The 57671-nt window shown below is 70.0% G+C and carries 38 protein-coding genes and 1 pseudogene; 31 read left to right on the top strand and 8 right to left on the bottom strand.

From position 1 onward, the window contains the following. Positions 1–101: 101 nt before the first annotated feature. Together PV734_RS17805 and PV734_RS17800 are read left to right on the top strand one after the other, a co-directional pair. Entirely contained in the window at positions 102–1259 is a 1158-nt protein-coding gene (locus PV734_RS17805) for an ATP-grasp domain-containing protein (protein ID WP_319094829.1), read from the top strand. A gap of 170 nt (positions 1260–1429) precedes the next feature. Next, a complete protein-coding gene (locus PV734_RS17800; protein WP_319290241.1) occupies positions 1430–3100 on the top strand; it encodes a carbohydrate binding domain-containing protein in 1671 nt (556 codons plus the stop codon). Positions 3101–3277: 177 nt separating this feature from the next. Here PV734_RS17800 and PV734_RS17795 read toward each other — a convergent pair whose 3' ends face one another. The 3 genes from PV734_RS17795 to PV734_RS17785 all read right to left on the bottom strand — a co-directional run bounded on the left by PV734_RS17795 (position 3278) and on the right by PV734_RS17785 (position 8518). Continuing rightward, complete coding sequence (locus PV734_RS17795) at positions 3278–6322, bottom strand: alpha-mannosidase (RefSeq protein ID WP_319290240.1); 3045 nt, start codon at positions 6320–6322, stop codon at positions 3278–3280. A gap of 97 nt (positions 6323–6419) precedes the next feature. After that, the gene (locus PV734_RS17790) at positions 6420–7757 is read right to left on the bottom strand and encodes a 6-phospho-beta-glucosidase (protein WP_319094826.1); all 1338 of its coding nucleotides are present in this window, start codon (positions 7755–7757) and stop codon (positions 6420–6422) included. Beyond that, positions 7754–8518 (bottom strand): DeoR/GlpR family DNA-binding transcription regulator, encoded by a 765-nt coding sequence (locus PV734_RS17785; RefSeq protein WP_006373491.1) that lies wholly within the window; start codon positions 8516–8518, stop codon positions 7754–7756. The genes PV734_RS17790 and PV734_RS17785 overlap by 4 nt, the downstream gene beginning before the upstream one ends. A gap of 126 nt (positions 8519–8644) precedes the next feature. Between PV734_RS17785 and PV734_RS17780 the strand changes: the two genes are divergently transcribed. From PV734_RS17780 to PV734_RS17745, 8 genes are all read left to right on the top strand, one after another. Beyond that, complete coding sequence (locus PV734_RS17780) at positions 8645–9649, top strand: carbohydrate kinase family protein (protein WP_319094825.1); 1005 nt, start codon at positions 8645–8647, stop codon at positions 9647–9649. A gap of 95 nt (positions 9650–9744) precedes the next feature. Beyond that, positions 9745–11031 (top strand): ABC transporter substrate-binding protein, encoded by a 1287-nt coding sequence (locus tag PV734_RS17775; protein WP_319094824.1) that lies wholly within the window; start codon positions 9745–9747, stop codon positions 11029–11031. Next, positions 11031–11981 (top strand): sugar ABC transporter permease, encoded by a 951-nt coding sequence (locus PV734_RS17770; RefSeq protein ID WP_319094823.1) that lies wholly within the window; start codon positions 11031–11033, stop codon positions 11979–11981. Before PV734_RS17775 ends, PV734_RS17770 begins: the two co-directional genes overlap by 1 nt. Before the next feature lie 14 nt (positions 11982–11995). Further along, positions 11996–12835: a carbohydrate ABC transporter permease gene (locus PV734_RS17765; RefSeq protein WP_319094822.1), complete on the top strand. Its 840-nt coding sequence runs from the start codon at positions 11996–11998 to the stop codon at positions 12833–12835. After that, entirely contained in the window at positions 12832–15756 is a 2925-nt protein-coding gene (locus PV734_RS17760) for a glycoside hydrolase family 2 TIM barrel-domain containing protein (RefSeq protein ID WP_319290238.1), read from the top strand. The genes PV734_RS17765 and PV734_RS17760 overlap by 4 nt, the downstream gene beginning before the upstream one ends. 407 nt (positions 15757–16163) lie before the next feature. Further along, on the top strand, positions 16164–18023 hold the full coding sequence (locus PV734_RS17755; protein WP_319094819.1) for a LamG-like jellyroll fold domain-containing protein: 1860 nt from the start codon (positions 16164–16166) through the stop codon (positions 18021–18023). A gap of 93 nt (positions 18024–18116) precedes the next feature. Beyond that, positions 18117–19790 carry a PHP domain-containing protein gene (locus PV734_RS17750; RefSeq protein ID WP_319094818.1) on the top strand — a complete coding sequence of 558 codons (1674 nt, stop codon included), beginning with the start codon at positions 18117–18119 and terminating at the stop codon, positions 19788–19790. A gap of 4 nt (positions 19791–19794) precedes the next feature. Continuing rightward, complete coding sequence (locus tag PV734_RS17745; protein ID WP_319094817.1) at positions 19795–20655, top strand: hypothetical protein; 861 nt, start codon at positions 19795–19797, stop codon at positions 20653–20655. Between the two features lie 46 nt (positions 20656–20701). Here the strand turns inward: PV734_RS17745 and PV734_RS17740 are convergent, their stop codons facing one another. The 4 genes from PV734_RS17740 to PV734_RS17725 form a co-directional block, all read right to left on the bottom strand. Then, positions 20702–21157, bottom strand: a complete 456-nt coding sequence (locus PV734_RS17740; RefSeq protein ID WP_319094816.1) for a MaoC family dehydratase — start codon at positions 21155–21157, stop codon at positions 20702–20704. 163 nt (positions 21158–21320) lie between these two features. Continuing rightward, positions 21321–22826: an o-succinylbenzoate--CoA ligase gene (menE, locus tag PV734_RS17735; RefSeq protein WP_319094815.1), complete on the bottom strand. Its 1506-nt coding sequence runs from the start codon at positions 22824–22826 to the stop codon at positions 21321–21323. Positions 22827–22866: 40 nt separating this feature from the next. Beyond that, positions 22867–23751 (bottom strand): amidohydrolase family protein, encoded by an 885-nt coding sequence (locus tag PV734_RS17730; protein ID WP_319290236.1) that lies wholly within the window; start codon positions 23749–23751, stop codon positions 22867–22869. A gap of 2 nt (positions 23752–23753) precedes the next feature. Beyond that, complete coding sequence (locus PV734_RS17725; RefSeq protein WP_319290234.1) at positions 23754–24671, bottom strand: SDR family oxidoreductase; 918 nt, start codon at positions 24669–24671, stop codon at positions 23754–23756. Between the two features lie 139 nt (positions 24672–24810). Here PV734_RS17725 and PV734_RS17720 point away from each other — a divergent pair, with 139 nt between their 5' ends. The 16 genes from PV734_RS17720 (at position 24811) to PV734_RS17645 (ending at position 50524) form a co-directional block, all read left to right on the top strand. Beyond that, positions 24811–25350, top strand: a complete 540-nt coding sequence (locus PV734_RS17720) for a MarR family transcriptional regulator (protein WP_319094811.1) — start codon at positions 24811–24813, stop codon at positions 25348–25350. A 125-nt stretch (positions 25351–25475) separates the two neighbouring features. Beyond that, entirely contained in the window at positions 25476–26861 is a 1386-nt protein-coding gene (locus PV734_RS17715; RefSeq protein WP_319290521.1) for an MFS transporter, read from the top strand. A 127-nt stretch (positions 26862–26988) separates the two neighbouring features. Continuing rightward, positions 26989–27774: an IclR family transcriptional regulator gene (locus PV734_RS17710; protein ID WP_319094810.1), complete on the top strand. Its 786-nt coding sequence runs from the start codon at positions 26989–26991 to the stop codon at positions 27772–27774. Between the two features lie 327 nt (positions 27775–28101). Beyond that, positions 28102–33261: a caspase family protein gene (locus PV734_RS17705; protein WP_319094809.1), complete on the top strand. Its 5160-nt coding sequence runs from the start codon at positions 28102–28104 to the stop codon at positions 33259–33261. After that, positions 33258–33617 (top strand): hypothetical protein, encoded by a 360-nt coding sequence (locus tag PV734_RS17700; RefSeq protein ID WP_319094808.1) that lies wholly within the window; start codon positions 33258–33260, stop codon positions 33615–33617. The genes PV734_RS17705 and PV734_RS17700 overlap by 4 nt, the downstream gene beginning before the upstream one ends. Further along, the gene (locus tag PV734_RS17695) at positions 33614–34231 is read left to right on the top strand and encodes a hypothetical protein (protein WP_319094807.1); all 618 of its coding nucleotides are present in this window, start codon (positions 33614–33616) and stop codon (positions 34229–34231) included. The genes PV734_RS17700 and PV734_RS17695 overlap by 4 nt, the downstream gene beginning before the upstream one ends. Positions 34232–34386: 155 nt before the next feature. Further along, positions 34387–35643: an Ig-like domain-containing protein gene (locus PV734_RS17690; RefSeq protein WP_415924222.1), complete on the top strand. Its 1257-nt coding sequence runs from the start codon at positions 34387–34389 to the stop codon at positions 35641–35643. A gap of 194 nt (positions 35644–35837) precedes the next feature. Next, positions 35838–37256 carry a glycoside hydrolase family 16 protein gene (locus PV734_RS17685; protein ID WP_415924221.1) on the top strand — a complete coding sequence of 473 codons (1419 nt, stop codon included), beginning with the start codon at positions 35838–35840 and terminating at the stop codon, positions 37254–37256. Between the two features lie 491 nt (positions 37257–37747). Next, on the top strand, positions 37748–38194 hold the full coding sequence (locus tag PV734_RS17680; protein WP_319094805.1) for a hypothetical protein: 447 nt from the start codon (positions 37748–37750) through the stop codon (positions 38192–38194). 18 nt (positions 38195–38212) lie between these two features. After that, positions 38213–40156 (top strand): Hsp70 family protein, encoded by a 1944-nt coding sequence (locus PV734_RS17675; RefSeq protein ID WP_319290230.1) that lies wholly within the window; start codon positions 38213–38215, stop codon positions 40154–40156. Next, positions 40153–41649, top strand: coding sequence for a hypothetical protein (locus tag PV734_RS17670; RefSeq protein WP_319094802.1), 1497 nt, complete (start codon positions 40153–40155; stop codon positions 41647–41649). The genes PV734_RS17675 and PV734_RS17670 overlap by 4 nt, the downstream gene beginning before the upstream one ends. After that, on the top strand, positions 41646–43181 hold the full coding sequence (locus tag PV734_RS17665) for a hypothetical protein (RefSeq protein WP_319290228.1): 1536 nt from the start codon (positions 41646–41648) through the stop codon (positions 43179–43181). Before PV734_RS17670 ends, PV734_RS17665 begins: the two co-directional genes overlap by 4 nt. Beyond that, positions 43178–43435 (top strand): hypothetical protein, encoded by a 258-nt coding sequence (locus PV734_RS17660; protein ID WP_319290226.1) that lies wholly within the window; start codon positions 43178–43180, stop codon positions 43433–43435. The genes PV734_RS17665 and PV734_RS17660 overlap by 4 nt, the downstream gene beginning before the upstream one ends. Positions 43436–43542: 107 nt before the next feature. Then, entirely contained in the window at positions 43543–45189 is a 1647-nt protein-coding gene (locus PV734_RS17655; RefSeq protein ID WP_319290224.1) for a tetratricopeptide repeat protein, read from the top strand. Continuing rightward, positions 45186–46916, top strand: coding sequence for a TIR domain-containing protein (locus tag PV734_RS17650; protein WP_319290222.1), 1731 nt, complete (start codon positions 45186–45188; stop codon positions 46914–46916). Before PV734_RS17655 ends, PV734_RS17650 begins: the two co-directional genes overlap by 4 nt. After that, a complete protein-coding gene (locus PV734_RS17645) occupies positions 46913–50524 on the top strand; it encodes a hypothetical protein (RefSeq protein ID WP_319290220.1) in 3612 nt (1203 codons plus the stop codon). Before PV734_RS17650 ends, PV734_RS17645 begins: the two co-directional genes overlap by 4 nt. Before the next feature lie 3 nt (positions 50525–50527). Here PV734_RS17645 and PV734_RS17640 read toward each other — a convergent pair whose 3' ends face one another. After that, positions 50528–51427, bottom strand: coding sequence for an AraC family transcriptional regulator (locus tag PV734_RS17640; protein ID WP_319094795.1), 900 nt, complete (start codon positions 51425–51427; stop codon positions 50528–50530). Between the two features lie 146 nt (positions 51428–51573). Between PV734_RS17640 and tkt the strand changes: the two genes are divergently transcribed. The 5 genes and pseudogenes from tkt to PV734_RS17615 all read left to right on the top strand — a co-directional run. Beyond that, positions 51574–53649 (top strand): transketolase, encoded by a 2076-nt coding sequence (gene tkt / locus PV734_RS17635; RefSeq protein WP_319094794.1) that lies wholly within the window; start codon positions 51574–51576, stop codon positions 53647–53649. A 19-nt stretch (positions 53650–53668) separates the two neighbouring features. Next, positions 53669–54820, top strand: a complete 1152-nt coding sequence (tal, locus tag PV734_RS17630; protein ID WP_319094793.1) for a transaldolase — start codon at positions 53669–53671, stop codon at positions 54818–54820. Next, on the top strand, positions 54817–56463 hold the full coding sequence (gene zwf / locus PV734_RS17625; RefSeq protein ID WP_319290218.1) for a glucose-6-phosphate dehydrogenase: 1647 nt from the start codon (positions 54817–54819) through the stop codon (positions 56461–56463). Before tal ends, zwf begins: the two co-directional genes overlap by 4 nt. Further along, entirely contained in the window at positions 56460–57395 is a 936-nt protein-coding gene (opcA, locus tag PV734_RS17620) for a glucose-6-phosphate dehydrogenase assembly protein OpcA (RefSeq protein WP_319094790.1), read from the top strand. Before zwf ends, opcA begins: the two co-directional genes overlap by 4 nt. Next, a pseudogene (locus PV734_RS17615) lies at positions 57388–57671 on the top strand (glucose-6-phosphate isomerase); the annotation flags it as partial. The gene opcA and the pseudogene PV734_RS17615, both read left to right, overlap by 8 nt.

The raw sequence follows: 57671 nt of genomic DNA, 5'->3' as shown, positions 1-57671 counted from the left end.
TTCGCACCCGGGTGGCTTGTCGTGTTCCCAACTCTCCCCTGGCCGGGCTCGGCCTGTTTTGACGTTTCGCCGCGCCCGTGAACCTTGAAAGGTGGCCCTGCATGGTCTCTCGCGTACGCGTCTGGCTGAACCGCACGTACGCGGAGAACGTGTTCTTCATGGAACAGCTGCGGAGAAATCCCAGCGACCGCGCCGTCGAGATCCACGCCACCCACGGGGACGCCGACTCCCCCGTCCTGGCCGCCGCCGACACCGCCGCCATGGAGCCCGAGGGCCTGTCCCCCGCCGCGTACGTCGAGTACGCGCTCGACCAGTGCGACCGACGCGAGATCGACGTGTTCGTACCGCGGCTGCACCAGGACGCGATCGTCGGGCACCGCGCGGACTTCGAGGCCGTCGGCACCAAGCTGCTCGCGCCGACGCCCGAGGCCGTGGCCGTCTTCCAGGACAAGGCGACCGCCTACCAGGCCGTCGAGGCCGTCGGCGTCCCGGTGCCGCCCTGGTGGCGGGTGCGCAGCGCCGAAGAACTCGTCGTCGCCGTCGAGCAGTTGGAGGCCGACGGTCACAAGGCGTGCTTCAAGCCGGCGGCGGGCGCGGGCGGAGTGGGCTTCCGCATGATCACGCGCGCCCCCTTCTCGATGTCGCACCTCAACGGGTTCCCCAGTCCCTACGTCCAGTTGGACATGGTCCTCGACGTGCTGCGGAACACCGACGAGGACATCGACTGGCTGGTGATGCCCCGTCTGGAGCAGCCGGAGGTGTCCGTCGACTGCCTCACCGGCCCCGACTCGCGCATCCGGATGGCGATCGGCCGCACCAAGAACGGCCGGCGTCGCGGCTTCACCCTCGACGAGGCCTGGCTGGAGCCCGCGCGGCTCATCGCCGAGGGCTTCGGACTGCACCACCTGAGCAACATCCAGTTCCGGATGTACGAGGACCGGCCGGTCCTGATGGACGTCAACACCCGGCCGGCCGGCGGTCTGCACCAGCTCTCGCTGTGCGGCATCAACGCCCCTTGGGCGGCAGTGCAGTTGGCGCTCGGCGAGGACCCGGGCGACCTGGTGCCGCCGTTCCTCGGGCAGGACTACGCGGTGATCTCCGCGCCGCGTCTGGTGCGTACCGTGTCGGCCACCGCCGACGAGGTTCCGGAGCCCACCTCCCAGCTTGCCGCCGTACCGGCGACAGCGCCCACCGAGGAGCCGGTCGCGGAAGCGGTGGCGGACGCGTCCGCGGGAGCACCGGCGGCGGCCACCGCTTAACCCCCTTTTCGACCCCTTCGTCCATCAGACTCACCCTCATCGGTCTGGACCAATCGGCGCTCAGTCTCTTGACAGCCCGACTGGTCCAGACCAACTTTGTTGCGCACCCCTCTGCACCTCCGTGCAGAGCTCTGCACTCCCGAACACCCCCACCGCTTCAGGGAGATCGCGTGCGCTTCACACTCACCAGACACCGACTGCTCGCCCTGCTCGGCTCCGCCACCCTGGCCCTGGCCGGGGCGGTCGCCCTGCCCGGCACCGCCCAGGCGGCCAACGTCCTGGCCAACCCCGGCTTCGAGTCGGGCTCCCTCTCCCCCTGGTCCTGCACCGGCAACCTCGGCTCGATCACCTCCTCCCCCGTCCACGGCGGCACCAAGTCCCTTGCCGGGGCAGCCAGTTCGAGCGACAACGCTCAGTGCTCACAGACCGTCACCGTCCGCCCCAACACGGTCTACACGCTCAGCGGCTGGGTACGCGGCTCGTACGTCTATCTCGGCGTCGACAGCGGCCCCTCGACCTGGACGACGTCCCCCTCGGCGTACGCCCAACTGTCCGTCACCTTCACCACGGGCGCGACGCAGACCTCCGCCACGGTCTACACCCACGGCTGGTACGGCCAGGGCACCTACTACGCCGACGACATCAACCTCGACGGCCCGGGCGGCGGCTCGGACACCCAGGCACCGACCGCGCCCGGCACCCTCCGCTCCACGGCCAAGACCTCCTCGACGGTCTCCCTGGCCTGGAACGCCTCGTCGGACAACGTCGGCGTCACGGCCTACGACATCTACCGCGGCGCGAGCCAGGTACTGAGCGTGTCCGGCACATCGGCCACGGTGAGCGGGCTCTCACCGAGCACCTCGTACTCCTTCTCGGTGAAGGCCCGGGACGCGGCGGGCAACGTGTCGGCGGCGTCCAACTCCGTGAGCGTCACGACGGACGCGGGCGGGGGCACCACCGGGTTCAAGCAGGCGGCGCCCTATCTCTACCTCGGCTGGGGCGACCCGCCGAGCGCGACCTCCGTGATGAGCGCGACGGGCGTCAAGTGGTTCACGATGGCGTTCATCCTGTCCTCCGGCGGCTGCAACCCGGCCTGGGACGGCACCCGAGCGCTGACCGGCGGCAACGACCAGAGTGTCATCAACTCCATCCGTGCGGCGGGCGGTGACATCGTCCCGTCGATCGGCGGCTGGAGCGGCAACAAGCTCGGCCCGAACTGCTCGACGCCCGAGGCACTCGCCGGCGCCTACCAGAAGGTGATCGACGCGTACGGCCTCAAGGCGATCGACGTCGACATCGAGAACTCGGACGAATTCGAGAGCGAGGTGGTGCAGGACCGCATCCTGGGCGCCCTGAAGATCGTCAAGGCGAACAACCCGGGCCTGCGCACGATCCTGACCTTCGGCACGTCGACCACCGGCCCGACCTACTGGGGCAGCCGCCTCATCGAGCGCGCGTCGGCCCTCGGCGCCAACATCGACGTGTTCACGATCATGCCGTTCGACTTCGGCGGCGGCGCCGACATGTACACCAGCACCGTGAACGCCACGGAGGGGCTGAAGACGAAACTGCGCTCGACGTTCGGCTGGGACGACGCGACGGCGTACGCCCACATCGGGATCTCCGGCATGAACGGCCTGTCCGACCAGCAGGAACTGACCAGCCCGACGACCTGGACGCAGATCCGCGACTGGTCCAACTCCCACCACATCGCCCGCCTCGCCTACTGGGCGGTCAACCGCGACCGTTCGTGCCCCGGCGGCGGAGTGGTCAGCAACTGCTCGGGCATCAGCCAGAGCACCTGGCAGTTCACGTCGATCACAGCCGGCTTCACCGGCTGAGCAGCCGTAGAAAAAGGGGCGGCCCGGGCCGCGAAGAGAGGCGGTCCGAGCCGCATGGACAGCAACGGGCGGGGCCGCAAGAACACGGCCCCGCCCGTCCCACCCAAGGGGCGCGGGGAACTGCGCGACCAGCCCCCACCGGCCCGCAGCCAAACAACCGCCTGACCGGCGGAGCCGTCAGCCGACAGCCAGTCGCAACGTCAACACCTCGAACGGCCGCAACGACACCGCCACCGAGTCACCCTCCACCGCGGCCTCCGACAACGGCCGCTCAAGCAGGTCCGTGATCTTGGCCCCCGCCAACGGGAACCCCGTGCACAACACCCCCTCCGCCCGACCACCGCGCGACTCATAGAGCCGCACGACAACGTCACCGGACGCGTCATCCGCGAGCTTCACCGCCTCGATGGTCACCCCGTCGCCGTCGGCCCAGACAACCGGCTCCGACGTACCCGCGGCGTCCGCGACCCGCAACGGCAGGTTGAGGGAGTAACCCTCGGCGACCGCGTCCTCGATGCTCGCGCCGGGCAGCAGCGAGTACGTGAAACGGTGCTTGCCCTGGTCGGCCCCGGGGTCGGGGATACGCGGGGCACGCACCAGCGACAGCCGGACCGTGGTCGTCGTACCGCCGTCCTCGCGGACCGTGCGGGAGACGTCATGGCCGTACGTCGAGTCGTTGAGGACCGCCACGCCGTAGCCGGGCTCGGCGATGTGCACCCAGCGGTGGCCGGAGACCTCGAAGCGGGCCGACTCCCAGGTGGTGTTGGTGTGCGTGGGCCGCTGGACGTGGCCGAACTGGATCTCCGCGCTGGAGTGGGCCGCGCGGACGTCCACCGGGAAGGCCGCCTTGAGGATCTTCTCGGCCTCGTGCCAGTCGATCTCCGTCTCGAAGTCGATCCGGGGACTGCCGGCCCGGACGGTGATCGTCTGGACGATCTTCGAGCCCTTGCCGAAGTCGCGCTCCACCCGGATGGCGCCGAGGAGCGGGTCCTCGTCGGTCACCGTGACGGAGGACGTCTCCAGCAGGTCCGTGTAGCGGTTCTGGTAGTGCTTGTCGATGTCCCAGGCGTCCCAGTAGTTCGGGAGGTCGGTGTGCAGACGCAGCAAGTTGCCCTTGTCCGCCAGGACTTCGCGGTTCGCCCTCAGGTCGCGGACCGAGGCCAGCGTGCCGTCCTCGGCCAACTCGACGCGTACGAGGCCGTTGTCGAGGATCCGGCCCTCTGTCACCGTCACCGGCCGCGGGGGTTCCGCGACGGCCAGCGGGGCGCTGCCACTCGCCGGGACCTCGACGTACATGGGAACGCCCGTCGAGGTGCGGACCACCTCGGCCCGGTCGTACGGGCTGGTGTTGAAGGCGCGGGACTCGCCGCCGCCGAGCGCGGCCACCGCCTCGGCGGTGATCGTCTCCAACTCCTCGGCCACGCGCGCGTATTCGGCCTCCGCCTCGCGGTGCACCCAGGCGATGGAGGAACCCGGCAGGATGTCGTGGAACTGGTGGAGCAGGACCGTCTTCCAGAGGCGGTCCAGGTGCTCGTACGGGTAGGCGTAGCCCGGCGCGTGCAGCGCGGCCGTGGTCGCCCACAACTCGGCCTCGCGCAGCTTGTGTTCGCTGCGCCGGTTGCCCTGCTTGGTGCGGGCCTGGGAGGTGTAGGTGGCCCGGTGCAGCTCCAGGTACAGCTCGCCGACCCAGACCGGGGCGTCGGGGTACTCCTCGCGGGCCTTGGCGAAGAAGTCGTCGGGGTGCTCGATCTCGACGGTCGCCGAGCCCTCGAGGTCGGCCAGCCTGCGCGCCCGTTCCATGATCTCGCGGGTGGGGCCGCCGCCGCCGTCGCCCCAGCCGAAGGGGGCCAGCGAACGCGAAGCGGCGCCCTTCTCCTGGTAGTTGCGCGACGCGCGGGACATCTCCTCGCCGCTGAAGCGGGCGTTGTAGGTGTCGACCGGCGGGAAGTGCGTGAAGATCCGGGTGCCGTCGATGCCCTCCCACCAGAAGGTGTGGTGGGGGAACTTGTTGGTCTGGTTCCAGGAGATCTTCTGGGTGAGGAACCAGTCGTTGCCGGCCAGCTTGGCGAGCTGCGGGTAGGCCGCGGTGTAGCCGAAGGAGTCCGGCAGCCACACGCCCTTGGTCTCGACGCCGAAGTGCTCGATGAAGAACCGCTTGCCGTGGATGAGCTGGCGGGCCATCGCCTCGCCGCCGGGCAGGTTGCCGTCGGCCTCGACCCACATGCCGCCGACCGGCGCCCACTGGCCCTTCTTCACCGACTCCTGGATGCGGGCCCACACCTTGGGGTAGTTGTCGCGCACCCACTCGTACTGCTGGGCCTGCGAGCAGGCGAAGACGAAGTCCTCGTACTCGTCGGCCAGCGAGGTGACGTTCGAGAAGGTGCGGGACGTCTTGCGCTTGGTCTCACGGATCGGCCACAGCCACGCCGAGTCGATGTGCGCGTGGCCGACACCCGAGATCCTGTGGGCGCTGGCGTTGGCCGGCTTGGCCAGCGAGGGCGCCAGGGCCGCCCGTACCGCCGCCGCCGAACCGGCCACGTCGTCCAGGTCGAGCAGGTCGAGGGCGCGGTCCAGGGCATGGGTGATCTCGTGCCGGCGCGGGTCGTGCTCGCCCAGCTCCAGCATCAGCTCGCGCAGCACCTGGACGTCGAGGTCGAGGTGGAAGACCTCCTCGTCGAGGATGGCGAGGTCGGCGCGCTGGAAGGTGTAGATCGGCTTGTCGCCGGCGGTGAGGATGTCACCCATGGGGGTGATCTTGGAGAAGTTGTCGGCGAGGATGTCGGGGTTCGAGGCCGCCTCGACGAGGTAGTCGATCTCCTCGCCGCCCGTCGCCGGGTTGGCGATCGGCACGTACTGGTTGAGCGGGTTGACCGCCTTCAGCGGGGTGCCGTCGGTGAGGTGGACGAGGGCCTCGGCCTGGTTGCCGGGCCAGTCGCCGGTGAAGCCGAGGTCGATGACCGCCTCGACGCGCCGGCCGGCCCACTCGGCGGGCACCCGGCCGCGCATCCGGAACCAGGTGGTGCCCCAGGGCGGGCCCCAGAGGGTGTCCATGGCGAAGGGCGCGTACGTCGCCGCCGCCGCCTCCTCGAAGGAGACCGGCTCGCCCGGCGCCTGCCAGGCCTCGACCTCGAAGGGAACCGTGGCCGCGTAGATCGCCGCCTTGATCCGCTGGTCGTGGAGGCGCTGGACGCGCTCCTCGATCCGCCGGCGTTCGTCGTGCATGAGAAGTCTCCAGACCAGATTCGAGCAGACCAGATGTGAGCGGGCCGGGGACGAGCGACCCCGGATACGAGCAGACCGGACAGGACCGGGAAAGCGCTTACTTAAGGTACGCCAGGCCGGGGTGGACCGAGGTGTACCCGTCGACCAGTTTGCGGGCCACGTGCACGGAGTCGACGAGCGGGTGCAGGGCGAAGGCCTTGACCGCCGTCGTACGGGAGCCGGACTCGGCGGCGGCGAGCACTTCGCGTTCGACCGCCTTGACCGAGCAGACCAGGCCGGAGGCGTGGCCGGGCAGCGGATCGACGGCGACGGGGTGGGCGCCGTTGGCGTCGACCAGGCAGGGCACCTCGATGACGGCCTCGGAGTCGAGGACCGAGAGCGTCCCGCGATTGCGGACGTTCAGGATCAGGGTGGTGCGCTCGTCGCGGGCGATGGCCCGCATCAGGGCGAGGGCGACCTTCTCGTAGCCCCCGGACAGGTCGTCGGCGTCGCGTTCGCCCGCGCCCGCCGTCTCGCGGGCCTCGGCCATGTAGGTCGCCTCGCGCTCGGCACGGGTACGGTCCCACGCGGTGAGGGCGGCGGCGTCGGGCCGCTTCATCTCGTCGTAGAAGCCGGCCTGCTGGTCGCGCAGGAAGGCGCCGCGGGTCTTCTCGGCCTCGCTGTACGCGCGTACGGCCTCGCGGTTGAAGTAGTAGTAGTGCAGGTACTCGTTCGGGATGGCGCCCAGGGACTGGAGCCAGTCGGTACCGAAGAGCTTGCCCTCCTCGAAGGAGCCGAGGAGGTCGGGGTCGGCGAGCAGCCGGGGCAGTTCGTCGCGTCCGTTGATCCGCAGTCCGCGCACCCAGCCCAGGTGGTTGAGGCCGACGTAGTCGATCCACGCCTCACCGGGGTTGGCGCCGAGCACGCGTGCGATACGGCGGCCGAGGCCCACCGGGGAGTCGCAGATGCCGATGACGCGGTCGCCGAGGTGGCGGGACATGGCCTCGGTGACCAGTCCTGCCGGGTTGGTGAAGTTGATGACCCAGGCGTCGGGGGCGACCCGCGCGACGCGACGCGCGATGTCCTCGGCCACCGGGACCGTGCGCAGGCCGTAGGCGATACCGCCCGCGCCGACCGTCTCCTGGCCGAGGACGCCCTGGTCCAGCGCCACCTTCTCGTCGTTCGCCCTGCCCTCCAGACCACCGACGCGGATCGCGGAGAAGACGAAGTCGGCGCCGGTCAGTGCCTCGTCGAGGTCGGTCGTGGCGCTCACCTCGGGGGCGTCGGGCACCCCCGCCGCCTGTTCGGCCAGGACCCGGGTGACCGCGGAGAGACGGCCGGCGTCCAGGTCGTGCAGGACGACATGCGTCACCCTGCCCTCGGCGTGGTCGCCCAGGAGCGCCCCGTACACGAGCGGGACGCGGAATCCGCCGCCGCCCAGAATGGTCAGCTTCAAGGTTGCACCTTTCCTGCCGTGATGATCTGCACCCCGGCCTCCTGCAGAGCGGACTGCGTCGCCGGGTCCACCGGCGCGTTCGTCACCACCATGTCCAGTTCCCCCGGGCCACAGACCTTCGCCATGCCCGTGCCCGGGAACTTGGCGCGGTCGGCGAGCAGCACGACCCGGTCGGCGGCCTTGATCATGGCCCGCTTGACCGGCACCTCGACCACCGTGGTGTCCATCACCTGGCCGCCGGGCCGGACGCCGCTGGTGCCCAGGAAGACCCAGTCGGCATGCAGCTGGCGCAGATTGTCCTCGGTGAGGAAGCCGACCAGGGAGCGGTACTCGCGCCGGACCATGCCGCCGAGGAGCACCAGTTCGATGCCCTCGTCGTCCACCAGTTCCTCGAAGACCACCAGGTTGCTGGTGATCACGGTGAGCCGGCGGCCGTGCAGCTGCCGGGCGAGCCGGTAGGCGGTGGTGCCGATGTCGAGCAGCACGGACTGCCCGTCCTCGACGAGGGAGGCGGCCTTGGCGGCTATCGCGTCCTTCTCGGCCACACGCACCTCGGCGACCTCGGCGAAGGGCTGGTCGCCCTCGTCCGCCACGGCGCCGCCGTGTACACGTGTGAGCAGGCCTTCCTCCTCCAGTCTGACCAGGTCTCGCCGGACCGTGGCGGGGCTCACGCCCAGCTGTTCGGAGAGATCGGTCACGGCTGCGGGGCCCCCGGAGCGCAGGGCCCGCAGGATGAGTTGATGTCGTCGTTCTGCCAGCACGCGACGAACAGTACTCGTCATCTTCAATCATTTCTATGCTTGCTTCTGCTCGACTCTTGCCAAATCTCCGGAAGGCGCGCACGATTCCGGTCATCAAATGACGAGTTTTGACGAGAGGATGCACGCGTGGACGACGAACGGCCCGATGTGCTGCTGACCGGGCTGCTCTTCTTCGACCTCGTCCTCACCGGCCTGGGCAAGCCCCCGACGCCCGGCGAGGAGATCTGGACGTCGGGGATGGGCACCAGCCCCGGCGGGATCGCGAACCTCGCCGTGGCCGCCGCCCGGTACGGCCTGAAGACCTCCCTGGCCACCGTCTTCGGGGACGACGCGTACGGCGCCCACTGCCGCGCCGTCCTCGCCGGCCAGGAGAACGTCGACCTCTCGCTCTCGCGCACCGCGGACGACTGGCACACCCCCGTCACCGTCTCGCTCGCCTACGACGGCGACCGCGCCCTGATCACCCACGGGCAGCCGCCCCCGTACTCCCAGGAGACCCTGCTGGGCGACCCGCCCGAGGCGCGCACCGCCCTGGTGCACCTGGAGGCCGAGCCCCACCGCTGGCTGGCCAAGGCGGCGGCGAACGGCACGCACATCTACGCGGACGTCGGCTGGGACCCCACCCAGGTGTGGTCCTCCGACCTTCTCGACCAGCTCGCCCTGTGCCACGCCTTCCTCCCCAACGAGACCGAGGCGATGGCCTACACCCGCACGGACACCGCGGTCGCCGCGCTGGGCACACTCAGCGAGCTGGTCCCGGTGGCCGTCGTCACCCGGGGCGGCGACGGCGCGATCGCCGTGGACCAGACGACCGGCGAGTACGCGCAGGTGCCGGCCCTGCCGGTGGACGTCGTGGACTCCACCGGCGCGGGTGACGTGTTCGGCGCCAGTTTCGTCGCCGCCTCGCTCGGCGGCTGGCCGCTGGAGGAACGGCTGCGGTTCGCCGTACTGGCCGCCTCCCTCTCCGTACGGCACCACGGCGGGGCGCTCGCCGCGCCCGGCTGGTACCACATCCACCGCTGGTGGCACACACTCACCGACCCCGAGCTGCGGCGGACCTACGGCTTCCTGGCCGACCGTCTGCCGGCCGATCCGGGACCTCCGGTGCGGTTCGCACCTGTCACACCCTGAGACCTGCCCTCCCCCACTGCCCTGTCCCCCTTACTCGCCCCCCACTGGCGTTTCCCCTTACGCACGCACCGAACATCCGAAAGGCGGTGGGAGCTGTGCAGCTCTCACGAAGAGGCCTGCTGCGCGCGGGCCTGGCCGGCACGGCAGCCACAGCGCTCGGCGGCCTGGCGACCGGCTGCGCCGTTCCGACCGGCTCCACCGGGCGCAACATGGTCCTGTGGTACTGGAGCGGCGGGCTGAGCGACACCGTCGTCAAGAACGCGAAGGCCCGGTACGACAGCTCCGTCGACCTCCGGGCCATCCAGATCGGCGGCCAGTACCGCTCCAAACTCATCACCACCATCACCGGCCAGGCCCACATCCCCGACATCGCGGGGCTCAAGGGCGAGGACATGGCCGCCTATCTGCCGAACGCGGACCAGTTCATCGATCTGCGGACGCTGGGCGCGGAGAAGTACAGGAGCCAGTACCTGCCCTGGAAGTGGGACCAGGGCGTCGCCGACGACGGCACGATGGTCGGCTTCCCGATCGACTGCGGGCCGGTCGCGCACTTCTACCAGTACGACGTGTTCCGCAAGGCGGGTCTGCCGTACGAGCCCGCCGACGTGTCGGAGGGGCTCTCCACCTGGGAGGCGTTCTTCGACGCGGGTGAGCAGCTCAAGAAGCGCGTGCCGGGCGCCCAGCTACTCACGGACATCAACTCGGTCTTCGGGAACGTCGTGGAGCAGGGCGCGAAGCGCTACGTCGACAAGGACCGCCACTTCATCGGCGACCAGGAGCATGTGCGCCGGGCCTGGGACCTCGCCGTGGAGGCCAAGCGGCGGAAGATCGTCTCGGACCTGGTGAGCGGCACCCCGGACCAGCTGTCGGCCATCCAGGACGGCAAGCTGCCGAGCCAGCTGAACGCCTCCTGGGCCAGCTTCGACATCAAGAACGGCGTGCCGAAGACCAAGGGCAGATGGCGGGTGGCGCAGATGCCCGTGCGGCCCGCCAACAACGGCGGCTCGTTCCTGTCGGTCACCAAGGCCTGCCGGGACCCCGAGCAGGCGTTCAAGATCATCACCTGGATCCTCGACGCGGCCAACCAGGCTCAGGGTTACGTCGACGCGGGTCTCTTCCCCTCCACCCCCGCCTCCTACGGGCTGGGGCAGCTCCAGGAGCCCGACCCCTTCTTCGGCGGCCAGGTCACCACGGACATCTTCGGCCCCGCCGCGCAGAAGATCGTGGTCGCCTACAACAGCCCGTACGACATCGCCCTCGGGACGCCCATCAAGGACGAGATCAAGAACGTCGGCGTCCTCGGCAAGGACCCGGACAAGGCATGGAGTGACGCCATGAGCAAGTGCCGTCGCATCGCGAAGCACCTGGGGGTGAGCTACTGATGGCTGTCATCGAGCAGACCCCGCCCGTGGTGACACGGCCCGCGCCCACGCAGCCCAAGAAGGGCCTGCGCAAGTACTGGCACCTCTACGCCGCCATCTCCCCCTTCTATCTGATCTTCCTCGGCTTCGGACTGTTCCCGGTCGGCTTCTCGCTCTATCTGTCCTTCCACCGCTGGGACGGCCTCGGCTCGATGGAGTGGGCCGGGCTCTCGCAGTACCGGTACCTGCTGAGCGACAGCGACTTCTGGAACTCGATCGGCAACACGATCATCATCTGGGCGCTGGCCACCTTCCCCATGATCATCCTGGCGATGGTCACGGCCGTGATGCTCAACTCGGCGGTCCGGTTCAAGAGCCTGTACCGCGTCGCGTACTTCCTGCCGAACGTCACCTCGGTCGTCGCCATCGCGATCGTCTTCGGCTCGATCTTCTCCACCAACGCCGGCATGGTGAACGCCGTCCTGCACGCGGTGGGGATCGACCAGGTGGCGTGGCTGAACACACCGTGGGGCATCAAGGTCACCATCGCGGCCCTGATGACCTGGCAGTGGACCGGCTACAACGCCATCATCTTCCTCGCCGGGCTCCAGACCGTCCCGAGCGAGCTGTACGAGGCGGCGCGCATGGACGGCGCCGGCCCGGTCCAGACCTTCTTCCGCATCACGCTGCCGCTGCTGCGGCCGACGCTGCTGTTCGTGCTCGTCGTGTCGACGGTCACGGGCCTGCAGAGCTTCTCCGAACCGCAGGTCCTGCTGCAGACCTCGTCGAACGACTCGACGTTCGCGGGCGGTCCTGGCCACTCGGGCCAGACGATGGTCCTCTACTTCTTCCAGCAGACCTTCGACAACAACGACTTCGGGTACGGAGCCGCGGTGGCGTGGGGCATCTTCCTCGTCGTCGTCCTCTTCTCGATCATCAACTGGCGCCTCGTGCAGCGCCGGGGCGACTAGGAAGGGCCCGCATCATGGCATCCATCAAAGGGTCCCGCCGCAGAGGGATCGCGCTGCACGTCCCGCTGATCATCGGCACACTGATCTCGGCCTTCCCGTTCTACTGGGCCGTCATCATGTCGACGCACAGCTCGTCAGAGATCTTCTCCTACCCGCCGAAGCTGCTGCCGGGCACGCACTTCCTGGAGAACGTCCGCAACCTGTTCGACGCCATCGACTTCTTCGGGTCGATGTGGAACTCGCTGCTGGTCGCGGTGTCGGTGACCTTCCTGGTCCTGCTCTTCGACTCCCTCGCCGCGTTCGTCTTCGCCAAGTTCGAGTTCCCCGGCAAGGGGCTGCTGTTCGGGCTGCTCATGGTGATCTTCATGGTCCCGGCGCAGTTGTCGGTGATCCCGCAGTTCGTCGTCATGGCGAAGATCGGCTGGATCGGCTCGATGACCGCGCTGATCGTGCCGGCCGCCGCCAACGCCTTCGGCATCTTCTGGATGCGCCAGTACATGAAGACGGCCATCCACGACGAACTGCTCGACGCCTCCAAGCTCGACGGCGCGAACTTCCTGCGCCAGTACTGGCACGTGGCGCTTCCGGTGGTCCGCCCCGGTCTCGCCTTCCTCGGCATCTTCACCTTCATGGGCCAGTGGAACGACTTCGCCTGGCCCCTGATCTCCCTCACCAACCCCGACAACGTGACCCTCCAGGTCGCGCTGTCCCAGCTCAACGGCACCCACGGCACCACCGACTACGGCATCGTGATGACCGGCGCCCTGCTCGCCCTCGTCCCCCTGCTGATCGTGTTCGCGATCGGCGCCAAGCAGATCATCGGCGACCTCGCGAAGGGAGCCGTCCGCGGATGACCAGTGATCCGCTGCTGGCACTGCGCCCCTGGGAGTCACCCGAGGTGACCTCCTGGGGGCGGCTGCCCATGAACGCCGTCGACCGGCGTGCCCAGGCACGCTCCCTGGACGGCGACTGGCGCTTCCAACTGCTCCCGACGCCGACGGCCCGGGTGGGCGACGACTGGTCCTCGGCCCGGGTCCCCGGCGCCTGGACCCTCCAGGGCACCGACGACCTGCCCTGGTACACCAACGTGCGGATGCCGTGGCCCGACTTCCCGCCCGCGTCCCCCGCCGACAACCCGACGGGCGTGTACGAGCGCGAGTTCGACATTCCGGCCGAGTGGGCGGGCCGGCGGATCGTGCTCCGGGTCGGCGCCGCCGAGAGCGTGCTGCTCGTGCACGTGGACGGGCGGCCGGTCGGCATCTCCAAGGACTCCCATCTGGCGGCCGAGTTCGACCTCTCCGACGTCGTATGGCCGGGCGGGTCCGCGACACTGCGGCTGACGGTCGTCAAGTGGTCCGACGCCACCCACATCGAGGACCAGGACCAGTGGTGGCACGGGGGGATCACCCGCTCGGTGCTGCTGTACGCGACGGACCCGCTGTATCTCGCGGACGTGACCGTACGGGCGCCCGCCTCCGGCGACCTGCGAGTGGACTGCCGGGTCCGGGACGCGGGCGGCGCGCTGCCCGAGGGGTGGTACGTCACCGGCGAGATCGACGGCCGACTGCTGCTCCAGGACGCCGAGTTCGACCGCCTCAACACCGAGGACGACCGTGTCTCCGACTTCCTCGGCGAACCCCGGCTGGTCGCGCACCTGTCCGACGTACGCACCTGGACCGCCGAGACACCCGAGCTCTACGGCCTGACCGTCCGGCTGCACCGCGCCGACGGAACGGTCGCCGACACCGCGTACCAGCGCGTCGGTTTCCGGGACGTCGAGATCGTCGGCCGGGACCTGCTCGTCAACGGGGAGCGGATCTACGTCCGGGGCGTCAACCGGCACGACTTCCATCCGCTGACCGGGCGGACCGTGTCGTACGACGACCAGCGCGCCGATCTCGTACTGCTGAAGCGGTTCGGGTTCAACGCGATACGCACCGCGCACTACCCGAACGACCCGGCGCTGTACGACCTCGCGGACGAGCTGGGTTTCTACGTGGTCGACGAGGCGGACATCGAGTCGCACGACCACGCACACGAGATCGCGGACGACCCGCGCTATCTGAACGCCTTCGTGGACCGGGTCTCGCGGATGGTCCTGCGGGACAAGAACCACCCGTCGGTCATCATCTGGTCGCTGGGCAACGAGTCCGACTACGGGGCGAACCACGACGCGGCTGCGGGCTGGCTGCGCCGGCACGACCCGACCCGGCCGCTCCAGTACGAGGGCGCGGCCAAGCTCGGCTGGGCGGATCCGGCGGTCGCCTCCGACATCGCCTGTCCGATGTACGCGTCCCTTGAGGACTGTGTCGCGCACGCCCTGTCCGGCGAGCAGACCAAGCCGCTCATCCAGTGCGAGTACTCGCACGCGATGGGCAACAGCAACGGCACGCTCGCGGACCACTGGGCCGCCATCGAGTCAACGCCGGGACTTCAGGGCGGGTTCATCTGGGAGTTCTGGGACCACGGAATTCTTCAGTGCGTGAACAGCGGCAGACCTGCCGGGCGCGCGGGCGCCGGGCTCTATGACAACGGTGTCGCCGCCCCCGGCCTGCGCTGGGCGTACGGCGGCGACTTCGGCGAGACGATCCACGACGGCGCCTTCATCGCCGACGGTGTCGTCTTCCCCGACCGCACACCCAAGCCCGTCATGTACGAGCACCGGGAGATCGCGGCTCCGGTGCGGCTTGAGGCATTCCGGCACGAGGGGCTCGTGGTCGCCAACCACCAGTGCTTCCGGGGCCTGGACTGGCTCGCGGGCACCTGGGAGCTGGCGCTCGCGGACGGCCGTACGCTCACCGCGCCGGCCGAGCTGCCGGATCTGCGCCCGGGTGAGACGGCGGCCGTGCCGCTGCCCTTCGAGCTGCCGGCGGACGGCGGCGAGGCCTGGCTGACCCTGCGGGTGACGACGGACGGCGACGAGCCGTGGGCGCCGCGCGGGACCGAGATCTGCGTGCCCCAACTGCTGCTGCGGGCCGCGCCGGACGTGCCGGAGGCGGCGGTCGTGGGACCGCGCGTCCAGGTCGACCGCGACGGCCTCCTGGTCCACCCGCTGCTGACGTCCGCGCCCGTGCTGTCCCTGTGGCGGGCCCCGACCGACAACGACGAGCTGGGCGGCATGGCGGCCCGCTGGCAGGACTGGGGGCTCGACACCCTCGTCCGCAAGGCGGTCGACGTGCGGCGCGGCGGCGGGAGGGTGACCGTGCTGGCCGAGTACGCCGCGAACGCGGGCGTGATCCGGCACGAGCAGGTGTTCACTCCGGTCCGGGGCGGCATCCGCGTCGAGGAGACCGTCGAACTGCCGGACGCGTACACCGATGTGGCGCGGGTCGGTTCCGTGTTCGAGACGGTGTCCGGGCTCGACCTGGTGGAGTGGTACGGGCAGGGCCCCTGGGAGTCCTATCCGGACCGCGCCGCCGGAGCACCCGTCGGGCATCACTCGGCGCCCGTGGACTCCCTGTTCACCCCCTATCTGCGACCGCAGGAGAGCGGCGGACGGCACGGTGTACGGCGGTTCACGCTGTCGGCGCCGGACGCCACCGGTCTCTCGGTCGTGCTGGACCGGCCGCGCCAGGTCTCCGTGACCCGGTACCGCGCCGAGGATCTGGCCGCCGCCACACATCACGACCAGCTGACGCCACGGCTCGGCTGCGTGGTGCACATCGACGCGGCACACCGGGGGCTCGGCACGGCGTCGTGCGGCCCCGACACCTTCCCCTCCTACCTTGTACAGCCGGGCACCCACAGGTGGGCCTGGACTCTCCGCACGCTCTGACCGTTCCTCAAGACTGAGCAGGAGTAAACCCATTCAGCCGCACGTCCCGAACGGTCTTGAGCGCACTGGTCCCCGGCGTACTCGACCCCGGATGGCGACACGCATCCTGTGCGTGGTCCTCGCCCGGGAGGCCAGTTCCCTCACGACCTGGCCATTGGGTACGGCCAAAAGACGACGGGGAGGCCCTGAACCATCCTCTGGTGGAGCAGGGGCCCCGCACGTTGACGCCATACCCGGTGTCCCAGGTCGCACGATCACGTTAGCCCAAATAGCCCAGGACGCCGCAAGCCCGCACGCTAACGATCACACGATCGAGCTAATTCAACCTTGAGCGCACTCCCCGACGAGCAGTTAGCAACCCCCCACACACCTCCTCTCACCTCACGGAACCACTAACGGAGTTAGCTGTGTGCACCTCACACGAGTCCGGGCCCGAGCCTGCCCTCGAAGCACCTCAGGCGGGCGCCGGACGGCGTAGTTTCCTGCGGGCGACCGCGCTGATCGGGGCGGCGGCGACCACGTCCGTCGCCCTGCCGACGGCCGCCGAGGCCGTGACGGACAAGGCACGCTCGTCGTGGCGACCCGACACCGACAGCCGCCGGTTCACCCTCGCCGTGATGCCCGACACCCAGTACCTCTTCGACGGGCCGAGCATCGACAAGACGCCCGTCGAGGCGTCCCTGCGCTATCTGCTGGAGCACGGGCGGGACGAGAACATCGTGTTCCTGTCCCACCTGGGTGACCTCACCCAGAACGGCGCCGCGCCGGAGATCGCCGCGATCGGCGAGGCGTTCCGGCTCCTGGACCGGCGGGGCGTCGGCTACAGCGTCCTCGCCGGCAACCACGACGTGCGGTCCTCCACCACCGACCAGCGGGGCGCCTCCCCGTACCTCGACGTGTTCGGGCCGGACCGGTTCAAGGGGAAGCGGACCTTCGGCGGAGCCTCGGCCGACGGCTACAACACCTTCCACGTGTTCCGGGCGGCCGGGCGGGAGTGGCTGGTGCTCGCGCTGGACTGGCGGCTGTCGGACAAGGGGTACGCGTGGGCGAAGGACGTCCTGGCGAAGCATCCGGCCCTGCCGGTGATCCTCACCACGCACGAACTGGTCGTCGAGGACGACTCCCTGTCCGACTACGGGCAGCAGTTGTGGGACCGGCTGATCGCCGACCACGACCAGATCTTCCTCACCCTCAACGGGCACTACTGGCCGGCGGGGCGTGCGACGCGCAAGAACGCGGCGGGACATGACGTCGAGCTGCATCTGACGAACTACCAGAACCGCTACTTCGGCGGCGCCGCGATGATCCGCCTCTACCGTTTCGACCTCGACCGGAACACCATCGACGTGGAGACGGTCTCCCCGTGGATCCTCGGCCGGGCCGGGAAGGGCCTCAACGAGCTGGAGCGGCAGGAGATCGAACTGAGCGGCGACGCCGACCGGTTCTCCGTCGACATCGACTTCGCCGAGCGCTTCGCCGGCTTCGCCCCGGTGCCCGCGCGTCCCGCCCGCCCGGCGTCGAAGATGGTGATCCCGGGCACGGTGGCGTACTGGCGCTTCGACGGGCAGACCGACGGGGCCGCCCTCACCGGGACGGTCCGCGACCGGTCGGGACGCGGCAACGATCTCACCGTGGTGTCGGTGGGGGGCGGCAAGCTGAACTGGTCGAGCGACCACCACCCCGACCAGCCCGGCCACGGCAGCCTGGACTTCCACGGCTTCAAGTCGCCGCTGGCGGGCGCCTATCTGCGCACGGTCGACGGCGCGCCCCTCAACTCGGCCACCTTCAGGGCCGGTTACACCATCGAGGCGTTCTACCGGCTGCCCGCGGACTGGGACCCCGACCACCACGCCTGGGCCGGAGTGGTCAGCCGTACCGGTACGGGCGGCGCCGCGGGCAAGACCGGCGACGACCCGGACGAGCCGCTCGCCACACTGTCCCTGTCCAACGACCGCGAGCCCCAGTGGGCCATGCGGCCGCTCAACCAGCAGGGCATCGCCACCAACTGGGGCCAGGAGACACCGCTGGAGACCTGGTGGCACCTCGCGGTCGTCAACGACGGCAGGCACACCACGCTGTACGTCCAGGGCTGCCCGGTGGTCCGCAACCCGACGGCGACCTCGACCGGCATCACCTCGGTCGGTCTGCCGTGGCTGCTCGGCGGCTACGAGTACGCGGGGAAGATCGACCAGATCCTGCACGCCCGCCTCGGCGACGTACGGATCGTCGAACGGGCGCTGCCCGTCAGCTCGTTCATGAACCACTGACCCATGTCGTCGGGCTCCGCCAAGCCTCCTGGACTCCGCTTCCCGGACTCTCAACTCCCCAGCTTGCACCCGAACCCAAGGGACTCACAGACCATGACAGAGCAGCAGCTGCCTGCCTGGGCCGACCCCGCCGTCTCCCCCGCCGGCCTCGACGCCCAGGGCGTCTCACGGCGTCAACTCCTGCACCGGGCAGGCCTGTTCGGCGCCGTCTTCGCCGCCGGATCACTGGCGACTCCCGCCGCCGCCGCGACCGGCCCGCGTCGGCTGGGCGGCAGCGACCCGCGGCTCGCCTACCTCGTCGGCGACCATCACATCCACACCGTGTACAGCCATGACGCCAAGTACACGTTCTCCCAACTGGCCGCGGCGGGCGAGAAGTTCGGCCTCGACTGGATGGTGTTCACCGAGCACTCGAACTTCGGGCACGCCCAGTACGGCGCCCCGCTGGAGCACGCCGAGATCCTCAGGGCGCGGGCGGAGAACCCGCGTCAGCTGATCTTCCAGGGCCTGGAGTGGTACATCCCGGGCGCCGAGCACTGCACGGTCTTCTCGCCCCCCGGCAAACACGAGGTCGACCTGCTCACGAAGTTCGAGAGCGCCTACGACGGCAAGCTCCTCGGCTACACCGACGGCTCGGCCGGCGGGGCGGACACCGCGCGCAACGAGGCGCACGCCGTCAAGGGCATCAAGTGGCTGGCCGAGCAGCGCCGCACCGGCTACGTCGACGACGTACTGGTCCTCGCCAACCACCCGATGCGGCTGGGCATCGACTCGCCGCACGAGATGCGGGCCTGGCGGGACGCGGCCCCCGAGATCATGATCGGCATGGAGGGCGCGCCCGGTGCCCAGGGCGCGGCCATCCCCGGCTGGCGCGGGGCCACCTCGATCCGCGGCGAGTACGAGAACAAGCCCTCGGCGCAGTCCTGGCAGGGCTATCCGGCGGACGGGTACCTGACGTACGGCGGCTTCGACTGGGCGACCGCGACGGTCGGCGGTCTGTGGGACTCGATGCTGGCCGAAGGCAGCCTGTTCTCGATCACCACGAACTCCGACGCGCACCGGATCGTCTTCGACACCTGGAAGAACGGCGACTGGCCGGCCGGGCGGAACTTCGACAACACGGGCAAGCTGCCCGACCCGGTGAACACCGACAGCCCGCAGCCCGGCAGCGACTTCTGGCCCGGCCAGTTCAGCCGCACCCACGTTGGCGTCACGCGCTACGGCTACCGCGCGGTGATGGACGGTATGCGCGCGGGCCGGGTCTGGCTGGACCACGGCCACCTGCTGGACGGCCTCGACGTGCGGCTGACGCGTGACTGCGACTTCGGCCGCGGTGTCACGCTGGGCGGCCGGATCCGGGTCCGCAGGGGCGAGAAGCTCACGCTGAACATCACCGTGACCACCGCCTCCCGTCTCAACCCCCAGGGAATCCTGCCCGAGTTGGCGCACGTCGACGTGATCCGGGGCGCGGTGCGCGGTCCGGTCGCCGACCGGGACACCTGGCAGGCGCCGGACACCAGGGTCGTGAAGTCGAAGGACGTGACGGGGCGCACGGGGACGTACACCCTGCGCGTGCCGCTGACCGTCGGTGACGAGTCGTTCTACGTCCGGCTGCGCGGCAGCGACGGCAACCGGCACGGCGCCGGTTACCTCGGCGCGTCGGTCGACCCGCACGGGCCGATCGTCCACGCGCCCGGAAACGGTGACCCGTGGGCCGATACGTGGTTCTATTCGAACCCCGTGTTCGTCGACGTCGTAGGTGGCTGATCCGATGAAGCGTCAACTCCTGTCCCTGGCAGCGTTATCAGGCCTGTCGGCGACGCTCGCGCTCGGCGGCGGCGCGGTGGCGTCCGCCGCCGACGCGCAGTGGACGGAGACAGGTTCGGCCCAGGTCGACACCCTGGGCAGCGGTCAGGGGCCGGCGTCCCGTGCGGACGGCACGCTCCTGTACCGGGGGCTCCTCTCCATCCCGCTGGACCTTCGCATCGCCGGCTGGAACCACATCGGTGACCCGGACATCGCAAACGGCTACGTGTTCGACGCCTACCAGGGCTCGGACACGGCCACGTCCAAGATGTTCGCGGTCACCACTCCGGCGGGACAGCGGTACCAGTACGTGCACCAGCTCGACTCCGGGGAGAAGCTGAACAACTCCTTCGCCACCGTCTCGCCCGACAACCAGTGGCTGGTGTCGGGCGAGTGGGGCGACCAGGGACGCCTCCAGGTGTTCCCTGCGCCGCTCCTCAACGCGTCCACCCCCGCCACGGGCGGCGCGTTGGCGCAGGCCGGGCAGATCACCCTGGACAGAACCGTCCGGGACATCCAGGGCTGCGACTTCGTCACCGCGACCCGGCTGATCTGCGCCTCGGACGACGACTCGGGCACCCTGTTCCCCGAGATCCGCCCGGTGCTCCAGGTCGACCTGTCCCGCGCGGTGGACGGCAAGCCGGTCACCGGCCACGTGACGAGCCTGTTCGCCCTCCCCCGGCGCAGCACCTGCACGGGGACGGCGTACGAGGCGGAGGGCGTCGACTACGACGTCAACAGCGGCACCCTGCGCACCGAGGTGGTCCAGCCGGGCATCTGCGCACTGGCGACGACCGTCTACTCGTACCGGGAGGTCACGGGCTGACGTACCGGGCACCGAGGGCGCACCGAAGCGGATGAGACGTCAGGCGTCAGGCGTAGAAACGCGACAGGCTCTGCAGCACCGCCGCCGGCTTCGGGGCGCCCTCGATCTCGATGGTGCCGTCGACGGTGATCTGCACCCCGCCCGGTACCTCCTCGACCTCGGCCAGCCTGCCGACGAGGCGGATCTTCGAGCCGACCTTCACGGGTGAGGGGAAACGCACCTTGTTGAGGCCGTAGTTGACCTTCGTGGTGACGCCCTGGACGTCCAGCAGCTCGGTGAAGAGCGGGATGAAGAGGGAGAGGGTGAGGTATCCGTGGGCGATCGGGGCGCCGAAGGGGCCGGCTGCGGCCTTCTCCGGGTCCACGTGGATCCACTGGTGGTCGCCGGTCGCGTCGGCGAAGGTGTTGATGCGCTCCTGGGTGACCTCGATCCACTCACTGGTGCCGAGGTCGCTGCCGGCGAGCTTCTTGAGTTCGTCGATGCCGTTGACCGTGATGCTCATGTCTTGTTCCTTAACTGGGAGTTGAGCTGAAAGTTGATGTCGGACGGACTACGCGCTCCGGTGGAAGCAGAGAGTTGACCTGCGGGCCGGTGGGGGCTGGTCGCGCAGTTCCCCGCGCCCCTTACGGGGCGCGCGATCCCTCACCGGAATTCACCAACACCGCCTACGAACCCGCGCCGAAGGCCTTGCGCACCCGGGCCTTGAGGAGCTTTCCGGAGGCGGTGCGCGGGAGTTCGTCCGCGATGACGACCGACTTCGGGATCTTGTACTTGGCGAGCCTCCCGGACAGCGAGGCGAGCACCTCGTCGGCGTCCAGGGCCGCGCCCTCGCGGGGTACGACGACCGCGCGCGGCACCTCGCCCCACTTCTCGTCGGCCACGCCGATGACCGCGCACTCGACGATGTCGGGGTGGGCCAGGAGAAGATCCTCGATCTCGGCGGGGTAGATGTTCTCCCCGCCCGAGATGATCATGTCCTTGATGCGGTCGACGACGAAGACATAGCCGTCCTCGTCGATCCGGGCGGCGTCCCCGCTGCGGAACCAGCCGTCCGTGAAGGAGGCGGCCGTCTCCTCGGGCAGCCCCCAGTAACCCGGCATGACGTGCGGCCCGCGGACCACGATCTCGCCGGGCTCGCCGACCTCGGCGGGCGTCAGGTCCGGCCGTACCACCCGTACGTCGCTGAAGAAGTGCGGTACGCCCGCCGAGCCGGCCTTGCTGACGGCGTGCTCGGCGTCCAGGAAGAGGGTCCCCGGCGAGGCCTCGGTCATGCCGTAGCCCTGGAGGAAGGTGAGCCCGCGCTCCTGGAACCGGGCGATGAGCGGGGTCGGCACCGGTGAGCCGCCGCAGGAGAGCATGCGCACCGACGACAGGTCGGCGTCGGCCCAGCGCGGATGTCTGGCCACCTGGTCGAACATGGTCGGCACCCCGAACATGAAGGTGATCCGGTGCCGTTCGATCAGGTCGAAGGTCTCGTCGGGGGCGAAGGCCTCGACCAGGACGCAGGTACCGCCCTTGAGGAGCACGGGCAGGGTGAGCATGTTGAGTCCGGCGGTGTGGAACAACGGGGCGGAGACCAGGGCGCGTTCGTCGGTGATGACGTCCTGGTCGACGAGCACGTTGACGGCGTTCCAGGTGAGGTTGCCGTGCGTGAGCATGGCGCCCTTGGGCCGGCCCGTCGTGCCCGAGGTGTACATGATGATGCAGGTGTCGTCGGCCGTGACCGGTGCGTCGACCGGTTCGGCGGAGGCACCGGCGAGCGCGTCCTCGTACTCGACGCCGACCTCGACGTACGTCCGCACGTCCGTGTTGCCGGGCAGCCCGGCGACGAGACCCGCGTGCGAGGGGCCGTAGACGAGGGCCTTGGTGCCGGAGTCGGCGAGCTGGTAGGCGATCTCCGGGCCGGCGAGGCGGGTGTTGAGCGGTACGAAGACCGCGCCGAGTGTGCCCGCCGCGAACAGTGTCTCCAGGTAGGAGGGATGGTTCGGGCCGAGATAGGCGATCCGGTCGCCCCGGCGCACTCCCCGGTCACGCAGGGCGTGCGCGAGCCGGGTGGTGCGTTCGTACAGTTGTGCGTAGGTGAGCGTGGTGTCGCCGTGGATCAGGGCGGTGCGTTGGGGGGTCTTGCGGGCCCGGCGGGCGGGCCAAGACCCCAGTCCCTCGTTGCGCATCGTTGCGCCCCTCTACGAGTAACGAGACAGGAGACAGGACTTATGGCTTCGTGAGCCCGAGCAGCCGGGCCGCGTTCTCCTTGAGGATCTTCGGCCGGACCTCGTCCTTGATCGGCAGCTTCTCGAAGTCGGCGAGCCAGCGGTCCGGGGTGAGCACCGGGTAGTCGGAGCCGAAGAGGACCTTGTCCTTGAGCAGCGTGTTGGCGTACTGCACCAGCTGCGGCGGGAAGTACTTCGGCGACCAGCCGGACAGGTCGATGTGCACCCCCGGCTTGTGGGTGGCGACGGCGAGCGCCTCGTCCTGCCAGGGGAAGGAGGGGTGCGCCAGGATGATCTTCATCTCCGGGAAGTCCGCGGAGACGTCGTCCACGTGCAGCGGGTTGCTGTACTTGAGTCTGATCCCGCCACCGCCGGGCACCCCGGCCCCGATACCGGTCTGGCCGGTGTGGAAGAGCGCGATCGTGCCGGTCTCCTCGATCACCTCGTACAGCTCGTACGCCACCGAGCGGTCGTTGGGGAAGAAGCCCTGGATGCTGGGGTGGAACTTGAAGCCCCTGACCCCGTACTCCTCGACCAGCCGCCGGGCCTGCTTGACGCCCGCCCGGCCCCGGAAGGGGTCGATGGAGGCGAAGGGGATCAGCACGTCCGGGTTGGCCGCGGCGGCCTCGGCGACCTCCTCGTTGGGGACGGGCGCGGCGCCGGTGGCGGACTCGGCGTCCACCGTGAAGATGACGGCGGCCATCTTCCGCTCGCGGTAGTACGCGGCGGTCTCCTCCAGGGTCGGCTTCCGCTTGCCCTCGACCTTGAAGTAGGCCGACGAGGCGTCGTGGAGGTCGTCGTCGAGGGACGAGGTGCCCTTGGAGGAGATCTCGGCGTGGGTGTGTACGTCGATCGCGACGAGTTCCTCGACATTGAGGTTCGCCATGGTCACGCCTCCGGGAACTTGGGGGCGGGGATGCCCACCGACTGGAGCTCGGCGCCGACCGAGGTCGGCCAGGCGTCGGCCAGGGCCTCGGGGGTCCAGCCGCCGTCCGCGTACGCCGTCCTGATCTCCTGCGGATGCGACCAGAGTGCCACCTTGTCGCCGCCGATGCCGATGGCCTGGCCGGTGATGCCCCGGGCGGCCTCGGAGGCGAGGAAGGGGACGATGCCGGCGCAGTCCTCGGGGGTGCCGAAGCCCTCGCCCTTGCGCAGGAAGGCCGGGAACGGCTCGCCGTTCTTCAGCGCCTCGACGTAGGGGGCGAAGGCGGGGATCGTCTCGGTCATGGCGGTGGCGGCCACCGGCACGATCGCGTTCACGGTGATGTTCGCGCGGCCCAGCTCCATCGACCAGGTGCGGGCGAAGGCGGCGATGCCCGCCTTGGCGGCGGCGTAGTTCGTCTGCCCGAAGTTGCCGCGCTGGCCGGCCGGCGAGCCGACCAGGATCAGCGTGCCGCCCTCGCCCTGCTCGCGCATGCGTACGGCGGCGGCGCGGGCGCAGGTGAAGGTGCCCTTGAGGTGGGTGGTGATCACCGCGTCGAAGTCGTCGTCGGTCATCTTCCACAGCACCTTGTCGCGCAGGATGCCCGCGTTGGTGACCAGGATGTCGAGCCGGCCGAACTCCTCCACCGCGCGGTTCACGAGCCGCTCGGCGGCCTCGGTGGTACCGACCGGGACCACCTCGGCCACGGCGGTGCCGCCCGCCGCGGTGATGGACTTCACGGCCTGCTCGGCCACGTTCTCGTCGATGTCGTTGACGACCACGGAGGCGCCGGCGGCGGCGAGAGCGTGCGCGTAGGCGAGGCCGAGGCCACGGCCACTGCCGGTGACGACGGCGACCTTGCCGGTCAGATCGATGCTGGGCACGAGGGAGGTCCCTTCACAAGACGACAGCTCAAGACAGCTCAGGACAGCTCAGGACGACAGCCCGAGACGACTGCGTGAGATCGAAGCTAAGAGCAATAATTGTTGACGTCAATAGTTGTTGCCATCAGATGCGTGCGCCATGCTGGAATCTGTACATGGATCCGCCCCGCCCGGGGCCACGACGAGGGAGCCCGCCATCGCCCGCCAGCAGGACGTCCAGAACCCCGCCCCGATCGACGCGCACGAGCCCTGGATGCGCGGTCTGCACGCGGACACCGGTTACCTGCTGTACCGGCTGGGCCTGCGCTCCGGCCAGTTGTTCAACACCTTCCTCCAGGAGTCGGGGCTACGGCTGCGGCACTACGCGGTGGTCCGCTTCCTGGCCACCTCGACGGGCGCTCTCCAGCGCGAACTGAGCACCGCGCTCGGATACGACCCGAGCGCGATCGTCGGCCTGGTGGACGACCTGGAGAAGCTGGGCTTCGTCGAACGCCGGCCCTCCCCCGACGACCGCCGCAGCCGGATCGTCGTCGTCACCGAGAACGGCCGCGCCTTCCTCCGCGACACCGACGAGGCCGGTCAGCGCGTGACAAATGAGCTGCTCAGCCCGCTCGACCCGGCGGAGCGGGAGTCCCTGCACGCCCTGCTCCAGCGGGTCACGGAGGACGGACCCAGCTGACCTTGAATGTTGTGCACCTTCTTGACTGCCGCTCAATTGATGCCTAACTTCACCCAGGCACCGGTGCGGCCCCGACCGGTGACGTCCCCCACGGCATCGGCATCAGGGAGCTTCCCGTGCAGCCAATCCGCTCATCCTCCGGCTCGTCCCCCCACCTCCCCACGGACACAAGGGAGTTGCGCCGCGTCGCACTCTCCGGACTGCTCGGCACCACCGTCGAGTTCTACGACTTCCTCGTGTACGGCACGCTCGCCGCGCTCGTCTTCGGCGACCTGTTCTTCCCCCAGGCCGACCCCACGGTCGGCACCATCGCCGCCTTCGGCACCTTCGCCGCCGGCTATGTCGCCCGGCCGCTCGGCGGCATCGTCTTCGGTCACTTCGGCGACCGGCTCGGCCGCAAGTCGATGATGCTGCTGACGATGACCCTGATGGGCTGCGGCAGCTTCCTCATCGGGCTGCTGCCGACGTACGACGCGATCGGCGTCTGGGCCCCGGTCCTGCTGGTCGCCCTCAGGGTCGTCCAGGGCCTCGCGATCGGCGGCGAATGGGGTGGCGCGACCCTGATGGTCGTCGAGCACGCCGAACGCACCCAGGGTTCCCGGCGCGGTCTGTGGTCCAGCTTCACCCAGCTCGGCGCCCCGCTGGGCTCGGTGCTCTCCGCCGGAGTGGTCACCCTCGTCTCGACGCTCCCCGACGACCAGTTCCGCTCCTGGGGCTGGCGCGTACCGTTCCTGCTCAGCTTCGTACTGCTCGGCGTCGGGCTGTTCGTCCGGCTGCGGATCGCGGAGAGCCCACTGTTCGCCGAGGTCAAGCGGCAGGGCACGCGGGAGACCGCCGCCGGGCCGCCGATCTTCGAGGTGCTGCGCCGCCCGAAACCGGTACTGCTGGCCTGCTGCGTCGGCATCGGCGCCTTCACCGCCCAGTCACTGCTGACCGGCTTCATGATCTCCTACGCGACCGACAACGGTTACAGCCGTCCCCAGGTCCTCAGCGCCGTGACCATCGCCTCCTGCGTGGCGCTGGTCGTCCTGCCCGCCGCCTCGGCGCTCACCGACCGTGTCGGCCGCCGTCCGGTGGTCCTCGCCGGTGCCGTCGCCTCGGCCGCGCTCGCCTTTCCCGTGCTGTGGCTGGTCGACTCCGGTTCGCCCGGACTGCTGATCCTCGCCCTCGTCCTCGGTCACGGCATCGCCCAGTCCACGATGTACGGGCCGCTGGGCGCCCTCTTCTCCGAGATGTTCGGCACGAAGGTCCGCTACACCGGCGCCTCGCTCGGCTACCAGGCGGCGACCCTGGTCGGCGCCGGGTTCTCCCCGCTGATCGCAACCAGCCTGCTCGCCTCGAACGGCGGCGGCAGTACACCCGTGTCGTTGCTGCTGTGCGGCGGCGCGCTGATCACCGCGGTTACCGTGTGGCGGATGCCCGAGACACACACCGACACGCTCGACTCTCCCGTCCCCGTCCCCGTCCCCGTCCCACGGCAGACCCCTGCCCCCGAAGGGATCCGCCCGTGAACTCCCGTGCGCGGCAAGAGGATCCGGCCACCCCGGCGCGTTACGTGACCCACCGCCCGACGGCGTACCCGCGCCCCTACGATCTGGCCCGGACCCACACCTCGACGCCCCCGGGAGCTGCCCGCCCATGACCAGCCTCCCCCACTCGCGCGGGGGGACCCCCACCGCGCCCGACCGACTGCTGTCCGTGCTCAGCGCCTTCGACCACGAGCATCCGGCGCTGACCCTCACGGACATCAGCCGGCGGGCCGGGCTGACCCTCACCACCACGCACCGCCTCGTGGGCGCCCTCACCGAGTGGGGCGCGCTGGAGCGGGACGAGGCCGGCGTCTACCACGTCGGCCTCAGGCTGTGGGAGCTCGCGGCGCTCGCCCCGCGCGGGCTGGCGCTGCGGCAGATCGCGCTGCCGTATCTGGAGGACCTGTACGAAGCGACGCACGAGAACGTGCAGTTGGCGGTACGGGACGGCGGCGAGGTCGTCTACATCGAGTGGCTGTCGGGCCGTTCGGCGGTCGGGGTGCACATCCGGGTCGGAGCCCGCTGGCCCCTGCACGCCACGGGCGTCGGCCTGGCCCTGCTGGCCCACAGCGATCCGGCACTCCAACAGGACTACAGCGAGGGCCCGTTGACCTCCTTCACCCCGCACACGATCACCGACCCGGCCGCACTTCGCCGCGTTCTGGCCGAAGTCCGGCGCACAGGCGTGGCGGTGAGTAGCCGTCAGGTCACCGACGACGCCCTGTCGGTGGCCGCCCCGGTGCACGGTCCGGGCGGTTCGGTGATCGCCGCGGTCTCGGTCGTGGTGCCCCAGAAAGACGCCCAGGTACCGGTGTTGGTGCCCGCGGTACGACTGGCGGCGCGGGGGATCTCACGGGCCCTGGGGTGGCAGCCGGGTGGGGCTGAGCGGGCCTGAGCGGGGCTGTCGAAGTGCCGGACGGTGCAACACTCTCCCAAGGGGGCATCGTGGGTGATCGGCCGCGACGAACTGCGCAGCTCGAGCTGACCGGTTGAAAGGCCAACGCCCCGCGCCCGCGGCCCCTTTCCGCACCGGCCGCAAGGTCTCCGGGGCGACAGCGACGTTCGGCACCCGACCGCAGACTGGTCGGGCGGAACTGCGTCCAGGAGACAGGGATCATTCCACCTGGGGTGTCTGACAACCCGTCACGCACCAGTGTGACACTGCCTCACTTATCGACCTGAACCGGTTCTTGGCGGGCCGAAGTCGCGCTAACGTCCACGCGTGACCATCAGACGATCCGCTCTTCTTATCGGGGTGAGCGACACCCCGCGTGCCGCGTCCAGGTTCGGTTCCCTGGCGGAGCCGGTTGCTGGCGACCTCGAAGCCATGCGTACGCAGCTCACCGCGTCGGGCTACTCGCTCATTCCCATCCGTCAGGACGGCGACGGCGCCACGGAGCAGGTGGAGAGGAACGACATTACCACCGCGCTGGAACGGGCGGCCCAGGAGGAGTGCGACCTGCTGCTCGTGTATTTCACTGGGCACGGTGTGCACGTCAAGGGCAAGGATTATCTGGTTCCCGCCAACGCTCTCGCCCCCGAACCGGGCCAGCCCTGGCTGAAGTCCCACCTCGACTCGCTCCTCCCCATCGACATGATGTCCTACCTGGAAGGATGCCGGGCACCATCGGTCGTCTACGTGGTGGACGCGTGCCGCGACAGTGGCCCTGAAGACGCCTCGGAAGGCTTCGGGGCCGCCACCGTCCATGCCCCGTCGCAGCGGCTCGCCCTGTTCGTCGGCTGCCGCAGGGGGCAGCAGTGCCACTACGACGACGCCGGAAGCTATTTCACACGGGCGTTCACGGAGGCTCTTGACCCCTATGCCCCGGAGCGCACCCTCGAAGCAGTCTTCCACCAGGCCAAGCACCGCACCACCGTCCATGCACAACGGGTGGGTGAGCAGCAGCCGCAGATGAACTGCGCGCCCCGTGACGAAGAGCTGTCAGGCTTCCCGGAGCTGTGCGAGGGTACAGAAATCCCGCTGCGGTGGCGCGAGGATGTACAGAAGGCCTCGCTGTGGAGCGCCGGACGGAGTGAGACAGGGCCGGACTCGCCCATGCGCGAGCGCATCGCGGCGTTCGCGCGTGAGTGCGCCGTCTCCGTACTGAAGGACCGCCGCCGTTTCAACGATCCCTGGAACGATCCAGGACTGCCGACACGGACCGTGCGCCGGGTGATGCCGGTGCTGTTGCCCGGTGCCTCGGAGCGCTCCCCGGTGGAAACCGGTCTGCTCGTGGCCCTGCCGTTTCTGCGGGAGGCTATGTGGGCCCGCAAGCTCAGCCGACTGGCCGACGCCGCCCCCTTCGACCTCGACCCGGTGCTTCTGGACGGGAATCGCTCCAAGATGCGCACCGAGCTGCAGTACATCCACGAAAGCCACCCGCAGCTGCTGCGCAAGGCACGCGGCCACAAACGGCGGGGCGAGGCCGAGGCGCACAAGGCGCTGGCAGCGTGGCTGGCCCACCGCTGGGTGGCCGAGCAACTGGTCGACCCGCCCGACCCGGGCGGCGAGGAGCTGATCGGACGGCTGGCGATGGCTCTCCTCGGGCCGGGACGGGAGCACGAGGAAGAAGTGGAGGAGGTCCGCTGGCGGCTGGCACAGAGCATCCGGTTCCTCGCCGACGATCCGGGCGACCTGCCCTCGTTCAACCAGTACCTCCGAAACGTGCCCACCGCTCTGACAACCGCCGAGGGACGCCAGGATGTGCACTGGTGGAGCGTGCTGGGACTGGTGCGGCTCGCCGGCCTCCTCGCCGCCGACGTACGGCAGTTCCCCGACGTACTTCCCGATCACGTGGGCGTGACGGCTCCGGTCCATCCCACTGACGTCGTGAGAACCCTGCACGATCTGCTGGACTGGACTCGTCAGGGCAACGACGTGCACCTGCACATGCTGTGCCCGCACGAGGCGATTCACGAATGCCTGTCGGACCTCGCGGTACGTGCGGACACGGTACTGCGATCCCTGCACGCCGTCCGGGAACAACTGCGGAAGGGCTTTCCGAACCCGTTGCCGGGCCGGGTCACCACCGATCTGCAACCCCGGCGTCTGCCGCACTCGGGGATATCGGAAGAACCGGCCTATTCGACGCCGTTGTTACGCTTCGCGCTGGCACAGGACGAGATCCGCGAGCTGTTGATGGGCCATCAGCTGTACGGTGACCGATCCTTGGCCGTGCGGGAGTTGTACCAGAACGCGGCCGACGCCTGCCGTTACCGCGAGTTGCGTTGGAGGTACTTGGATCGCAAAGGCGACGCCCCCGCAAAGAAGCCCGCCGAGATCCGTATCTCCCAGGGACGCGAGCCGTCCAGAAGCGGCCACCCGGGCCGCGCCTACATCGAGTGCCGCGACAACGGAGTCGGCATGGGGCGGACCCAGTTGGAGCAGACCTTCAGTCGGGCAGGCCGCCGTTTCGCCCAGACCCGTGCGTTCCGCCAGGAGCAGTCCCGCTGGCTGGAGGAAGACGCGACGCTCCAGCTCTATCCCTACAGCCGGTTCGGCATCGGCGTCCTCAGCTATTTCATGATCGCGGACGAAGTCACCCTGGTCACCCGGGAGGTGGACGCAGAGGGGAATCTCGCCCAGCAGGCGCTCGTCGTCGACATCTCCAGCAGCAGTGGCCTGTTCCGCATCCGCGGATACGAAGGCACCGACGACCCGATGCGCGAGGGCGGCACCCGGGTCCGACTGATGCTGAGCGAGCCCGAGGACAACAAGGAGCATGTCGTCTCCGCACTCGACGTGCTGAGACATCAAGTGCGTTTGAACGAGTACCAATTGGTCCTCAGCGAGGAAGGTGTCGAGCCCGTCGTCTGGCCTGCCGGAAAACTGCGACATCCGGCGCCCGAGGATGAGGCCGCTCCCGTACCGCCGCTCGACGCACGGGGCCCCGTCTGGTGGGTGACGGGCAAGGGCATGGTACTCGCCGACGGCATCGTCACCTCGGAGGAGCCCTTCGGATACGTCGTCAACCTGACAGGCCCGCAGGCTCCGCAACTCAGCGTCAACCGCAACAGCCTGCTCGACTGGAACCGGAAGTGGACCACGGAACAGGTACGAAAGGCCGCTTCGGACCTGCCCGGGTGGGCGGGACTGGACCTGGAGTGGCTGTGGGACCTGGAGCGCGCCGACGTCCCGCTGGCCCGTGCGGTGGCCTCCGAACTTGCGGGCCTGGGGCTCATGCTGCCCGTTCGCCGCTCATCCTCATACCACTGGCCGGACGTCTCACTGGATACCGTCGGCTGGTTTCCCGAGGACGGCGGGTTCCTGCCTTCGGAGCCCGACGACAGACATCCGCCACGGCTGCGCATGCCCGGAGTCGACCCTGCGGCATCTTGGCGGCTGGCTGTCCTGCGTGACCAGGGACTGTCGTTCAATACCGACGTCCAGAATACCTCTGTCCTGCCTGAGGACGTGACGGGCTATCCCGTCCCACGCCCGGGGGACGGCGTTCTCCTCAGCCATGCCGCCGGCAGTCCACGCAATCTGGTGGCGTACTCGCTCGACAGCCAACGATCGGTCGCCGAGGCGCTACGTGAGCTGCGCCGATTCGTGATGGTGAGCCCCCGCATCAGAGTTCACGCCGTCGCGGCGGACGAGACTCCCTCGTTGGACTTCGTTCCGGACCCCGTCGACACAGACCTGGTCCGCTGGATGCGCGACTGGTCGAAGCCACGCCGGGCGCAACGCCAGCCCGCAGCGGGGGCGCTCATTTCCATTTCGGCCGCCCGTCATCTGCCGCTCGACGAGTTGATTGAACGCTGCCGCCGGTTTGCACCGCTGGGCTTAGAAGTACCCGACGTGCCCACTGACCTCGTCACCAACCATGTCGCGACCATCAGAGAAGCCGAACTCCTGGCCGGATGGACGGAGCACGAGCACAAGTACTGCCCCAACGGTCTACCCAAAGACGTCCTGCCTGTCCACATCGCCAGGTTGGCGAAACAGCTCGGTCTCACCAGCGCCGAGGTACTGGCGGAACTGCAGGCATGGCAATTCCTTGGCTACCGGCTGCCTCACGACGGGCAATTGCTGTCCTCCGCACCCAGTTCCGACCAGTGGGAACAGTTCAGCGATCTCTGGGACCCGCAGGGAGAGGAACCGGATCCCACCCTCCGGCATCTGCTGGTGGAGGCGACGCAGGCGAAGATGACGATCGACGCCTACCTGCACACGGCCGGGGATCTCGCCGAGCAGGCCGGGGTTCAACTGCCCGAGATACACCCGAGGACGAATCCTCTTCCGCTCCTTGAACACAGTGACCTGAAACTGCTCGGCCTGAGCCAGGCCCACAGCTACAGGCTGCTCGACCTGGATGGAGCCGACAACGCCAGTTTGCCCGCTCAGTCGATCCCCATCGACTTCCTGGCCTCCTGCTACACCGGTAACAGGATTGTCCCGGACCTCGGGACTGACCTGGAATACGAAGCGTGGGACGTTGTCTACTCCCGGATCCAGCGTGTGGCCATGCTCGGCATGGCCGTCCCAGCAGACCTCGAACCGCTGCGTCACTGGATGAATCTCCCCCCGCGTGACAGGGTCGCCCTCTTCATCGGCAGCCTGGACCCGACTGTTCTCTGGACCGAGGCGACCCTTGTGCGCGCGGCGGGCGAAGTCGGGGAATCACTGGCCCTCTGTGCGAAGCGCCTGGTAGCTCATGAGATCGCGTTCCACAAGACGGCCCCGAACCTCCCCGCCGAGACTCTCTCCCTTTCGCCCAGCGCGGCCGAGGCCTCCCTCATGACGAACCTGCACGGCATGGGGAGCGACGAGCCGATCCAGGTCTCCTGGGCCGAGATCACACCGTTCGGCCTCGCCCAGTACGCCCACAACGAAACCCTCACCGTCCCAGAGGCACTCGACCAACTCGCCCCTTACCGTCAGCTCGGTGCCCTTATCCCCCAACTCACCGGCGAAGAACGCGCATTGACTGCCGATCTCAGACCCAACCAGTTCGATGTGCTCGCCCTGTCCGAGGACATGTCAGTCGACCGTCCTCGTCGCCCTTCCCCCTTTGGGCCGCTGGAGCTGCTGGCCGTGGCGGGCCGCCTCGGCCAACCAGTCCGGACGGTGTACGAACGGCTTCGCCTCTACGAGCCCCTCGGCGTGGTGGTGGACGTGCCCGAGGCCCCGGACACCCTCCCCCTCTGGCAGGACCTCGTCCTCCTCAGCGAAGGTCTGAACGGCCGCGAACCGGCCCTGCAAGGCATCGTCACCGGCGCCCAAATCGACGCGTTGGCGCGCGAGTTGGACACCGACCGAGAATGGGTGGCTGCCCGACTGCACACGTACTCAGCGATGTTCAATCTGCAGCTCATGGAAGAACCCACAGAAGACGACACACTCTGGCACCCGGCCCACCCACAGGAGCGCACATCTTGAGCCCCCCTTCCCACAACCATGACCTGGAGTACCAGCAGATCGCTCTAGGCACCGTCGAAACCCCGTACCAGGTCAGCACGGACGCCGGGGAAGCGACTGTCACGGGCGCCTGCCCCCGCTGCCATGGACACACGTCCACGACGATCCCCAAAGGGGTGGCGGGCACGAAGGGACTGTTCTCCGGACTCAAGGCCAAGCCGCCGTCCCAGGCCGAGGTGTCCGCGTTGACAGCCACGGAGACGTTTTTCTGCGAATGCGGTTTCGCGCATGCCGGGCAGCCGGAGATCCTCTACTTCGTGGGCTGCGGCGCACAATGGGAGCTCAAGCCGGGTACCGGCTCCCGGAGCACTCCATGAGCCGTCGCCCTGTGAACCCCGGTCTGGTCCGCCGCTGGGCCGAGCTGGCCCGGGAACTGGAGTTCAGCCAGCTCGCCCTGCTCCGGAAACAGGCTGAAGGCTGGCGCAACGGCCTGATCGGACTCACCGCCCTGGTCACCGTCCTCGCTGTACTCAAGGGCCGCGACGACCTCTCCAAGCTGCCCTCACCCTGGCAGACCATCGCGATTTCGCTGCTGGGCTCCGCCTTCCTGCTCCTCGTCGCGGGCTCACTCCTCGCCGTCCGTGCCTCCTTCGGCAAGCCCGGTGAACGGACCTTTCTCGCGGGGCAGGCACTGCGCACATGGACCCAGGCCGAGATCGGCCGTGTCCGCCGGGCCCTTCACCTCAGCGCGGTGGCCTTCGCGCTCGGCATGCTCCTGGTGGTCGGAGCCCTCGCCGCTTCCTGGACCCACACCGAGGAACCCGCCGCCGACTTGGTCAAAGTCGCTGCCACCACAGGGGATTTCTGCGGGCAGCTCGTCTCGTACACCCCGTCGAACGTCACCCTACTGTCCACCACCGGCGACACCGCCCAGCCACTGATCCTCCGTACCTCCGACGTTCGTAAGATCATTCCGGCGCCCTCCTGCTGATCGACGCGACGATTCGCGTGCCACACCGGCCAGGACCGCCGTCCTCACCGGAATCTCAGACACCAGGCCCCCGTTTCAAAGAACAAACCCAGGCAGAAGGCGCACGATGCACGCGCATCATCGATCACTTCCTGATCGTTCCAGAAAGGCGTGCCGTGGGTGTTCCGCACATATCCAACCCGTCCGGGCAAGGGAAGGGGCAGGGCCGGCAGCAGTCCCCGGCGTGGTCCCGGCGTGGGATCCTCGCCGCGCTCGGGGCTGTTCCAGCCGCCGTACTGACCGGTTGCGGCAGCTCCGCGGACGCGTCGGCGGCGACGACCAGGGCGAAGGCGAGCGCGTCCGTGGAGGCCGCCAGGAAGGCCGTCGTCACCGTCACGCCCGCCGACGGAACCCGGCACGCCGGTTTCGCCACCCCCGTCGAGGTCTCCGTCACCGACGGCACCCTCGCCTCCGTCACGGTCACCGGCGACGGTGCCGCACTGGCCGGAACCCTCAACGAGGCCCGTACGAAGTGGACCTCGACCGGGAACCCGTACTCCGGGACGACGTACACGGTGTCGGCGCAGGTCACCGGGGCCGCCACCCGGACCGCGACCTTCACCACCGCCTCGCCCTCCGCGACCTTCGTCGGGTACTTCACCCCGGAGGCGGACTCCACCTCCGGCGTCGGTATGCCGGTGTCCATCAACTTCACGGAAGCGGTCACCGACCGGGCCGCGGTCCAGAAGGCGATCACCGTGACCGCCGAGCCGGCCGTCGAGGTGGTCGGACACTGGTTCAGCGACACCCGGCTCGACTTCCGGCCGGAGACCTACTGGGCCGCCGGCACGAAGATCACGCTCGGGCTGCGGCTCAAGGACGTACAGGCGGCGGACGGGGTGTACGGCACCCAGTCCAAGGACGTCACCTTCCACATCGGCCGCGAGCAGATCAGCACCGTCGACCTCGCGGCGAAGACCATGACCGTACGGCGGGCCGGTGCGACCACGGCCACCTATCCCGTCTCCGGCGGCGACGCCGACCACACCACCTGGTCCGGGATCATGGTCATCAGCGAGCGGTTCAAGCAGACGCGGATGGAGTCCTCGACGGTCGGGCTCGGCGACGAGTACGACATCTCCGACGTCCCGCACGCCCAGCGCCTGACCACCTCGGGCACCTTCGTGCACGGCAACTACTGGGCCGCCGCCTCGGTCTTCGGCAGCAGCAACACCAGTCACGGCTGCGTGGGGCTCCACGACACGAAGGGCGCGAACGACACCTCCGTGCCGGGCTACAGGTTCTACGACAGCTCCATGCTCGGGGACGTGGTGATCGTCAAGAACTCGGGCGAGGTGACAGTGGACCCGGCCAACGGGCTCAACGGCTGGAACCTGAACTGGGCGGACTGGAAGGCGGGCAGCGCGGTCTAGGACCTCCCAGAACCCCTTCGCCTCTACCACATTCATGTCTTCATCGGGTGAACTCACCTGTGACGAAAGGAAATTCTGGGTTTCACCTCTTGACGGCCGGAGCCACCGGGAGCACATTGGGCCCACTTTGAGAGCGCTCTCACGCTTTCTCGAAGGCGCCCCCGCACCCCCACCCCGTACCCGAAGAGGCACCCATGAGGGACACTTCAGGCACTTCACCCACTCCGCTCGCTTCAGCCCCACCCGTCACACGCGGCCCCCTCCGGCGCGTGCTCGTCGCCGTCGGCGCCGTCCTCAGCCTCGCGGCCGCCGCCGTGTCGGTGGCACAGGCGGACGCGCCGACCCCGCCGACCGGCTGGACGCAGGTCTTCCTCGACGACTTCAACGGCACCGTCGGGACCGGCGTCAACACCACCAACTGGCAGTACGCGACCGGGACCTCGTATCCCGGCGGCCCCGCCAACTGGGGTACCGGTGAGATCGAGACGATGACCAACAGCACGAACAACGTCTCGCTCGACGGCAGCGGCAACCTCCGGATCACCCCGGTGCGCAACTCCGCCGGCGCGTGGACGTCGGGTCGCGTCGAGACCAACCGCACCGACTTCCAGCCCCCGGCGGGCGGAAAGCTGCGCGTCGAGGCCCGCCTCCAGGTACCGAACGTCACCGGCGCGGGCGCCCTCGGCTACTGGCCCGCGTTCTGGATGCTCGGGGCGCCCTACCGGGGCAACTACCAGAACTGGCCGAGCGTCGGCGAGTTGGACATCATGGAGAACACCCAGGGTCTCAACACCATCTGGGGCACCATGCACTGCGGCACCAGCCCGGGCGGCGCCTGCAACGAGACGACCGGCATCGGCGCCACCACCAGCTGCGCCGGCACCACCTGTCAGGCCGGCTTCCACACCTACCGCATGGAGTGGGACCGCTCGGTGAGCCCGGAGGCGATCCGCTTCTACGTCGACGGCACCAACTACCACACGGTGACCGCGAACCAGGTCGACGCGACGACCTGGGCCAACGCGACCAACCACGGCTTCTTCATCATCCTGAACGTGGCGATGGGCGGCGCCTTCCCGGCGGCGTTCGGCGGTGGCCCGGACGCGAACACGGTCTCCGGGCGCCCGATGGTCGTCGACTACGTGCAGGTTCTCCAGTCGACCACCGGAGGCGGCACGACCACTCCGCCGCCGACCGGGACCCGGGACGCGTACAGCGCGATCCAGGCGGAGTCCTACAACAGCCAGTCGGGCACCAGCACGGAGACCACCACCGACACCGGCGGCGGACAGAACATCGGTTCGCTCGCCAACGGCGACTGGGCGCTCTACCAGAACGTCAACTTCGGCTCCACGGCCGCCACCCAGTTCGTCGGCAGGGTCGCGAGCGGGGCCGGCTCGGGCGTGAGCGGACTGGTCGAGGTGCGCCTCGACAGCCGTACGAGCACACCGGTCGGCAGCTTCTCGATCGGCAACACGGGCGGCTGGCAGAGCTGGCGCACGGTTCCGGCGAACATCAGTTCCATCACCGGCACCCATGACGTCTATCTGACCTTCACCAGCGGCCAGGCGCAGGACTTCGTGAACGTGAACTGGTTCAACTTCGGCCACTGAGACGGGCGTTGCCGATGCCCCGCGAGACCTTCCGGGCCTCGCGGGGCATCCGCGCGTGCGGCCACCGGCCGCTCGACGCCGTTCCGGTCGCGGCCGAGGGGACTGATCCGCGGGAAGCCCGGCGGCGACGGCGGTCACTGGGGAAAGATGTCGATTCACGGCGGGCGACGCCGTCGGGTCCATGGGGCCGATTTGGAGAGAAAGATTGCGGATGCAGCGGTCGGCCCCCGCTCTCCGGCCCTCGCACGCAGACTGCGGCGAGGGGCGCTCAGAGGGTACGTGACGTCAACGGCACCGAGGCCCCGGTTTCGGCCATTCCGACCGAAGGAGTTTCAACCCACATATAACGGGAGCGAGTTACCGTATTCGCCCCTACAATCAGCCGAAGGTCACGGCCGTCGTACAGCCGTGCTGCGTCACTGGAGAACCGCGTCGGACGGGGGCCGCACCTCATCCCTGTTCATCGCGTTCGTGAACGGGGGTTCTTTGCCATGTCCGGAGTCGACGACGACAGCGGAACGCTCTTCGCGCTGCCTCTGGTCGTGCCCCGATCCACCGAGTACAGCCGCCTCGGTGTGCCGCCGGAGGCGACGGCCGACGAGATCCGCGCGGCAGCCGCGCGCTATGACGCCATGCTCCAGGCACGAGGGGCGAGCGAGGACGAGATCGCCGCCGCGCACGCCGTCAACCTGGAGAACGCCGAGGCGCGCGCCGCGCACGACGCCCGTCATCCCCCGCTCCCCCTGCTCCGTCTCGAACCGACCTGGGAGCCGGTTCTCGACGAGAGGGACGTCGGACTGACCGTGCTGCGCAGGGAGCTGGAAGTGTTCCTCGCCGCCGCCGGCGAAGAGGTCCACCACCCCACGGACACCACCCGGACCGACTTCACCGGCGATTTCACCCGCACCCACCTTCTCGACGGCTTCGCCGACGAGTGAACCCCGGAGGAACTCCCCATGGATGACCAGCTGCACCGGGTCGTCGGCATCGACCTCGGCACCACGTACTCGGCCGTGGCCGCCTACCACCCGGACGACTTCGCCCCCATGATCCTCGCCGACCCCGAACGGGAGGGGAACAGCGCCGTGGCCACCCCCTCCGTCGTCCGCCTCGACCGGGCCACCGGCGCACTCGTCGTCGGACACGACGCCAAGGACGCGATCAGCGCCGGCGGCCCCGGCACCGGCGACACGCTCGTGGAGATCAAGCGGGAGATGGGGGCGGTGTTCACCCCGGAACTGCTGGAACTCTTCGGCGCGACCGGCGTCCACAAGGAGGGCGACCCGGTCCGGGCCCGGCTGGGCGGTGAGTGGCTGCGCCCGCAGGAGATCAGCGCGCTGGTGCTGATGCGAATGAAGCGGATCGCCGAACAGACCCTGGGCGGGGAGATCCACGACGCCGTGGTGACCGTACCGGCGTACTTCATGGAACGGCAGAAGAAGGCCACCGAGGAGGCGGCACTGCTGGCCGGTCTCTACCCCCGGCAGCTCATCCCCGAGCCCACCGCCGCCGCCGTCGCCTACGGAGTGGACCGCGCCGAGTCGGAACGGCAGGTCTACCTGGTGTTCGACCTGGGCGGCGGCACCTTCGACGTGTCGATCATCGAGACCCGGGACGACGAGATCGAGGTCATCGCCACCGCCGGCGACCAGCGTCTCGGCGGCGGCGACTTCGACGACGCCGTCGTGGACTGGATCGTCCGGGAGCTCGGCGACGCGCTGCCCAAGGGCACCGAGCGGCTGCGGATCAAGGCGGCGGCGGAGGCCGCCAAACGCGAACTGTCCCTGCGGAGTACGACGACGGTCGACCTCGGCGGCGGCGTCCCGGCCCTGGAACTCGACCGTGACACCTTCGAGCGGGAGATCCAGCCGATCCTGCAGCGGTCCCTGCACCAGGTCGACGAGGCCCTGCGCTTCGCCAGGAGCGCCAAGGGCGTGGAGCGCGAGGACGTCAACGCGGTACTGCTCGTGGGCGGTTCCACCCGTATCCCGCGGGTCCGGCGGATGCTGCTCGACCACTTCGACCAGGACGAGGACTTCGTCCGCGGCGACGCCAACCCCGACACGCTGGTCGCCCGGGGCGCGGCCATCGTCGCCAACCGGTTCGAGCCGACACCGGCCTTCGACCTCGCGACCCGGCCCACCGCGGAACGCTCCGCCGACGACCAGGACTACACCGTCACCCTGATCACCGAGCACACCCTCGGCGTGGGCGTCCAGCAGGGCCGGTTCAACACGCTGATCCCGCGCGGCACGAAGATCCCGGCCCGCCAGGCGAAGACGTATGTGAACCCGGAGCAGGCCAACCGTATCGAGGCGGCCATCTACCAGGGCGAGGGCGAGTACATCTACGACAACACCCTGATCGGCACGATCCACCTCGACGACATCGAGCCCCGGCCCGAGGGCCATCACCAGTTCGAGGTCGAGTTCTCGCTCGACGTGAACGGGCTGCTCGGCGTGCAGGTCACGCACGTCAACACGGGACGGGAGTACCAGGCGACCTTCGACCAGAGCACGACCATCGGGAAGTTCGACGAGCTGGTGGAACGGCGCGCCGCCCTGGTGCGGCTGTTCGCCGACGGCTCGCCCCGGACCCCGGCTCGGTCCGCACCCGGCGCCGACGCCCCGCGGATCACGATCCCCGGACCGGTGACCGCGTCGGTGCCGGACCCGATCACCGTCCCGGCACCGGCAGCCGCGCCGCTGCCCGAGTTCGACGTGGCCGACGTCCCCGCCGAGTACCGGCGCACGGTCAAGAAGGCCCTGCGTTCGGCGCAGGAGGGCCCGGAACGGCCGCCGCTCACCGAGGCCCTGCGGGTCTTCGTGAGCGCGGTGCGCACGGGCGCGGACGAGGACACCCTGGACGAGCTCGCCGACCGGCTCGAAGGCGAGCTGTGACGACAGCCGTCGACGAGCAGACAAGGGCCGTCGAGGAGGAACTCGACGCCGAGTACGCCGGCGTCGGCTGGTGGGGCTCGCTGTATCGCGCGCCCCGGCGGCGCCGCTGGTTCCGGCTCATCCCGAACGAGGAGATCAGCGGGGAGCAGCGGTCCGAGCTGGTCGCCTGGCAGACCCGGCCGCGCCGCCGTGAGCTGGTCCCCGTGGTGCGGGGCGAGGGGGGCGAGCAGCGGCAGTTCGGCGGCCGCTGGTTCCAGGTCGTCAGTTACGAGACCGACGCGCGGCGCGGCCTGGCCGACGCCCTCGACTCCGCCGATCCGGCGCTCCGGGTGGCGGCCGTGGCCGCCGTGCTGCGGGCGTATCCGGGGTGGCGCGAGGCGGTCGGACCGGGGCTGGTGGCGCTGCCCGCCGACATCGTGCTGGCCACGGACCGCGGTCCGTTGCTGCTTCCGCTGCCGCCGTGGGGTGCGCCGTCCCTGGAGCAGCTCGCCGGCGCGCCGACGCGGATCGCCCACCTCACCCCGGAGGCGGCGCGCGGTCTGGCGCCCCGGGACCGTGACCCCGGTCTGCACGCCCTGGCGGTCGCGGCCCGCACCTGTTTCGAGAACCTGCCGGACGGCGACACCGACCGGCTGCTCCAACGCGCCGCGTGCGCCGCCGTGTTCACCGACGGGCAGCGCGAGGGGCGGCTGCCGTCCTGGATGCGGCGCGTGGAACCGGTGCGCGGGGTGCGTGAGCGGCTGCGCGATCTCACGGGGCCGCGCGCCTCCCGGTGGAGCGACACGGAGGCCGAGCGGCTGGCGGACGCCCTCGACGAGGCGCGGCGCGCGATGGACCCGGTGGCGGCCGTGGAGGCGCTGCACAAGGCGGGCAGTCCTCGTCTGGCCGTAGGGCTCGCCCACGCTGCGCTGGTCGACCGGCCGAGCTACGACCTGCTGATTCTCGCCGCCAGGATCGCCCGGCAGGACCTGAAGGAACCCCTGGAGGCGCTGTCCCTGCTGGAGCGCGCGGTGCAGGCGGATCCGGGGCGGTCCGAGGCCTACGCCGCACAGTTGTCGATCATCGGCGGGCTCTGGCCGGTCGTGCAGGGCGGCCTCGCCCAGGCCACCGACGGCTCGTTCGCGCAGCGGCTGAACGACACGGCCCGCGCGGCCTTCCAGCGGCTGCCGGCCGAGCAACAGCGCGACCACGCCCATGAGATGGCCGGCTGTCTCATCGGGCAGGGCGCGTACGCCGAGGCCAACGTCCATGTGCACACGTGGCTGCACGACAGCGCGAACACGCTGATGTGGTGGCGTCTCGACCTCATGCTCGACTACGCCGAGACCTTCCTGCGGCTCGGCCGCCGCGCCGACGCCCGCCAGGTCCTCGATCAGGTCAAGGCGGGTCTCCGCAGGCTGCGGGAGAACGGCCAGATGAACGCTTCCGAGATCCACGAACACGGCATGCGACTCGCCGAGCTCGAACGACGGCTGCTGGAGGGCGACGAATGACCACGTTTCTGCTGGCGGTCGTTCTGCCGCTGCTGTTCCTCACGACCGTGGCGAGCGGGGCGTATTTCCTCGTGGTGCTGCCCGGTCGCTGGCGCGTTCCGTACGAGGAGGCCCTGGCCCTGCTCGACAGTGACGACCGGGACGAGCTGGAGCGGGCCGAGGGACTGCTCGGGCAGGCCGTCAACGCCGGACCACGGGGGCGGGCCCTGAACCGGACCCGGTTCGCCCAGGCGCAGGTCCGGGCGATGCTGGGGACGTACGAGCCGGCCCGCTACGGCGCCGCCGCGACCGTGCTCGACGAGCTGATCGCCGCCGAGGGCCGCACGGAGCACTCCGCGTGTCTCGAACTGTGGCTGCAGGCGCGCCTGGAGAACCACAACCGGGTCACCGACCTGTACACCGAGCACCGGCTGTTGCTGGACTCCCGCCCCGACAGCCGCCGTATCGCCGCCGTCTCCCACCTCCAGCTGGCCGTCACCCACTGGCGGCGCCGGGAGACCGACGGGGCGCTGCACCACTTCGACCGGGTCCGGGAACTCGGTGAGCTCACCGACCACATCCCGGCCGAGCTCAACGAACTCCAGCTCGCCAAGGGCGTCCAGGCGGTGTTCGACGGGCGGACGGACGACGCGCGCGAGGCGTTCGGCGCGGCTCGGGGGCGTATGGAGGGAGAGCAGTTGTCCACCGTGGAAGCCGAGTTGGGGCTTGTGGTGTGCGACTGGCAGGACGGCGATCCCCGCCAACTCGGTTACTGGCTGGGACAGTTGGCTGAGCAGTTGGAGCGGCGACCGCCCGACAGTGAGGTCACCGCCGTGCAACTGCGCTCAGGTGTGGCCCTGTTGAGGCTGCTGGCTCTGCTGCGCGAGTGGCTGGGCAGGTCCGAGCCCGGGGCGCCGTCGCCGGACGACTTCGCGGAGTTCCAGCGGCGGGTGGACGCGGTGCGCGAGGCCGACCCCGACCTGGGGGACGCCGACCTCGTCGAGGGGCTGGTCCGCTACTACTTCGCCCTCGGCCAGCCCGAACGCGAACAGGCGCTCAGTGTGCTCGACGCGGGGCAGCACAGGGCCAGGGCCGTCATGCTGCCCGAAGTGCTGGACCTCATGGAACGCGAGCGGGAGCTCGGCGGCGAGGGAAACTCCTTCTCGCGCTATCTCGTCCTGCTCGGGGAGTTCCTTTCCGATCCGGGCCGCTCCGCCGAGGACCGGGCCCAACTCCTGCGCCTCAAGGAGAAGTTCCAGCGTTACGCGACCGCGGACGACCTGGACGACCAGACCGTGCCCCACCAGCGTGCCCCGCTGGACGATCTCAAGCGCCGCTCGGCAGCGCTGCGCCGCCGGGTCGAACTGATCGTCTTCCCCAGGATCCGGGACCTGCCGGCGGACGATCCCGCCAGGGACGCCCTGCGCCGGCTGCTGGCCGAACTCGACCACGCCGCCGACACGGCGGCCGACGGCGCCGAGATCCTGCACCGGGCCGAGCTGGACCTCGTCACCAGGACGGCCCAGACACTGCTGCCGGAGGAGACCCCGTGACCCGATATCTGCCGAGTCTGCCGACGCTCGGCTACCGCACACCCCGGCGTCGTACGGCGGACGACGCGGCGCTCCTCGACCGGCTCCCGCCCATCGAGCACAGGCCCGCGCCGGACCAGGACCAGCTCCTCGAACAGGCCTCTCTCGCCCGGGTGTTGCTGCTCATGGCGCGGGTCGACCAGGAGACCGAGTACCGGCTCTGCCGGGAGCTCGCCGAACACGCACTGGGCGAGGTGCCCGAACCGGGCGAGTAGGTCCGAGCCCTCGCGTCCGCCGCCGCCTCCGCCCGCCCCGCCGCCTTCTCCTCCCCCGCCACTCCCCCTCCACGTCCCGTCCCAGCCCAAGCACCGGAAGAGGAACCGTGACAGGCACCGGCCGTGACCACACGTTCCACGAGATCCGCCCCGTACAGACGCTGCGCACCCCGGCCTTCGAGCTCAGGGAGGGCAGGGGGCACGGGGACTTCGCCGATCACGACCGGCGGCTGGAGGAGATCGCCCGCGAGGCCGCCGCCGCCGACACCTCGCGCACCGCACGACTGCTGGCGCCCCCGGTCGCCGCCCTCAGCGAGCTGTCCCTGTACCTCGGCGACGACGGCGAAGATCTGCTGGAGGACGCCAGGGCGAACGTCGGCAACGGCGAGTACCGGACCGCCCTCGAACTGCTGACGGAGTTCCTGGAGACCTCCCCGGAACACCAGGAGGCCCGCTATCTGCGCGCCTTCTGCCTGTTCCACCTGGCCGGCGGAAACCGGACCCAGGCACTGCGCGTCCTGCGCCCGCTGCGCGACGAGCCGCTCCCCGAGGACCTGCGCCCACGGGTGAGCGAGCTGCGCCGCGAACTGCGCCGCCTGCTGACGCCGGTGGAGATCACCGCGTACGCCGAGACCTCCCGGTCCGATCCCGAGGGCGCCCTCGAACGCGTCGAGGCCTTCCTGGAGCTGGCGCCGGAAGAGGGCAGCCTCTCCTATCTCCTGGCCGTCGGGCAGGCCCGCGCCGGGGATACGGAACTGGCGCTGGAGACCGCCGAGCGGGGTGCCCGGGAGGCGGACACCGACAAGGAGGGTGTCGCTGCCTACGCCCGCCGGCTCAGGCTCGTCGTGCTGATCCCGCACGCCGCGCGGGCCGTGGCGGCGTTCAAGGACGGCGAGCCGCGCCGGGCCCGCCGGGAACTGGCCGCGATGGACCCCCACCGGCGCCGCGCCGTCGTCCTCGACGACTTCGAGGCCCACCTCCGCCTCGTCGACAAGCACGGCGACCGAACCCCCTACCCGGAACCACGGCTGAGCGAGGACCGCGCCGAGGACCTCTACACGCTGCTCGCGGAGGCCGACACACAGCGGGCAGCCAACCTGCTGGCGATGGGCCGCGTCGAGGGGGCGAAGCGGCTCATGGAGAACCTGCTTCCCCTCGTCCCGGGCTTTCGCTGGCTCAACTTCCTCTACGCCGCCTGCCTCCTGAGCCTGGGCCAGGACCCCGACCGGGCCGCCGTCTGCGCCGAGATCGCCCAGCGCGACCCCACTCTCGCCCAGGCCCCGGAACTGCTCCGGGCGATCCGGGACTGGCAGGAGGCCGCGGTCGTCAATCCCGTGGTCAAGGAGTATGTCGACATCATGGAATCCGTCCGCGGCGGTGTCTCCGAAGCCGCCCGTCTGACGACCGTGCGCACCCGGCTGACCGACCTCCGGCGCCGGCTCCCGCAACTGCGCGGCAGAACGCGGACGGAGGTGGGCCGACAGGTCGTCCGCCAACTCGACGACGCGATCGTGGAGCGGCTGGGGGAGATCGAACTGGTCGCGGCCTCCATGGCGGTCTCCGATCTCGTAGGGCGGTTCAACGCGCTGGCGCAGCAGGGGCGCGGAGCGAGCCCGCACATGACGCGTGCCCAGCTGAGCGGGATCCTCCAGGACGCCCGGCGGCTGCGGCGCGACAGCGCGCGCACCCTGTCCACGGATTCCAGGAAGCTGCTCGACGAACTGATCGGGACGATCGCGAGGGCGCTGGGATGACGACGGAGCGGGCCGCCGACCAGTGGGACGTGTTCATCAGCTACGCCCGGGAGGACTACGTCCAGGCCAAGGACCTGCACGACGCGCTGCTGGAGTGTGTGACCGAGCGGGGCGGGACACCGAGGGTCTTTCTCGACCTGTCCCGCACCGGGATGCCGGCCGGCGCGGACTGGCAGAGCTACCTGGAGGAGGCCCTGCGCAACACCCGCCATGTCGTGGCGCTCTACTCGCGGACGTACTTCGAGAAGGACGTCTGCCAGTGGGAACTGCACAAGGCGTACGAGCTGCGGCTGACGGAGACCGGCCGGTTCATCCCGCTGCTGATGGATCCGGGAGCCGCCAAGAAGGTGCCGTACGTCGTGAACCGGATCAACTGGATCCCGGCGACGAGGCCACGCTGGCTCGACGAGGTGCGCCAGGCGCTGGGGCTGAGCACGACCGTGGCGCGCCCGGCGCTGCGCTTCGACGCGCCGGCCGGCGACGCGGTCGTGGGCCACACCCTCCCGCCCCTGACCGTGCGTGTCTCCTCGCCGAAGGGCGCGCCGGCCTGGCCGGAGGGTGGCATGGTCTCCCTCTCCGCGCAGCCGTCCGACGCCGGGCTGACCGGCACGCTCGCCGTACCGGTCACCGGGGGCGCGGCGGTCTTCGGGGACCTCGCGTTCGGGTCCGCGGCGACGGAGGCGGTACTCGTCGCGACGGCCCCCGGGTGCGAACCGGTCGCCACGGCTCCCTTCCCGGTACGGGCGCCTCGTGAGCAGTCGTCGTGGGACGGCGTGGACCGGCCGGTTCTCGCGGCGCGAGGCCGCCCGGTCTTCTTCCCCGACGGCCGTACGCCGGCCGATCTGGACGGGCGGACGTTGACGGTGCACGCGCTGACCGGGGCGGGATACGAAGCCGTCGGCACGGCGGAGTTGAGGGAGCGGCCCCGGCTGTGGGCGCACGGGCGACGCCGGCTGGCCGTCGCCGACTGGTCGGGGCGGGTCGTGGTGGCAGACCCGGACGGCACGACGCGGGCGCACGACCTGCCGGTTCCGGAGGGCGCGCGGCTCAACGTGCCGGGGGCGCTGGCCTTCGACGGGGACGACGTCCTGTACGTGGGCATGTGGTCGGGGCAGGTCTGGCGCCTGTCCCCCGACGCCGAGGAGCCGGAGCCGGTGCTGATCCATCCGGCCGGTGTCCAGGTGCTGGCGGCCGACGGAGAACGGCTGCTGGTGGGCGGGCTGGACGGACGGCTCACCGAGTACGCGGGGCGGCGCATCGCGGCGGAACACCTCCTGGAACCCGTGCTGCTCGGCATCGCGCGGGTCCGGGACTTCGCCCTGGTCGTCGGCGAACAACGCGTCCACCGACTGGATCTGACGGGACGTCAACTCCTGCAGGTGACCCAGCCGGTCACGGCGGTCACCGGTGTCCTGGCAGGCGGGGAGCTGACCACGATCGTCGACGCGAAGGGCCAGGGTGTCTGTTTCGACGGGGAGTTGGCGGTCCGCGTGGGCTTCCGCACGGTGCCCGGCGCCCGGCCGGTGGGCTCCGCGCTCGGCGGACGGCTCCTGGTGCTGGAGCATCCCGACGGGTCCCACGCCCTGGTCCGTGAGGGCCGGACCACCTACGTCTGCGGGCACCCGCTGGCCGTCTCACCGGACGGAAGCGTGGCCGCGGTCTCGGACGGGCGGCGGCTGTTGATCCTGCCGGTGGCGGAACTGGGCGGAGAGGGGACGCGGGCATGACCCCTCGTACCGGGCTGGAGAACCGGCCCCTCACCCTGTGGCGGCTGGCCGAGCCGCTGTGGTCCCGGATCGAGGAGGGGGAGCGGCTCACCCAGGGCCAGCTGGACGCGGTCGTCGAGGCCTTCTTCCGGATCGGCGTCCATCCGGGCACGCACCCGGTGACCGCGCTGAACCTGCTGGCCCGCGCCCATCGCCTCGACGGCGCCAACCCCAAACACCCGTACCACGTAGGCCTGCTCTACCTGCGTCACGGGCGCCCGGAGGCGGCGGTCCGCTGGCTGACCGCCGCCGCCACGCTGTCCCCCGTCAACCACCGTGTCTGGGCCCATCTGAGCCTCGCGTACCGGGGGCTGGACGAGCAGCGGTCGGGCACACCGGGCTACGACGGCGAGCATCGCGCCCGGGCCGAGGAGATCGGCGCCACGATCCGGGACGGCCACGACGACTTCGACCCGGAGGCCGGGGAGCCGCCGCTGCCCCTGTTGCGGCCCGGAGTCTGCCGGTGGACGGGGGTGCACGACATGGCGGCCGACGGCCGGCTTCGCGGCCGGACCGCCGAACGGACGAGGGACACGCTCTTCTCCGATCTGGAGGCTGTCGCCGGGCTCGTGGACCGCAGGCGGGGCGGCGCGGCCTCGTTCACCGTCCTCGCCGTCCAGTGGATGGTGTACGGCTACCCGCCCGCGACCGTGCGCCGTCTGATGAAGCTGCTGCCGCCGGACGACGGTGCGGCCGCCGGACTGCTGTCCCTGGTCTGTGATCTCTTCGAGGCCGACCGTGGCGACCTGCCGGCCCGGCTCGCGGTCTGTCTCTCCGAGCGTTCCCTTCCCGACGTCCTGGTCGCGCTGATCCACCGGCAGCGGCTCTTCCGGCGTCCGCTGCGGTTCCCGGACCTCGGCGCCCACGCGGCGGCCAGGGCGTTCACCGACGGCGACCCCGCCCGGCACGAGAAGGCCCTGGCCGCGGCCTGGCGGGCGCTCGCCGAGGAACCCCCGGACCCGATGGCGGACGTGACACTCCAGGAGGGCTCCGAGGAGACGCGCACGGCCGGTCCCGACGAGCGGCTGGCGGTGTTCACGGACATCGCGGCCACATTGAAGAACCTTCGCGAGGACGCCCAGGCGCACGCGAAAGACCTGGCCCAGGGGCCGGTGACGGACGGTGCCGACCACGCGCGGACCTCGGGGGACAGGGAGGTCCTTACGGAGCTGGTGGACCGGCTGGAAGCCGTGCGGCTGTCCTGGGTCGAGGAGCTGCGCCGCTTCAAGGGCGCCGAACCGGTCGGCCTGGTCATGCCGTTCACGGAGTTCCAGCGCCGACTGGAGGAGTGCGAGGCGGAGTTCCAGGAGCCCCTGGGCAGCGTACGAGCCGTCCTCAAGAAGCGGGTCGACCGTAAACTCGCCAAGTACCGGGGCGAGTTCACGGAGGCCGGCCCCACGCCCTCACCGGAGGCCCTCTCCCTGTCGGCACGTCTCACCGAACTGGAGGGGCCCGGCGCCGAGGAGTCGTCCGGCGCCCCGACGCCGGCGCCCGGCTCGGCGCCTCCCGCCCGGCGCCCCGCCGCTCCTCCCCCGCCGCCCGGGGACGCCGACGCGCGGGCGCGGGTCGCGCACGCCCTCGCCATGTCCGAGGAACGCCTGCGCACCAACTTCGCCGAGGCCCGCATCACACTGGAGGCGTATCCGCCCGAGTCCCGGCACCGTGAGGCGGTCACGCTGCTGCGCGCCTACCTGGGCGGACAGCAGGCCGAGGCCGAGCTGCGGCTGGGCCGGACGACCGACGCCCGGCGGCACTGGAACACCATGCTCGCCGACGATCCGCTGCACCCCGGGGTCCTGCGCAACCTCGCGGTGGCGCACACCTCGGCCGGCGATCTGGCACACGCGGGACTGGCGTGGCGCCGCTGTCTCGAAGCCCTGTATCTGCGGGACCTGCTCCACGGGGACATCCGTCGCGGGGCCGCCGAACGGGCCGAGGTCCACCGCGTGCTGGCCGGTTCCTTCGGCACCGCCCCGCTCGTGCAGGGCCTGACCCCCCGTAGCGAACTGGAGGAGGACCCTCGTCAGATCCCGCCCGTCCTGGCCGGGAAGGGAAAGGTGGGGACCGCTGTGGCCCATCTGCGGCTGGACGAGCTCAACCACATCCTCACCCACCGCAGTCCGACCCTCCTGCTGGGCGTCGGCCGCTTGGTGGACGAGGCGGAACTGGCCGCCGCCCGGGGTCGTCGCAGGGCGGCCGTCACCACGGCCGTGGCAGCGCTTCCCGCCCGGGTGCGCGGGCCCTTCGAGGAGGCGTGCGTCCGGTTGATCGACGAGGCCCACACGGAGGCCTCCCGGACGAAGGGACGCACCCGCAGGCCCGGGGACGAGGCGGAGGAGCAGGCGCACCTGGCGTGGGCGCGCAGCCGCGTGCTGTGGAAGCTGGCGATCAACAAGGCCGTCGTACAGGACGCGGAGGCCGACTGGGCGCTCACCGAGTACTCCGGCGACGTGCTCGGAAACCTGCGCCTCGTCGACGCGCTGCCCCTGGACCCGACGGACGACATGGTGCTGAGCAGTGTGCGGCAACTGGGCCTGCAGGGCGATGCCGTGGTGTTCGTGCGGCAGCTCAACAAGCTCGGCGAACTCGCCTGCGAGCGCGCGGTGTCCCGGGTCTTCGAGGTCGCCGGGGAGACCGCGTCCGGCGAGGCGGACCGCTTCCCCGACCGGTTCGGGCGCATCGGCCGGTCCTGGGTCCGCAACTCCGTACCCGACCGGTACATCGACCTCCTGAACGATCCGCAGGGGCTCTACTTCCCCTCGATCAGGTCGGCGTTCGCCATCCTGAACACCTCGGGTACGCCCGCCGACGACCACGAGCGCAAGGTCGTGGCCGCCGCCGTGACCGCGCTGGAGCGCTGGATGCGGCGCCTGCCCGGGGCCACCGGACCGGCCGTCGTGCTGGCCCGGCTCCTGAGCAGCCTCGACCGGTACGACGAGGTCGAGGCGGTGCTGTCCAGGGCGGGAGGCGAGGCGTTCGACGAACGCGGACGGCAGAAGCTGACGCCGGCCTACATCCGCCTCGACATCGACCGCGGACGGTACGCCGGGACCGTGCCGCGCATCCGGACGCTGCTGGCGGCCGAGCCGGACGACGAACAGCTCCGCGGTCTTCTGGTCTACGCGTACGACCGCTGGATCGGTTCCGGGAAGAGCGTGCCGTCGACGCGGGCCGTCGCCGAGGACTTCGCCCACTGGACGGACGAGGAGACCGTCGAGCTGCGACGGCGTCTGGTCCTGAGGGCGGCGATGGCCGCGTACCTGTCCCGCCACGAGACGGGCGGAACGGGCCCGCTCGTCTCCGAGCTCGGGGATGTGTGCCTCCGGGACCCCGGCAACACCCAGGCCGCGTACCACCTCGTCGAAGCGCTGCACAAGCACGCCTTTGAGCTGCGCAGGGAGATGCAGGGCATCTCCGGCGAGCGGCGCAGGGCGCTGCGCACGGAGTTCCAGAAGCTCCTGGTGGCGTGCGAGGAGCAGGCGGTCGCGCTCCTGAGCGGCGATGCGATCGACGAGGAACAGCGCGCGAGACTGCGGGAGATCATCCGCAACCTCCGCCGCCCCGAGTGACTCTCAGCTCAACTCGGCCCGGAACGCCACCGGGGTCGTTCCCGTGTGCAGTTGGAAGAACTTGGAGAAGTTCGCCGCGTCGGGAAAGCCGACGGCCGCGCCGACGCGGCCGATCGGCAGGGTGGTGTGGGCCAGCAGTCGCTTGGCCTCCAGGATCACCCGTTTGTCGATGAATCCCTTGGGTGTCTCACCGGTCGCCGCGCGCACCGCCCGGACGAGGGTGCGGCGGGAGTAACCGAGGGCGTCGGCGTACGCGCTGACGCTGTGATTGGTGGCGAAGCCCTTCTCCACCGCGTCCCTGAAGAGGGTGAAGGTGGTGTCGGCCTGCCCGCGCGCCGCCTCCGCCGAACTCGTGGCGAGGTGGGACAGCCGCAGCAGGAACGCCGTGAGCGAGTGGCGCAGTACGGAGGTGTGCAGGCCGATCGGGAGGGTGGCCGTGTCCTCGTACTCGCGGCCCAGCTGGGCCAGGGCCGCCCGCAGGCCCGCGAGTTGGGGCCCGTCCGGGCGCAGCAGCGGGGGCAGGTCGTAGTGGTAGAGGCCGGTCGCCTCGACCGTGGTCCGGGGCAGGAAACCGGGCTGCATGGTGAGGACGGTGCCGCGGTACTCGCTGGTGCGTGAGAAACGGTGAACCTGACCGGGGCGGATCCACAGCAGGTCGCCCGCCGTCGCCTCGTACTCGGCGAAGTCGATCATGTGGGTGACCGGGCCGTCGTCGAACAGCAGCACGACGTGGAAGTCGATGCGGTGGACGCGCTCCAAGGGCGCGTCGTCGTGCCAGGTGCGGTCCGGCGACATCGGCCCGACCTGCATGCCGACACCCAGGACGCTCAGATCGACCGGGAAGGGAAACGTCCTGATGGCGTCGCCGTCTCGCAGGCCCTCTTGGATGGTTCTGTCCGCCATGTCCTTCTCTTGCCGTCCGGTCCCCGCCGTCCGTGTCCCACTTTCACCAAAGGGTGACACACAGGCACCTGGCCTCTTAAAAGTCAGACTTTTAAGTTCGAACACGTCAGAGCGTTTCCTCCACCTCTACCGAGGACTTCTTGAAGATGAGTACGCAGACATCCGACAGCCTCCAGTGGACCGATCTCGACCGACGTGCCGTCGACACGGCCCGTGTACTCGCGGCCGATGCCGTGCAGAAGGTCGGCAACGGGCACCCCGGCACCGCGATGAGCCTGGCGCCCGCCGCGTACACGATCTTTCAGAAGGTGATGCGGCACGACCCCGCGGACCCCGAGTGGACGGGCCGTGACCGCTTCGTCCTCTCCCCCGGCCACACCTCGCTGACGCTCTACACCCAGCTGTTCCTGTCCGGGTACGAGTTGGAGCTGGACGACCTCAAGGCCTTCCGTACGCACGGTTCGAAGACCCCGGGCCACCCCGAGTACGGTCACACCGCCGGCGTCGAGACCACCACCGGCCCGCTCGGGCAGGGTGTCGCCAACGCGGTCGGCATGGCGATGGCCGCCCGCTACGAGCGCGGCCTCTTCGACCCCGAGGCGCCCGAGGGCGAGTCGCCCTTCGACCACACCGTCTGGGCGATCGTCTCCGACGGCGACCTGGAGGAGGGCATCTCCGCCGAGGCGTCCTCGCTGGCCGGCCACCAGAAGCTCGGCAACCTCGTCTTCGTCTACGACGACAACCACATCTCCATCGAGGGCGACACGGCGACGGCGTTCTCCGAGGACGTGCTGAAGCGGTACGAGGCGTACGGCTGGCACGTACAGCGGATCGAGCCCGAACTCGGCGGCGACATCGACGTACGCGCGCTGTACACGGCGCTCAAGGAGGCGCGGGCCGAGACCGCGCGCCCCTCGATCATCGCGATGCGCACGATCATCGCCTGGCCGGCCCCGAACGCCCAGAACACCGAGGCTGCCCATGGCTCGGCGCTCGGCGCCGACGAGATCGCGGCCACCAAGCGCGTCCTCGGCTTCGACCCGGAGCAGACCTTCGAGGTCGCCGACGAAGTCCTCGCGCACTCCCGCCAGGCCCTCGACCGGGGCGCCGAGGCACACGCCGCCTGGGACAAGCGGCTCGCCGAGTGGCGCACCGCACAGCCCGAGCGGGCGAAGCTGTTCGACCGGGTCGTGGCAGGTCAGCTGCCCGAGGGCTGGGAGGACGCGCTGCCCGTGTTCGAGGAGGGCGCGTCCGTCGCCACCCGCGCGGCCTCCGGCAAGGTGCTCCAGGCCCTGGGTCAGGTCCTGCCCGAGCTGTGGGGCGGTTCCGCCGACCTGGCCGGCTCGAACAACACGACCATCGACAAGACGTCCTCCTTCCTCCCGGCGGACAACCCGCTCCCGGAGGCGGACCCCTACGGCCGCACGATCCACTTCGGTATCCGCGAGCACTCGATGGCCGCCGAGATGAACGGCATCGCCCTGCACGGCAACACCCGTGTCTACGGCGGCACCTTCCTCGTCTTCTCCGACTACATGCGCAACGCCGTACGGCTGGCGGCACTGATGCAGCTGCCGGTGACCTACGTCTGGACGCACGACTCCATCGGCCTCGGCGAGGACGGCCCGACGCATCAGCCGGTCGAACACCTGGCCTCCCTGCGCGCCATCCCGGGCCTGAACGTCGTCCGCCCGGCCGACGCCAACGAGACGGCCGTCGTCTGGGCCGAGATCCTCAAGCGGCACGCCACGAACCCGGCCCCCCACGGACTGGCACTCACCCGGCAGGGTGTCCCGACGTACGCCCGCGACGAGAACGCCGCGAAGGGCGGCTATGTGCTGCGGGAGTCCTCCACGGGCACCCCGGACGTCGTCCTGATCGCCACCGGCTCCGAGGTCCAGCTCGCCGTCGCCGCGCGTGAGGCGCTGGAAGCCGAGGGCGTGGGTACGCGGGTGGTGTCGATGCCGTCCGTGGAGTGGTTCGAGGAGCAGCCGGCCGAGTACCGCGCGAGTGTTCTTCCGCCGTCAGTGAAGGCGCGCGTGGCGGTCGAGGCGGGTATCGGTCTGACCTGGTACCGCTACGTCGGTGACGCAGGACGCATCGTCTCCCTCGAACACTTCGGCGCCTCCGCCGATGCCGAGACCCTGTTCGCCGAGTACGGCTTCACCGCCGAGAACGTGGCCCGGGCCGCGCGGGAATCTCTGTCCGCCGCCCGTGGTTGATCCGCACGCCAGAAGGAAGATGATCACAGTGACCACCGAAACGATTCCCGCCACGGGAACACCGCTCAAGCGCCTCTCCGACGAGGGCGTGTCGATCTGGCTGGACGACCTCTCCCGGAGGCGCATCACCTCAGGCAATCTCGCCGCGCTCGTCGACACGCACCATGTGGTCGGCGTGACCACCAACCCGTCGATCTTCCAGGCCGCCATCGGCTCCGGCGAGGGGTACGAGGAGCAGCTCGCCGACCTGGCCGTGCGCGGCGTCACGGTCGACGAGGCCGTACGGATGATGACCACCGCCGACGTACGGGCCGCCGCGGACATCCTGCGCCCGGTCTACGACGCGACGGCCGGCCGGGACGGTCGCGTCTCGATCGAGGTCGACCCGCGTCTCGCCCACGAGACGGCGGCGACGATCGCCGAGGCCAAGCAGCTGGCCTGGCTGGTCGACCGCCCCAACGTGATGATCAAGATCCCGGCGACGAAGGCGGGCCTGCCGGCCATCACCGAGGTCATCGGCCTCGGGATCAGCGTCAACGTCACGCTGATCTTCTCCCTGGAGCGCTACCGCGAGGTCATGGACGCCTACCTGGCCGGCCTGGAGAAGGCGCAGGCCGCGGGCATCGACCTGGCGACCATCCACTCCGTCGCCTCCTTCTTCGTCTCCCGCGTCGACTCCGAGATCGACAAGCGGCTGACGTTGCTCGGCACCGACGCGGCTCTCGCCCTCAAGGGCCGGGCGGCGCTGGCCAACGCGCGGCTCGCGTACGAGGCGTACGAAGAGGTCTTCGGGGGTGACCGCTGGACCGCCCTGGGCGGCGCCCACGCCAACCGGCAGCGCCCGTTGTGGGCCTCCACCGGCGTCAAGGATCCCGCGTACAAGGACACCCTGTACGTCGACGAGCTGGTCGCGCCCGGCACCGTCAACACGATGCCGGAGGCCACCCTCGACGCGACCGCCGACCACGGTGACATCCACGGCGACTCGGTGACCGGCGGCTACGCCCAGGCCCGCGCCGATCTCGCGGCCGTCGAGGGGCTCGGCATCTCGTACGACGAGGTGGTGAAGCTGCTGGAGGACGAGGGCGTCGCGAAGTTCGCCATCGCCTGGAACGACCTTCTGAACGCCGTCACCAAGTCGCTGGACAGCAAGGGAGTTGACGGGGAATGAGCGACGAATCGACTCTGCCGGCAGCCACCGCCGACACGGCTCCGGAGCCCGCGACGGTGCCCGAGAGCGCGCCGGAGACCGCCCCGGAGATCGCTTCCGAAGGGGACTTCGGCGGTGACGTCGAGTGGGACAACCCGCTGCGCGACCCGGGCGACCGCCGTCTCCCTCTGATCGCCGGCCCGTCCGGGCTGGTCATCTTCGGGGTGACCGGTGACCTGTCCCGCAAGAAGCTGATGCCGGCCGTCTACGACCTCGCCAACCGCGGTCTGCTCCCGCCGGGCTTCTCGCTCGTCGGCTTCGCCCGCCGGGACTGGGAGGACGAGGACTTCGCGCAGATCGTCCACGACTCGGTGCGCGACCACGCCCGCACGGAGTTCCGCGAGGAGGTCTGGCAGCAGCTCGCCGAGGGCATGCGGTTCATCCCGGGCGACTTCGACGACGACGCGGCGTTCAAGCAGCTGCGCGCGGCCGTCGACGAGCTGGACGCCTCCCGGGGGACGAGCGGCAACTACGCCTTCTACCTCTCCGTACCGCCGAAGTTCTTCCCGAAGGTCGTCCAGCAGCTGAAGAAGCACGGGCTGGCGAACGCTCCGGAGGGTTCCTGGCGGCGCGGGGTGATCGAGAAGCCGTTCGGACACAACCTGAAGAGCGCGCGTGAGCTGAACCGGGTCCTGCACGACGTGTTCGACCCGGAGCAGGTCTTCCGGATCGACCACTACCTCGGCAAGGAGACCGTCCAGAACATCCTGGCGCTCCGCTTCGCCAACCAGATGTACGAGCCGATCTGGAACCGGTCGTACGTCGACCACGTGCAGATCACGATGGCTGAGGACATCGGCATCGGCGGCCGGGCCGGGTACTACGACGGCATCGGTTCGGCGCGTGACGTCATCCAGAACCACCTTCTCCAGCTGATGGCCCTGACGGCCATGGAGGAGCCGATCGCCTTCGACGCCGAGTCGCTGCTGACCGAGAAGCTCAAGGTCCTGAAGTCGGTGAAGTTGCCGGAGAACCTGGGCGAGCACACCGTGCGCGGGCAGTACGCGGCGGGCTGGCAGGGCGGCGAGCAGGTCAGCGGCTATCTCGAAGAGGACGGCATCGACCCGCAGTCGAGCACCGACACCTACGCGGCCGTCAAGCTGGAGATCGACAACCGCCGCTGGGCGGGCGTCCCCTTCTATCTGCGGACCGGCAAGCGGCTCGGGCGGCGCGTCACGGAGATCGCGGTCGTCTTCCAGCGTGCCCCGCACTCCCCGTTCGACTCGACGGCCACCGAGGAGCTCGGCGCGAACGCGATCGTCATCCGCGTCCAGCCCGACGAGGGCATGACCGTGCGCTTCGGTTCCAAGGTCCCGGGTACCTCGATGGAGATCAGGGACGTCACGATGGACTTCGCCTACGGCGAGTCCTTCACGGAGTCCAGCCCGGAGGCGTACGAACGGCTCATCCTGGACGTCCTGCTCGGCGACGCCAATTTGTTCCCCCGTCACCAGGAAGTGGAAGAGTCCTGGAAGATTCTCGACCCGATCGAGGAGTACTGGGGCACGCACGGCAGGCCCGCGCAGTACGCCTCGGGCAGTTGGGGCCCGGAAGAAGCCGACGAGATGCTCGCACGAGACGGACGGAGCTGGCGCAGGCCATGAAAATCGACCTCACCGACACCACGGCAAGCAAGATCAACAAGGCGCTGGTGAAGGGGCGGCGCGCCATCGGCACCCCTGCCGTGGGCATGGTCCTGACGATGGTGATCGTCACGGACGAGGAGAACGCCTACGACTCGATCAAGGCGGCCGAGGATGCCTCGCACGAGCATCCCGCGCGCACCCTGGTCGTCATCAAGCGGCACGCCCGCAGCCCCCGCGACCGCACGAAGTCGCACCTCGACGCCGAGGTCAGGGTCGGCGCGGACGCCGGTACCGGCGAGACGGTCGTCCTGCGGACGTACGGCGAGGTGTCCGACCACGCCGACTCCGTGGTCCTGCCGCTGCTGCTGCCTGACGCCCCGGTCGTCGTCTGGTGGCCGGTCAACGCCCCGGAGGTGCCCGCCAAGGACCCGCTGGGCGCGCTGGCCCAGCGCCGGATCACCGACATGTACGCGGTCGAGCAGCCGCTGACCGCCCTGGAGGCGCGGGTGCGGTCGTACGCGCCCGGCGACACCGACCTGGCGTGGACGCGTCTCACCCCGTGGCGCTCGATGCTGGCCGCGGCCCTCGACCAGGCCCGTACGAAGATCATCTCGGCGGCCGTCGAGAGCGAGGCGGAGAACCCGAGCGCCGAACTGCTGGCCCGCTGGCTGGGCGCCCGTCTGAACGTCCAGGTCGACCGCGTCGTCACCGCGGGCCCGGTCGTCACCGCCGTCCGCCTCGGTACCGACAAGGGCGAGATCGTCATCGACCGCCCCGAAGGCCCGCTCGCCACGCTCACCCTGCCCGGCCAGCCCTCCCGCACACTCGCGCTGAAGGTGCGCCCCACCTCCGAACTCATCGCCGAGGAGCTGCGGCGCCTCGACGCCGACGAGATGTACGCGATCGCTCTGCGGGGCGACGGCACCAAGGAGACCCCCCGTCATGTCTGACTCCCCCAGGCTCACCCAGCGCCCCGAATGGGCGGCGCTGGAGGACCACCGCGCCGACGCGCTCCGCGCACCGCGACTGCGGGACCTGTTCGCCGCCGACCCCGGGCGCGCGGAGCGGTACGCCGTACAGGTGGGCGACCTGCACATCGACTACTCCAAGCACCTGGTCACGGACGAGACTCTCGCTCTCCTCCAGGAACTGGCCGTCGCGACGGGCGTGTTCGGGTTGCGGGATGCCATGTTCCGGGGTGAGAAGATCAATATCACCGAGGACCG

Source organism: Streptomyces sp. AK08-02 (assembly GCF_033795085.1).
Lineage (GTDB): Bacteria > Actinomycetota > Actinomycetes > Streptomycetales > Streptomycetaceae > Streptomyces > Streptomyces echiniscabiei.
Note: the sequence above shows the minus strand (reverse complement) of the source record. Positions and strands in the feature narration are given on the sequence as shown.

Coding starts and splice junctions, on each gene's coding strand:
- PV734_RS17710 (WP_319094810.1), top strand. CDS start 26,989: ATGACCAGCCTCCCCCACTCGCGCGGGGGGACCCCCACCGCGCCCGAC.
- PV734_RS17795 (WP_319290240.1), bottom strand. CDS start 6,322: ATGCACGACGAACGCCGGCGGATCGAGGAGCGCGTCCAGCGCCTCCAC.
- PV734_RS17760 (WP_319290238.1), top strand. CDS start 12,832: ATGACCAGTGATCCGCTGCTGGCACTGCGCCCCTGGGAGTCACCCGAG.
- PV734_RS17765 (WP_319094822.1), top strand. CDS start 11,996: ATGGCATCCATCAAAGGGTCCCGCCGCAGAGGGATCGCGCTGCACGTC.
- tkt (WP_319094794.1), top strand. CDS start 51,574: ATGAGTACGCAGACATCCGACAGCCTCCAGTGGACCGATCTCGACCGA.
- PV734_RS17645 (WP_319290220.1), top strand. CDS start 46,913: ATGACCCCTCGTACCGGGCTGGAGAACCGGCCCCTCACCCTGTGGCGG.
- PV734_RS17805 (WP_319094829.1), top strand. CDS start 102: ATGGTCTCTCGCGTACGCGTCTGGCTGAACCGCACGTACGCGGAGAAC.
- PV734_RS17675 (WP_319290230.1), top strand. CDS start 38,213: ATGGATGACCAGCTGCACCGGGTCGTCGGCATCGACCTCGGCACCACG.
- tal (WP_319094793.1), top strand. CDS start 53,669: ATGATCACAGTGACCACCGAAACGATTCCCGCCACGGGAACACCGCTC.
- opcA (WP_319094790.1), top strand. CDS start 56,460: ATGAAAATCGACCTCACCGACACCACGGCAAGCAAGATCAACAAGGCG.
- menE (WP_319094815.1), bottom strand. CDS start 22,826: ATGCGCAACGAGGGACTGGGGTCTTGGCCCGCCCGCCGGGCCCGCAAG.
- PV734_RS17650 (WP_319290222.1), top strand. CDS start 45,186: ATGACGACGGAGCGGGCCGCCGACCAGTGGGACGTGTTCATCAGCTAC.
- PV734_RS17665 (WP_319290228.1), top strand. CDS start 41,646: ATGACCACGTTTCTGCTGGCGGTCGTTCTGCCGCTGCTGTTCCTCACG.
- PV734_RS17740 (WP_319094816.1), bottom strand. CDS start 21,157: ATGAGCATCACGGTCAACGGCATCGACGAACTCAAGAAGCTCGCCGGC.
- PV734_RS17680 (WP_319094805.1), top strand. CDS start 37,748: ATGTCCGGAGTCGACGACGACAGCGGAACGCTCTTCGCGCTGCCTCTG.
- PV734_RS17730 (WP_319290236.1), bottom strand. CDS start 23,751: ATGGCGAACCTCAATGTCGAGGAACTCGTCGCGATCGACGTACACACC.
- zwf (WP_319290218.1), top strand. CDS start 54,817: ATGAGCGACGAATCGACTCTGCCGGCAGCCACCGCCGACACGGCTCCG.
- PV734_RS17750 (WP_319094818.1), top strand. CDS start 18,117: ATGACAGAGCAGCAGCTGCCTGCCTGGGCCGACCCCGCCGTCTCCCCC.
- PV734_RS17720 (WP_319094811.1), top strand. CDS start 24,811: ATGCTGGAATCTGTACATGGATCCGCCCCGCCCGGGGCCACGACGAGG.
- PV734_RS17770 (WP_319094823.1), top strand. CDS start 11,031: ATGGCTGTCATCGAGCAGACCCCGCCCGTGGTGACACGGCCCGCGCCC.
- PV734_RS17745 (WP_319094817.1), top strand. CDS start 19,795: ATGAAGCGTCAACTCCTGTCCCTGGCAGCGTTATCAGGCCTGTCGGCG.
- PV734_RS17640 (WP_319094795.1), bottom strand. CDS start 51,427: ATGGCGGACAGAACCATCCAAGAGGGCCTGCGAGACGGCGACGCCATC.
- PV734_RS17685 (WP_415924221.1), top strand. CDS start 35,838: ATGAGGGACACTTCAGGCACTTCACCCACTCCGCTCGCTTCAGCCCCA.
- PV734_RS17695 (WP_319094807.1), top strand. CDS start 33,614: ATGAGCCGTCGCCCTGTGAACCCCGGTCTGGTCCGCCGCTGGGCCGAG.